The sequence below is a fragment of the Streptomyces sp. DH41 genome (assembly GCF_029813785.1).
In the GTDB taxonomy this organism is placed as follows: domain Bacteria; phylum Actinomycetota; class Actinomycetes; order Streptomycetales; family Streptomycetaceae; genus Streptomyces.
Map to the genome: position 1 here is coordinate 287,760 of NZ_JARVKY010000001.1, position 57,671 is coordinate 345,430.

Below are 57,671 nucleotides of genomic sequence, written 5' to 3' on the forward strand. Positions count from 1 at the left end.
GGCAACGTCGGCCAGGGCGCCACCCCGATCCTGGTCTTCGACGCCTGGGAGCACGCCTTCTACCTCCAGTACAAGAACCAGAAGGTCGACTTCATCGACGCCATGTGGGCCGTCGTCGACTGGCAGGACGTGGCGAAGCGTTTCGAGGCCGCCCGGTCCCGTACGAACACGCTGCTGCTGGCGCCGTGACCGGCTGAGTACCCGGGTCGTCCTGCCTCGTGATCGTCTTCTCACCCTTCACGGCGGCAGGCGGAGGAAGGGAAGCCCCCGCGAGGACGTGACTCGCGGGGGCTTTCTGTGCACGCAGGGGCGTCAGGGCTTGCGGGCGAGGCCGCCGTGCTGGCCGATCGGCCGCGGGGCCGCGCCGTCCGGGGACGGGTCCGGGCGCCACAGCGGGACGGACACGACACCCGGGTCCACCGGTTCCAGTCCCTCGAAGTAGGCCTCGATCTGGTCGACGGGGCGCAGGAAGTACGGCACGGCGCCGGTCTCGTTGTAGCCGTCCTGGGCCGCCTCGTAGTCCGGGTCGGTGCCGCGCGAGCCGTCGTTGACACACAGGTAGCTGCCGGATGGCAGGCCGGCCATCAGATGACGTACCAGGTCACGGGCCCGGTCGTGGTCGGCGACATGGCCGAGGATGCCGCTGAGGACGAGGGCGGTGGGGCGGCCCGGGTCGAGGGTGCGGCCGGCCGCCCGGAGGACGCGGTCCGGCTCGAAGAGGCTGATGTCCTCGTAGGCGGTGGCGCCCTCGGGGGTGGAGGTGAGCAGGGCGCGGGCGTGGGCCAGGACCAGCGGGTCGTTGTCGACGTAGACGATCCGCGCCTCGGGTGCGTGCCGCTGGGCGACCTCGTGGGTGTTGTCGACCGTCGGCAGCCCGGTGCCGACGTCCAGGAACTGCCGTACACCCGCCTCCAGCACCAGGTACCGGATGGCGCGGCCGAGGAAGGCGCGGCTGCCGCGGGCGATGGTGACGATGCCGGGGAAGACGGCGGTGTAGGCGTCGCCGGCCGCCTCGTCCACGGGGTAGTTGTCCTTGCCGCCCAGCCAGTAGTTCCAGATCCGGGCCGAGTGCGGCACCGAGGTGTCGATCTCCGTCATCGGGCCTCCGTCATGAGGGTCTCCGTCATGGGCGCTGTACGCCGCCGAGGTCGTCGTGGCGAGCGTACGGCTCCGGGCGGCGGGACGCGCGCCGGAAACCCAATCACCCCTCCGGCACGGCGGGTTGACCGGCGCGCGGGCCTCGCCACCACCGGCGCGCGGGCCCGTCCCGCGCGCCGTACGGGCTCCCGGTCCCCCGGTTCTCCCCGTGCGGCGTCTGGCGCGGCGCGCGGGCCGCGCGCTGTACTGCCGTCCCGGTCCACGGGCGCTGCGGAGGATGCGATGAGGAAGAGTCTGGCCTGCCCCACCTGCGGGGGGATGCAGGACTTCCGCCCGCTCGACGACGCCGAGCGGTCGGCCGTGAAAGAACAGCTGAAGATCCCGTACGTGCACGACTACTGGCGCTGCGACGTCGCCGGCTGCCTGCGGTTCCAGCGCTGGGACAAGCGGCGGGACGGCGGCCTGCTGCCGGAGAGGTTCCGCAGGCAGGCCGCCGACGGGGAGAAGTGACCCCGGCGATCCCGGTGGCCGCTACAGGTTGCTGAAGTCCGGGCCCTTGGTACGGGTGCGCTTGATCTCGTAGAAACCGGGGACCGAGGCGACCGCGAGGGTGCCGTCCCAGAGCTTGGCGGCGTCTTCGCCCTTGGGCGCCGGGGTGACGACCGGGCCGAAGAAGGCGAGCTGCGCGCCGTCGGCGCCGGGGACGGCGATGACCGGGGTGCCGACCTCCTGGCCGACCTTGTCGATGCCCTCCTTGTGGGAGGCGCGCAGCTGGGGCTCGTACGGGGTGGAGTCCCAGTGGTCCATGAGCGACTCGGGCAGGCCGGCGTCCTTCAGGGCGGCGGCGACCGTCTCCCTCTCCGGGCCCTCGCCCTGGTTGTGGAAGCGGGTGCCGAGCGCCGTGTAGAGGTCGCCGAGGATCTCGGCGCCGTGCTCCTCCTGGGCCGCGATGACGACCCGGACCGGGCCCCAGGCCTTGGTCTCGAGCAGTTCGCGGTACTCGTCGGGCAGCTCGTCGAGCTTGTCCTCGTTGAGGACGGCGAGGCTCATCACGTGCCAGCGGACCTCGATGTCCCGGACCTTCTCCACCTCCAGGACCCAGCGGGAGGTCATCCAGGCCCAGGGGCACAGCGGGTCGAACCAGAAGTCGACGGGCGTCTTCTCCGACATGTCTCTCCTCATGAGGCAACAGGGCCGAGCTCTTCTCCCTGGCAACCGGCCGGACGCCGTGGCCATTCCCGGCTGCCGCGCGTCAGGGGCACATGGCAGGATCGACGCTGTCCGCATACTGAACACCACCCGAGGGAGTGCCGCCCGTGCCCGGAGAGAATCTGTCCCGCGACGAGGCCCGGGAGCGGGCCGCCCTGCTGTCCGTCGACGGGTACGAGGTGTCCCTCGACGTGCGCTCGGCCATCGGTGACGCGGAGGGCGACGGCCCGCGCACCTTCCGGTCCGTCACCACGATCCGCTTCCGCTGCAACGAGCCCGGCGCGAGCGGCTTCGCCGACCTGATCGCGCCGAGCGTCACCGCGGTCTCCCTCAACGGCCGCGACCTCGACCCGAGCGAGGTCTTCGACGGCTCCCGGATCGCCCTGGAGGACCTGGCCGCCGACAACGAACTGGTCGTCGACGCCCAGTGCGCCTACTCCCGCACCGGCGAGGGCCTGCACCGCTTCGTCGACCCGGAGGACGGCGAGGTGTACCTGTACACCCAGTACGAGCCGGCCGACTCCCGCCGGGTCTTCGCGGGCTTCGAGCAGCCTGACCTCAAGGCGCCCTTCCGCTTCGAGGTGCGGGCGCCCGAGGAGTGGACGGTGTGGAGCAACGGCGCCGGTGAACGCGTCGACGGGGTGTGGCGGTTCGCGGAGACGAAGCCGATCTCGACGTACATCACCTGTGTCGTCGCCGGCCCGTACCACTACGTCACGGACTCCTACGAGCGCGTGTTCGAGGACGGTACGCGGCTGGAGATCCCGCTCGGCGCGATGTGCCGCAAGGGGCTGGCCCCGCACTTCGACGCCGACGACGTCTTCCTGGTCACCAAGCAGGGCCTGGACTTCTTCCACGACCACTTCGACTACCCGTACCCCTTCGGGAAGTACGACCAGGCGTTCGTGCCCGAGTACAACCTCGGCGCGATGGAGAACCCGGGACTGGTGACCTTCCGGGAGGAGTTCATCTTCCGGGGCAAGGTGACCCGGGCGTCCTACGAGGGCCGCGCCAACGTCATCCTGCACGAGATGGCGCACATGTGGTTCGGCGACCTGGTCACCATGGAGTGGTGGGACGACCTGTGGCTGAAGGAGTCCTTCGCCGACTTCATGGGCGCCTTCTCGCTGGTCGGCGCGACCCGCTTCACCGACGGCTGGATCACCTTCGCCAACCGCCGCAAGGCGTGGGCCTACCGCGCGGACCAGCTGCCCTCCACGCACCCGGTCACCGCCGACATCCGCGACCTCCAGGACGCCAAGCTCAACTTCGACGGCATCACGTACGCCAAGGGCGCTTCCGTACTGAAGCAGCTGGTGGCGTACGTCGGCCAGGACGCGTTCCTGGAGGGCGCGCGGCGCTACTTCAAGCGGCACGCGTACGGCAACACGCGCCTCGGTGACCTGCTGTCGGTCCTGGAGGAGACCAGCGGGCGGGACATGGCGGCCTGGGCGCGCTCCTGGCTCCAGACGGCGGGCGTCAACTCGCTGACCCCGCAGGTGCTGCTGAGCTCCGGGGGCCGCGTCGACGAGCTCGCGGTGGTGCAGGAGGCCGCCGAGTCGCACCCGGAGCTGCGCCCCCACCGGGTCGCGGTCGGTCTGTACCGGCGTACGGGCGACGGTTCCCTGGAGCGGTACGCGCGCGCCGAGGTGGACGTCGACGGGCCTCGCACGGTGGTGGCGGAGCTGGCCGGCGCCGAGGCGCCCGAGCTGGTGCTGGTCAACGACGACGACCTGACGTACTGCAAGACCCGCTTCGACGAGACGTCGCTGGCGACGCTGCGCGACCACCTGGGTGCGCTGACCGACCCGCTGGCCCGTGCCCTGTGCTGGTCGGCGCTGTGGAACATGACCCGGGACGCGCTGCTCCCGGCGCGGGACTTCGTCGGCCTGGTGCTGCGGTTCGCGGGGCGCGAGTCGGACATCGGCGTGCTCCAGATGCTGCACGCCTGGGCGAACTCGGCGCTGACGCACTACGTGGCCCCCGACTGGCGCCAGGCCGGTGGCCGACTGCTCGGCGAGGGCGCGCTGCGGGAGCTGCGGGACGCGGTGCCGGGCAGCGAGCAGCAGCTGGCGTGGGCGAGGTTCTTCGCGGCGGTGGCCTCGGACGAGGCCGAGCTGCGGCTGCTGCGCGGGCTGCTGGAGGGCACCGAGAAGATCGACGGTCTGGAGGTGGACCAGGAGCTGCGCTGGGCGTTCCTGGAGCCGCTCGCCGCGCACGGCGACGCCGACGAGGGCGTGCTGGCCGCCGAGCTGGCCCGCGACGACACGGCCTCCGGCAAGCGCCACCAGGTGCGCTGCCTGGCGGCCCGCCCGTCGGCGGCGGTGAAGGCGCAGGCCTGGGCACAGGTCGTGGAGTCGGACGGGCTGTCGAACGCCCTGGTGGAGGCGACGATCGCGGGCTTCGAGCAGGCCTCGCAGCGGGAGCTGATCGCCCCGTACGCCCAGAAGTACTTCGCGGCGATCGAGCGGGTGTGGGCCGAGCGGTCGATCCAGATCGGGATGGACGTGGTCCGGGGCCTGTTCCCGTCCCTGCGGGACTCCCAGGACACGCTCGACGCGACGGACGCGTGGCTGTCCGCGCACGAGGACGCCGCGCCCGCGCTGCGCCGGCTGGTGCTGGAGGCACGGGACGACCTGGCGCGGGCGCTGCGCGGCCAGGCGTGTGACGCGGCGGTGGACGCCGGACGGTAGCCCGGCGGCGCACGGGCGCCGGCCCCACCCCGACCTCTGGCCAATGATTGGGCGTTCCGTCACCGTTACGGAATTCGGTCAACAGCAGCCGTAACCCCTGGTCCGCACCCGGCGGACCAGGGGTTTTCGGCATCCGAACACCCGTCCTTTAGGGCGGTCTTGTCCGGGTTTGGCGATGGACTTGTAACAGGGGTTAAAGGGCGGACCGGACGCGGGAAAGTCCCGGTCATGACGCACAACACCCCGCTCTCCCCTCGCCCCCTCCACCACCTGGCCGCCGGCCGGCGCCGGCTGGTGACGGCAGCTCAGTTGCGGGCGCACGGTGTCTCCGCCGCCGAGACCAGCGAACGGTGCCGGCCCGGGGGGCCCTGGCAGCAGCTCCTCCCGAACGTCGTCCTGCTCCACCAGGGCCCGCCGACCAGCGACGAGCGCCTGCACGCGGTGCTGCTGTACGCGGCACGGGAGCGGACCGTCGTCCAGAACGGCGGCGAGAACGGCGCCGGGAACGGCGGCGAGAACGGCGCCGGGAACGCCGGTGCGGCCGCCGGTGTCCCGGTCGGGGTGACCGCCTCGGTACCGGTCCAGCCGGGCCGTGAGGAGACGCCGCCCGTCCCCGCCTACGCGGAGGCGATGATCACGGGCCTGGCCGCGCTGACGCTGCACGGCTTCACCGCCGCTCCCCCGCTGCCGTCCCTGGACGTCATCGACGTCCTGGTGCCCAGACTGCGCCGGCTGCGTACGACGGGCTGCGCGCGGATCGTCCGCACGACCGCGCTGCCCACCTCCGTGCAGGTCACCGGCGTTCCGGTGGCTCCGGTGGCGCGGGCCCTGGCCGACGCGGTGGCGGAGCTGTCGGACGCGGGCGTCGTCCGCCGGCTGCTGACGGAGGCGGTACGCGGCGGGCACTGCGAACCGGCCTCGGTGGTACGGGAGCTGAACCGGGCCCGGCTGCTCAGCCGCCCGCACGTGGTGGACGCCGTGGACTCGCTGGTCGCGGAGGGGCGGGCGCTGGCCGAGCAGCGCCTGTACCGGATGGTGCGCGAGCACGGCCTGCCGGAACCGGTCTGGAACGTCGACCTGCGCCTGCCCGGCGGGCCCCTCCTCGGCGGTGTCGACGCCTTCTGGCCCGAGCACTCGGTGGCACTGGAGCTGGACACCCGCGCCCACCGTCAGCGGGAGGACGACGCGCTCTGGGCTCAGTACGCCCGCAAGCGCGAGCACCTGGAACGGCTGGGCATCACGGTCGTGCACCTCACGCCGCGCAAGCTGCGGGACTGCCCGGAACACCAGGCGGCCGTCGTCCGTACGGCGTTGATGGCGGCCGGGGACCGGGAACCCGCCGCGTATGTCGTGGCGCTGCCCCGGTAGTGACGGACCGGAGCGGTCGCCAGGAGGGGAGAGGAGGGGCCACCGGGCCACCGGCCACCGCTGCGCCGGGGCCCCTCCTCGTGCACGGCGGGTCTACTCGGCGCAGAACTCCGCCTCGATCACCGCCCCGCTGTCGCCCGACCAGTCGCCGTTGAAGTTGAAGGCGAGCGCGTGCCGGCCGTCCTTCGTCACCACCGCCTCCGACGAGGAGCCGTGGATGCCGCCACCGTGGCCCCAGACGGTCACTCCGCAGCCGAGTTCCCGCTTCATCAGGCCGAGGCCGTAGCCGGCGCCCGGCTGCACGGGGACCGTGGTCGTCATCTCGGCCAGCTGCTCGGCGGGCAGCAGCCTGCCGCGGAGCAGGGCGGTGTAGAAGCGGTTCAGGTCGTCGGAGCTGGAGATCATCTCGCCCGCCGCACCGGCGATGGACGGGTTGAGCCGCGTGACGTCGTACGTGGGCCCCGTGGCCGTCCTGGCCAGCTTGGAGTAGGCGCGGCTGCTGGGCTGCGGCATGGTGGCCCTGGTGCCCGGCACCGACGTGGCGCGCAGCTTCAGCGGCTCGATGACGCGGCGGCGCACCTCGTCGCCGTACGGGCGACCGGTGACCTCCTCGATCACCATGCCGGCCAGGACGTAGTTGGTGTTGGAGTAGTTCCACGAGGTGCCCGGCGCGAAGTCCGGTTCGTGGGCCGTGGCGATCTCCACCAGTTCCCTCGGCGTCACCGTGTCGTAGCGGTGCTCGAAGAAGCCGTCCTTGGCGAAGTAGGTGCGGGTGAACTCCTCGTCGACCGTGTAGTCGTAGACGCCGCTGGTGTGGTTGAGGAGTTGGCGCAAAGTGATACGGCCGCCGTCGTGGCCGTTGCCCTCGACCACGCCGGGCAGCCACGTGTCCACCGTGTCGTCCAGTGAGAGCCGGCCCTCGGCCTCCAGCTGGAGCAGGACGGTGGCCACGAAGGTCTTGGTGATGCTGCCGACGCGGTAGCGGTCCCGCTCGGAACGCGGCTCGCCGGTCCTGAGATCACCCACCCCGACCGTCTCCGACCAGGTGCGGTGGCCGTCTCGGGCGGTCGCGGTCGCGCCGGGCACGCCGTCCGCGACCGCGGCCTCCATGGCCCGGCGGGTGGCGTCGTGGCCGCCGGTGCCGGGCGCCGCCACGGCCGGGGCGGCCAGCGCCACCGAAAGGGCCACGGCGGTGGCCGCCACCAGCGTGGTTCGTACGCGTGCGGTCATGTCTTCCCCCATCGTCTGCGTCCTGCGCGTCGCTCGGTCGGACACAGTGACCGGGCCGGCGGCGTGAAGGTTGACGCGTCCTGGGGTGGTTGGGCGTGTTCCGGCCTTCTCGGTCCGGAGGCGTCCCGTGGTGCGGGCCGCGGGGCACGGCTCACAGGATTGTCACAGCCTGCCCCTTGTGTCCCCGGTGGCGTATGGCGGAAGTACGCCATGGCTCCGTCCCGTCCCGGACAACTCTCCCCAAACAGTGAACCCTTGCGTAAAGCTGAGCGGTCGTCCGGGATCGGATTCCGGACTGCTCCGGCCGGGACCGATCGGACCCGGTCGTTCTCGCACGTTCCCTCACCTACATAGGGATGCCGATGACCCACAGCCCCCAGCGCGAACCGATACCGGGCGCGAGACGCGCGGCCCGCATTGCCGTGGCCACGGGCCTCGTCGCCGCGCTCTGCGCGGTCGGGCCGATACCCGTGGCCCTGGCCGCCGACGGTCCGGGGACGACTCCCCCCGTCGACGCCCCGGCCGACGCCTCCGTCAAGTCCGCGCACGACAAGCTCGGTTCACACGACGCCGACCTGCTCGCCGAGGCGAAGGCCGACGGCACGAAGAACGTCACGATGATGGTCGCCACCGCGCCGGGCGAGACCGAGCAGGTGGCGAAGAAGCTGGACGCGGTCGGCGGCGGCTCGGTCGGCCGGACCTATGACGAGCTCGGCTACGTCCGCGCCACCGTCCCCACCGACAAGGCGGACTCGGCCATCGCCGCCGCCACGAAGCTCTCCTCCGTGCACGGCATCGACCTGCGCGACGAGATCCCGCTGGACGACCCGACGCCGGGCGCGGACCGGGCGAAGGGCGCCGAGCACCACAAGGGCCGCTCCTACCCCGCGCCGGACCGCCGCACCCCCGCCGAGAACCCGTACAACCCGTCCTTCGAGACGGGCGCCGTCGACTTCGTGAAGAAGTACCCGAAGGCGGACGGCCGCGGCATCACCATCGGCGTCCTCGACTCGGGCGTCGACCTCGCCCACCCGGCGCTGCAGAAGACCACCACCGGCGAGCGCAAGATCGTCGACTGGGTCACGGCCACCGACCCGGTCGTCGACGGCGACCGGACCTGGCGCCCGATGACCACCTCCGTCTCCGGGCCCACCTTCACCTACGGCGGCGAGACGTGGACGGCGCCCGCCGGCTCGTACCGGGTGAGCACCTTCCTGGAGTCGTACACCACCGGCGGTGACGCCGGGGGCGACGCCAACCGGGACGGTGACACCACCGACTCCTGGGGCGTCCTCTACGACGCGCAGGCCGGCACGGTCCGCGTCGACCTGAACGACAACCACGACTTCGCCGACGACACCCCGATGAAGCCCTACAAGGACGGCTTCCAGATCGGGTACTTCGGCACCGACGACCCGAAGACGGACGTGGCCGAGCGCCAGCCGTTCGTCGTCGAGATCCGCGAGGACGTCGTCCACAACGGGGCCGGCGCCAAGGCCGACTTCGTCAACATCGGCGTCATCGAGGGCTCGCACGGCACGCATGTGGCCGGACTCGCCGCCGCCAACGGCCTGTTCGGCGGCCGGATGGACGGTGCCGCGCCCGGCGCGAAAATCGTCTCGTCCCGTGCCTGCACCTGGAGCGGCGGCTGCACCAACGTCGCGCTCACCGAGGGCATGTTCGACCTCGTCGTCAACCGCGGCGTCGACATCGTCAACATGTCGATCGGCGGTCTGCCCGCGCTCAACGACGGCAACAACGCGCGCGCCGAGCTGTACACGCGGCTCATCGACACCTACGGCGTCCAGCTGGTGATCTCCGCGGGCAACTCCGGCCCCGGCGCCAACACCATCGGCGACCCGTCGCTGGCGGACAAGGTGATCTCCGTCGGCGCGTCCATCTCCCGCGAGACCTGGGCCGCCAACTACGGCTCCGCGGTGAAGACCAAGTACGCGATGATGCCGTTCTCCTCGCGCGGCCCGCGTGAGGACGGCGGCTTCACGCCGACGCTCACCGCGCCCGGCGCGGCGGTCAACACCATCCAGACCTGGGTGCCCGGCTCCCCGGTCCCGGAGGCGGGCTACGACCTCCCCGCCGGCTACGGCATGCTCCAGGGCACCTCGATGGCGTCCCCGCAGGCCGCCGGCGCCTCCGCGCTGCTGCTGTCGGCGGCCGAGCAGGCGGACATCGACCTCACCCCGGCGAAGCTGCGCACGGCGCTGACCTCCACCGCCGACCACATCAAGGGCGCGCAGGCCTACGAGCAGGGCGCGGGCCTCATCAACATCCCCGACGCCTGGCGATCGATCCGCAAGGGCGCCACCGCCCACGAGTACACCGTCGAGGCGCCGGTCGACACCGCCATCGACCAGTTCCTGAAGACCCCGGGCCACGGCACCGGCCTCTACGACCGCGAGGGCGGACTGAAGGCCGGGGAGAAGAAGACGTACGAGATCACGCTCACCCGCACCTCCGGCGAGGACCGCGCGATCCGGCACGAGCTGCACTTCGAGAACAACGCCGGGCGCACCTTCCGGATCGTCGGCTCCGACGAGGTGCGGCTGCCGCTGAACGAGCCGGTGACCGTCAAGGTGCAGGCCGAGCCGCGCTCCGAGGGCATCAAGAGCGCGATCCTGGAGGTCGACGACCCGCGCACCGAGGGCACCGACAAGCTGGTCCTGACCACGGTCGTGGCCTCGGCCCCGCTGGAGTACGACTTCTCCGCCAAGGACTCCGTGCAGCGCAACGACACCGAGTCGTACTTCGTGACCGTCCCCGAGGGCGCGAAGGCGCTGGAGGTGGCGATGAGCGGGCTGAAGGACGGCAGCCAGACCCGGTTCATCGCCATCCACCCCTACGGCGTCCCGGTCGACAACACGTCCACGCCGTACTGCTACAACAACTACCTCGACGGCAACGGCTGCCGGCCCGACGTGCGCGCGTACGCCGACCCGCAGCCCGGCGTCTGGGAGATCGAGGTCGAGTCGCGGCGCACCTCGCCGCTGCTGGACAACCCGTACAAGCTGGACGTCACCGTGCTCGGCGCCACCTTCGACCCGGAGGTCGTGACCGTGCCGGAGGCCGAGGTGGGCACCCCGGCCTCCGCCTCCTGGAAGGTGACGAACCAGTACGGCCCGATCGAGGGCAAGCTGGTCGGCGGCCCGCTCGGCTCGGCCGAGACGTCCCGCCCGTCGATCGAGCAGGGCGCGACGGCCACGTCCACGGTCGAGGTTCCCGAGGGCGCCACGTCGCTCGACGTGGCCATCGGGGGCGTCTCCGACGCGGCCTCCGACCTGGACCTGACGGTCTACGACAAGGACGGCAACGTCGTCGGCCAGTCCGCCGACGGCGACTCGGAGGAGTCGGTCTCGGTGCCGAAGCCGGCCGCCGGTGCCTACACCGTCGAGGTCGTGGGCTACTCGGTGCCGTCGGGCACCACGGAGTACGACTACCGGGACGTGTACTTCGCCGCGTCCCTCGGCTCGGTCACCGTGGACGGCTCGGCTCCGGTCGAGCTCGGCACGGGCGACTCGGCGACGGTCTCCGGCAGCGTCACGGCGCTGGCCGCCGCTCCGGAGGGCCGTGAGTTCTTCGGCCGGGTCCAGCTGGTGAACGCCCACGGCACGGCCGCGGGCCTCGGCAGCGTACGGATCGGCACGGTCGTGCCGTAGTCCGGTGCGGTACGCGGGAGGGGCGGGCGCTCCGCGGGGCGCCCGCCCCTTCGGCTTGCTCCGGACAGGTCAGTCGCAGGTGAGGGTGCGGGCCTCGGGCAGGGACGCCGTGATCCAGGCGCGTTCGGTGGCGACGGCCTCCTCGCCGGTGATCACCGTGTCCGGCGTGTTCCCGTACCGGGGGACGCCGATCAGCGCGTGGTCGCCCACGGCGAGCCGGGCGGTGGTGTCGTCCAGGACGAACGTGACCGGCTCGCCGCCCCGTTCCGGCCGTTCCTCCGGCTTGAAGGAGCGGGTCACGTCGAGGGTGATCCGGTGCCGCCCGGTCCCCGGCACCGGCTCGGCGCCGGTCACCGTGCCCTCGGCCACCAGACGGGCGCAGGCGAGGTAGCGGGGGCTGCCGAAGGCGGCACCGCCGGCCTCGGCGGAGTCCGCCTCCTTGTCCCCGACCGCGGCGCTCCCGCTCGCCGTGTCCTCGGCGGCCCCGCTTCCGCTCCGCACCACCAGCCAGCCGAGGCCCGTCACCAGCGCGGCGGCACACGCCGCCGCGAGGGCGCCGAAGGCGAGGGCGAGCGGACGGCGCCGGGGGCGGCGGGGGCCGGGGCGGTGCACAGGTTCGGCCGCGGCGGGGGCCCGGCGCTCCGCGGGCGGCTCGCCCAGCGACCGCCCGATGATCCCCAGCTGCTCCCGCAGCAGCTCCACGTCGGCCGCCGCCGACCGGTACTCGGCTTCGGCGCCCGTGTCCGCGCCCGCCCCGGGCGGCAGCGGCTCGCCCATGATCGCGGCCATCAGCGCGTCGTGCCCACCGGGATGCTGTTCGGCGGCCATCTCACACCACCTCGTCCTCGTGCAGGCGGGCCCGCAGCGCCCGTACCGCCGTGTGCAGCCTGCTCTTGACCGTGCCCTCGGGAATGCCGAGCTCCTCGGCGATGCCGCGCACCGGCAGGTCGGCGTAGAAACGCAGGACGAGGACCTGACGCTGGGCGTCGGGCAGCTCGTCCAGGCCCTGGGCCACGGCGAGGGAGAGCAGGCTGGTCTCCTCACCGGAGGGCTGCTCCAACTGGCGCAGCGCGGCCAGGCGCTCGCCGAGCCGGTCCTGGCGGCGCCTGGCCCGGTGCCAGTCCATGGCCAGGTTGGAGGCGACGACCGCCGCCCACGCGGACACGTCGCGCGGCGCCTCCCGTCCGCTCGCCGTCCGCTCCAGCAGCCGCAGGCGGACCTGCTGCACCCCGTCCGGCAGGTCCGCCTGCGGGACCCCGCCCAGCGCGAGCACCGCCCGCACCCGGCGTTCCTGGGCCGCGTCCAGAGGGTCGTCGAGTACGCCGTCCCTCTGCCCGCGGCGGGCCTTTCTGCGCAGCACAGCCACCCCTCCCCCAGCCACGTTTCCCCTAGGACGCCGGCGGGGCCCGAAACGTTCGCCCCACCGGCGACCCCCCGGGGCGAGGCGTACGTCACATCGTCGTGTGGGGAGGGAAAGGATGGGCAGGGGCCGGAACAGCACAGCTTGCGGCGCGGCGCCCGGTGGAGATGAATTCCTGCAGCTCAGCAGGGGTTTCCAGCAAAGGACCGCGCCCGCTGTACGAGCCGCCGCGTCCCAGGGTGCGGGCATCCCGCGCAAAGAAGTGGACAGGCGGGCCGGACTTCGCCCCATGATGGAAAAGTCTCGGCCGAGCAAAGCGCGCGTGAAGACACGCGCACAAACGGAGAAGGAGTCACCGTGAGGGTCGGAATCGTCGGAGCCACCGGTCAGGTCGGCACGGTCATGCGCAGGATCCTCACGGAGCGCGACTTCCCCGTCACCGAGCTGCGCCTGTTCGCCTCGGCCCGCAGCGCCGGCAAGGAGCTGGACGGTGTGACGGTGGAGGACGCGGCCACCGCCGACTACTCGGGCCTGGACATCGTGCTGTTCTCCGCGGGCGGCGCCACCTCGAAGGCGCTGGCCGAGAAGGTCGCCTCCCAGGGCCCTGTCGTGATCGACAACTCCTCCGCCTGGCGCCGTGACCCCGAGGTCCCGCTGGTCGTCTCCGAGGTGAACCCGCACGCGATCGCCGACCGCCCCAAGGGCATCATCGCCAACCCGAACTGCACGACGATGGCCGCCATGCCGGTCCTGCGTCCGCTGCACGCGGAGGCGGGTCTCGAGGCGCTGGTCGTCGCCACCTACCAGGCCGTGTCCGGTTCCGGCGTGGCCGGCGTGGACGAGCTGTTCGAGCAGGTCCAGAAGGTGGGCGCGGACGCGCCGAAGCTCGCCCACGACGGTTCGGCGGTGGAGTTCCCGAAGCCGGAGAAGTACGTGGCGCCGATCGCGTACAACGTGCTGCCGCTGGCCGGTTCCATCGTGGACGACGGTCTGCACGAGACGGACGAGGAGCAGAAGCTCCGCAACGAGTCCCGCAAGATCCTGGAGGTCCCGGAGCTGAAGGTGTCCGGCACCTGCGTGCGCGTGCCCGTCTTCAGCGGGCACTCCCTCCAGATCAACGCCCGCTTCGCCCGCCCGATCAGTGTGGAGCGCGCCAAGGAGCTGCTGGCCGGCGCCCCCGGCGTCGCGCTCACCGAGGTGCCGACCCCGCTGGAGGCGGCCGGCCAGGACCCGTCGTACGTGGGCCGCATCCGCCGGGACGAGACCGTGGACAACGGCCTCGCGCTGTTCGTCTCCAACGACAACCTGCGCAAGGGCGCGGCCCTGAACGCGGTGCAGATCGCGGAGCTGGTGGCGGCGGAGCTGAAGGGCTAGTCGCGCCTCACCTCGTAGAGGACACAGCCGTGACCTCTACGAGGAAGCAGCCGTGACCTCGTAGAGGAAGCAGCCGTACTCGACGGCCCGGACGTGGACGAACGCCACGGCCGGGTCGTCGAACGCTTCCCGGAGGGCGGGTGGGAAGGCGTCGGCGCTCTCGACCAGCCGCCCGCCCAGGATGCGCCCGTCGGCCGAGTAGCGGCGCAGGACGCGGTGCGAGTTCGTGAAGGCGAGGCCGTCCGCCTCCGGTCCCGCGCACTCCTCGGCGTGGACGAAGACCGGCCCCCGTTCGTCGTACGCGCCCGGGTCGGCGCCCGTCCGGGCGGCCCGGCGCCGCAGCGGGGCGTAGGAGACGAGGGCGATCCTCTCCCCCGGGCGGCTGCGGCGCAGGCAGCAGCGCAGCGGGGCGCCGCCCTCGTCGTCGGTCAGCGGGGCGGGCACGCGGCCCGCGTCGTCGGTGGAGCGCAGTTCCTTCAGGGCGGCCTGCGGTATCGGCCGTGCGATGTAGTGCTGCATGGTCCAAGGCTCGCGCCCGTCCGGCCCGCGCACCGGCGGGAAACGGACATCGCGTTGGGTACGGGCCACGTGGAAGGATGGCGCAACCCACACATAACGAGGAGATGACCGCGTGCCTGGCACAAACCTGACTCGCGAAGAGGCGCGGCAGCGGGCGACGCTGCTGACCGTTGACTCGTACGAGATCGATCTCGACCTCACCGGCGCGCAGGAGGGCGGCACCTACCGGTCCGTGACCACGGTGCGCTTCGACGTCGCGGACACCGGCGACGGGAGCGGCGGCGAGTCCTTCATCGACTTGGTCGCGCCGACGGTCCACGAGGTGACGCTGAACGGCGACTCCCTCGACGCCGCCGAGGTGTTCCAGGACTCCCGCATCGCCCTGCCGGGGCTGCTGCCGGGGCGCAACATCCTGCGCGTGGTCGCCGACTGCGCGTACACCAACACCGGCGAGGGCCTGCACCGGTTCGTCGACCCGGTCGACGACCAGGCCTACCTGTACACGCAGTTCGAGGTGCCGGACGCGCGCCGGGTCTTCGCGAGCTTCGAGCAGCCGGACCTGAAGGCGACCTTCCAGTTCACCGTGAAGGCACCCGAGGGCTGGACGGTCATCTCCAACTCGCCCACCCCGGAGCCCCAGGACAACGTCTGGGTCTTCGAGCCGACCCCGCGCATCTCGTCGTACATCACGGCGCTGATCGTCGGCCCGTACCACGCCGTGCACAGTGTGTACGAGAAGGACGGCCAGTCCGTCCCGCTCGGCATCTACTGCCGCCCCTCGCTCGCCGAGCACCTCGACTCGGACGCCATCTTCGAGGTGACCCGGCAGGGCTTCGAGTGGTTCCAGGAGAAGTTCGACTACCCGTACCCGTTCGCGAAGTACGACCAGCTGTTCGTGCCCGAGTTCAACGCGGGCGCCATGGAGAACGCGGGCGCGGTGACCATCCGCGACCAGTACGTGTTCCGTTCGAAGGTGACGGACGCCGCGTACGAGGTGCGGGCCGCCACGATCCTGCACGAGCTGGCGCACATGTGGTTCGGCGACCTGGTCACCATGGAGTGGTGGAACGACCTGTGGCTGAACGAGTCGTTCGCCACCTACGCGGAGGCCGCCTGCCAGGCCGACGCGCCCGGCTCGAAGTGGCCGCACTCGTGGACGACGTTCGCCAACCAGATGAAGACCTGGGCGTACCGGCAGGACCAGCTGCCGTCCACGCACCCGATCATGGCGGACATCAGCGACCTGGACGACGTGCTCGTCAACTTCGACGGCATCACGTACGCCAAGGGCGCCTCGGTGCTCAAGCAGCTCGTGGCGTACGTCGGTGAGGACGCGTTCTTCACGGGCGTGCAGGCGTACTTCAAGCGGCACGCGTTCGGCAACACGCGCCTGTCCGACCTGCTGGGCGCCCTGGAGGAGACCTCCGGCCGCGACCTGAAGACCTGGTCGAAGGCGTGGCTGGAGACGGCCGGCATCAACGTCCTGCGCCCGGTGATCGAGACAGACGGCGAGAACGGGGCGGGCGTCATCACCTCCTTCGCCATCCGCCAGGAGGCCCCCGCCCTGCCCGTCGGCGCGAAGGGCGAGCCCACCCTGCGCCCGCACCGCATCGCGATCGGCGCCTACGACCTCGACGCGAACGGCAAGCTGGTGCGCGGCGACCGCGTCGAGCTGGACGTGGACGGCGAGCTGACGGCCGTACCGCAGCTGGTCGGCAAGCCCCGTCCGGCGGTGCTGCTGCTCAACGACGACGACCTGTCGTACGCGAAGGTCCGCCTCGACGAGCAGTCCCTCGCCGTCGTCACCGAACACCTGGGCGACTTCACCGAGTCGCTGCCGCGTGCCCTGTGCTGGGCGTCGGCCTGGGACATGACCCGGGACGCGGAACTCGCGACCCGCGACTACCTCTCCCTGGTGCTGTCGGGCATCGGCAAGGAGTCCGACATCGGCGTGGTGCAGTCGCTGCACCGCCAGGTGAAGCTGGCCATCGACCAGTACGCCGCCCCGACCGCCCGCGAGGCGCTGCTCACCCGCTGGACGGAGGCCACGCTGGCCCATCTGCGGGCCGCCGAGGCGGGCAGCGACCACCAGCTGGCGTGGGCGCGCGCGTTCGCGGCGACGGCCAGGACGCCGGAGCAGCTGGACCTGCTGGACGCGCTGCTGGACGGCACGACGACGATCGAGGGTCTGGCCGTCGACACCGAGCTGCGCTGGACGTTCGTGCAGCGGCTCGCGGCCGTGGGCCGGTTCGGCGGGTCGGAGATCGCGGGCGAGTACGAGCGGGACAGGACCGCCGCCGGTGAGCGGCACGCCGCCACCGCGCGGGCCGCCCGTCCGACCGAGGCGGCCAAGGCGGAGGCCTGGGAGTCGGTCGTGGAGTCCGACAAGCTGCCGAACGCCGTGCAGGAGGCGGTCATCGCCGGCTTCGTCCAGACCGACCAGCGTGAGCTGCTGGCGCCGTACACGGAGCGGTACTTCGAGGCGCTCAAGGGTGCCTGGGAGTCCCGTTCGCACGAGATGGCCCAGCAGATCGCGGTCGGTTTGTACCCGGCGGTGCAGGTGTCCCAGGAGACCCTGGACCGCACGGACGCCTGGCTGTCCTCCGCCGAGCCGAACGCGGCCCTGCGGCGGCTGGTCTCGGAGTCCCGCTCGGGCGTCGAGCGCGCGCTGAGGGCGCAGGCGGCGGACGCGGCGGCCTCCGGCGAGTAGGCGCCACGTCTCCAGGGGGCGTCCGGTGCTCGTCGCACCGGGCGCCCCCTCCCTTTCCCCGGCGGGGTCAGGCCGGGGCCTGCCCGGCGCGCGGGGCGGGCCCCGGGCCGGCGGAGGCGGGGGTCGCGGCCGTCCGCAGGGCGTCCAGTACCCGCCCCACCGCCGCGCTCTCCTCGGCCCCCCTGCGCACCGCGCCGACCACGTGCCGCACCGGGCGGTCCGCCCGCAGCTCACGCATGACGACCCCGTCCCGCGGTACGGCCGCCATGCGCGGCACCAGGGCCACGCCCATGCCCGCCTCGACCATCGCGAGGATCGCCGTCCAGCCGGTCGCCGCGTGGCCCTGGTGGGGCCTGAACCCGGCCGTCTCACAGGCTCCGCGTGTGATGTCGGACCAGGGCCCGCTGCCCCCGAAGATCCACGGTTCGGCGGCGAGGTCGGCCAGCCGCAGCCCGTCCGCGCGGGCCAGCGGGTGGTCGCAGGGCAGGGCGACGTCCAGCGGGTCGGCGAGGAGCGGGACGCGGGTGAAGCGCGGGTCGACGGCGCTCGGCGCCTGCGCGGCCAGCGACAGCGCGAGGTCCACCTCCCCGGCGGCCAGCAGCTCGTACGCCTCCTGCGCCTCGGCCTCCCGCACCCGCACCGCGATCCCGGGGTGCGTCACCCGCAGCGCGGTCACGGCGGGTACGACGAGGGCGGGTACGGCGGTGGAGAAGGCGCCGACCCGCACCTCACCGGCGTCCCCGCGGACGTGGGCCGCCAGCTCGGCGTCGGCCCGTTCCAGTTGCTCGAACACCGCTTCGGCGTGCCGCAGCACCAGGCGGGCCGCGTCCGTCAGCCGGACCCGTCTGCCCTGGGCCTGGAGCAGCTCCACCCCGAGCTGCCTGGAGAGGTTCGTCAGCTGTTGCGACACGGCGGACGGCGTCATGCGCAGCGCCTCGGCCGTCGCGGTCACCGTGCCCCGTTCCCGCAGCGTTCGCAGGATCCGCAGCTTGCGGATGTCCCAGTCGGCCATGGCGGCAACCTACCCGCGGGCCGCGCTCCTCACCGACGCGGCCCGGCCCCCGAGGCGGCGCCGAGGACGACGCCGCCGAGGATCAGCGCCATGCACCCGGCCTGCGCCCAGCCGGTCGGCTCGGAGAGCAGGGCCCAGGACAGCAGGGCGACGCACACCGGCTGGAGGTAGTAGACGACGCCGGCCCGGGAGGGGCCGATCAGGGAGATCGCCTTGTTCCAGGCGAAGAAGGCGACCGCGGAGGAGGCGACGCCGACGTAGAGGAGCGGCAGGACATTGCCCGGGGCCGGGCTGAAGCCGCCCTGGACGGCGAGGCTGACGACCTGGGCGGGCAGCAGCAGGACGGTGCCGAACAGGAACGTGGTGAACAGGAACCCCACGCCGTCCAGCCCGGTGGGCCCGCGGCGCAGCAGCGCGCTGTACGACCCGAAGCAGCAGGCGGCGGCGATCATCCACAGGTCACCGGCCGACAACGACGCCCCGCCTTTGACCAGCAGCAACACGCCCGCGCAGGCGATGAGCAGCCCGGCGACCCGGCGGGCGCCGAGCCGTACGCCGCCCGCCCGTTCGAAGACCGCCATCAGCACCGGGGACGCCGCCATGATCATGCCCATGTTGGCGGCGGGGGTCGTGACTCCGGCCTGGTTGACCAGGGTGTTGTAGACGGTCACGCCGAGCAGGGAGGCGAGGAGGACGAAGCCGAGGTGACGCCGGATCAGCGCGCGTTGCCGCCAGGCCCGCCGGGCGCCGAAGGGAGCGACGACGGCGAGCGCCACCACCCAGCGCCAGAAGGCGTGCTGGACGGGGGGCACGCTGTCACCGAGGGCGCGGGAGGTGACGAAGCTGCCGGACCAGACGAGGGTGGCGAGTACGGCGAGCCCGATTCCGAGAGCGACGGGGGCGGCCGGGCCGACGGCGGGAGTGAGCGCGGGGGTGGTGGTCCGGCGGTCGGCTACGGCCACGGAGGTCCTCTCGGCAGGGCGACGATCACGGCGGTTCTACCGGCCTACCGTCGCAGCGCTGGACCCGTCAGGTCCATCGAATCTTTTCGACCTTTCCTTGTAGGAGAACTGAAAGGAGAACTGAAAGGTCCCAGGGGCCCGGCCGCCCGCGCCCGCGGCCCGAGCTGTCCCGCGGCCGTCGCCCCGAACGCCAGCGCCATGCCCGCCAGTTGTACCGGCGTCAGCGCCTCGCCGAGCGCCGCCCAGCCGACGACGGCGGCGGTCAGCGGGGAGAGCGGGCCGAGGAAGGTGACCTGGGTGGCGGAGAGCCGGCCGATACCGCGGAACCAGAGCCAGTACGCCAACGCCGTGTTGGCCAGGGCGAGGTAGAGGTAGCCGCCGACCGCCTGGGCGTCCAGGGCGGGCGGGGCGCCCTCGGCCAGGAGGGCGAGCGGCGCGATGAGCAGGCCGCCGGCGGCCAGTTGCCAGCCGGTGAGCGCGAGCGGGCCGACGCCTTCGGGGCGGCCCCACCGCTTGGTGAGCACGGTGCCGGCCGACATGGAGGCGGTGGACGCGAGGGCCGCCAGCACGCCGAGCGCGTCCAGCGCCCCGGCCGCCTTCAGCACCACCAGGCTGACACCGAACGCGGCGACGACGCCGGCGAGCACGGACCGGGCGGTGGGCCGCTGCCCGAGCAGCAGCGCCGAGAGCCCGACGACGCACAGCGGGCCGACCGAACCGACCGCGGCGGCCGTCCCGCCCGGCAGCCGGTAGGCGGAGAGGAACAGCAGCGGAAAGAAGGCCCCGATGTTCAGCGCGCCCAGCACCGCCGCCTTCCACCACCAGGCGCCGCGCGGCAGCACCCGGGCGAGGGCGAGCAGCAGCAGACCGGCGGGCAGTGCGCGCGTCAGCCCGGTGAACAGGGGCCGGTCGGGCGGCAGGAACTCGGTGGTCACGGCGTAGGTGGTGCCCCAGGAGACGGGCGCGAGGGCGGTGAGCGCGATGAGGGCGGGGCGGCCGGCGGGCATGGCGGGCTCCCTTCCGGGAGACGGAGAAGCGAAGCTCGGCAGTTAGTAGCTTAGCTCTAAGCAAGTTTCCGTCAAGCTACTTTCTTGCGACCGAGCCTGATCGACCTCGATACTCATGCCATGACTGAACGCCCCGGCCGGCCCCCCGAGCCGCCCAAGGACCCCGTCGACGCGATCATCGGCCAGTGGGCGGAGGTGCGGCCCGACCTGGACACGGCCGCCATGGAGGTGTTCGGCCGCGTCTTCCGGCTCGCGCGCGCGATGGGCGACCGGATGGAGAAGGCGTACACGCGCTTCGGAATCTCCCGCGGGGAATTCGACGCCCTGGCCACCCTGCGCCGCTCCGGTGAGCCCTACACGCTCTCCCCCCGGCAGCTCTCGGCCACGCTGATGCTCACCACGGGCGGCATGACCGGTCGGCTGGACAAGCTCGAACGGGCCGGGCTGCTGCGCCGCTCCCCCGACCCGCACGACCGGCGGGGACTTCAGGTCACGCTCACCGACCGGGGGCTGGAGCTGATCGACGAGGCGGTCGGCGCGGGACTGGCCGTCCAGACGGAGGCACTGTCCGTCCTCGACGACGAACGGGCGGGCCAACTGGCCGTCCTGCTGCGGGACCTCCTGGCCGGAACCGAGAGGTAGGCGGGAGACGCGCCGAGGGCGCCGGCCCCTTGCCCGTACCCGCGCTGACGCGCGTACGTGCGGTGGGACCGGCGCCCTCGGTGAAGCTGAGGCGAGCCGTCAGGCTCTGAAGCAGTCGGGCTCTGAACCCGTCAGGCCTTGGCGTCGGCCTTCGCCTTGGTCCTGATGTTGCGGGAGGTCACGCGGTGCTCCTCCTTGGACCTGTCCAGGACCATGACCAGGGCCGTGATGACCACGAACAGCGCGATCGGGGCCACGACGTAGAGGCCCACCGTCTCGATGACGCTGAGGCCGGGACCGGGGTCGTCGCCGTCGTCGCGGGTCAGCGCGAGCGCGGGGGACGACATGAGCAGCATCATCAGCGTCGTACCGGCTGCCAGGGCGCCGGCGCGCAGGGCGTTCTTCTTGTCCACGGTGCAAAGTTAGCGAACGGCCGGAACGGGCGCGCGCCCGGGGTGCCGTACGGGGGCCCGGGAGCGTGCCGCTCAGCCTTCGGCACGCTCCCGTACGGCGTCGATCAGGGCGTGCAGCCGGGGTGAGAGGGCCAGGTCCTCCAGGGTCACGGGGCGGCCCTCGGCGTCGGCGACGGGCAGGCGCCAATTCGGGTACTGGTCCCAGGTGCCGGGGAGGTTCTGCGGGCGGCGGTCGCCCACGGCGTCCGGGAGCCAGATGCCGGCCATGCGGGCGGGGGTGCGCAGCAGGAAGCGGTGGACGGCCTGGATGCCGGCCTCCTCGGAAGGAGCACCGGTGTCGCCGCCGGTGCCGTGCAGCAGGCCGAGCCGGGCCAGTACCTCCAGCCACTCGGCCGTGTCCGCCGACGCCTCGGCCCGCTCCTCCTCCAGCGGGCGGGCGAGCAGGCCGAGGCGGTCGCGGAGTTCGACGTGTTCGCCGGTGAGGCGGGCCGCGGTGGACGGCAGGTCGTGGGTGGTGGCGGTGGCCAGGCAGTCGGCGCGCCACCGCTCGGGCGGCAGGGGGCGGCCGTCGCCCGCCCAGTCACGCTCGAACCACAGCACCGAGGTGCCGAGCACCCCGCGTTCGCGCAGCGCCTCGCGCACGCCCGGCTCCACGGTGCCCAGGTCCTCGCCGATGACCACGGCGCCGGCCCGGGTGGCCTCCAGGACGAGTACGGCGAGCATGGCCTCGGCGTCGTAGCGGACGTAGGTGCCCTCGGTGGGCGGGTGGCCCTCGGGGACCCACCACAGACGGAACAGGCCCATGACGTGGTCGATGCGCAGGGCTCCGGCGTAGCGGAACAGGCCCCGCAGCAGGCGCCGGAAGGGCGCGTAGCCGAAGTCGGCCAGGCGGTCGGGGCGCCAGGGCGGCAGGCCCCAGTCCTGGCCGCGGGCGTTGAAGGCGTCGGGCGGCGCGCCCACGGACATGCCGGCGGCGAAGTACTCCTGCTGCGCCCAGGAGTCGGCGCCTCGCGGATGCACGCCCACGGCGAGGTCGTGGACGATCCCGACCGGCATGCCGGCCTCGCGGGCGGTGCGCTGTGCGGCGGTGAGCTGGGTGTCGGTGAGCCAGGTGAGGCGGGAGTGGAAGTCGACGCGGTCCATCAGCTCGGTGCGGGCGCGGTCGGTGTCGGCGGAGCGGGGGTCGCGCAGGCCCTCGGGCCACTGGTGCCAGTCGGAACCGTGGATTTCGGCGAGCGCGCACCAGGTGGCGTGGTCCTCCAGCGCGGTGCCCTGTTCGGCGAGATAGTCGCAGTAGGCGGCGCGGCGGCCGGGTCCGAGGGGAACCTCGCACAGCGTTTCGAGGGCCTCGCGCTTGAGCTCCCACACGGCGTCCCGGTCGATCAGGGCGCCCTTCTCCAGTACGGCCTCGCGCAGCCGCCCGGCCCGCTCCCCGAGGGCCCGGACGCGCGCGTGGTCGGTGACGTACGCGAACTCGGGCACGTCCTCGATCCGCAGGTGCACGGGGTCGGGGAAGCGGCGGGAGGAGGGCCGGTACGGGGAGGGGTCGGTGGGAGCACCGGGCACGGCCGCGTGCAGCGGGTTGACCTGGACGAACCCGGCGCCCAAGGCGCGTCCGGCCCAGGCGGCCAGTTCACCGAGGTCGCCGAGGTCGCCCATGCCCCAGGAGCGGCGGGAGAGGAGGGAGTAGAGCTGGACGAGAAGTCCGTAGGAACGCGTGGCCGGGACGGGCAGCCTGGCGGGCGCGACGATCAGGTGGGCGCGGGCGGTCCGGCCGTCGGGCGCGGTGGCGGTCAGGCGGTGGACGCCGGGTGGCAGCGGCCCGGTGCCGTCACAGGTCTCGCCCTGCTCCGTGTCGACGCGCAGCCGGGTGCCCTCGGGAAGTGCGGCCAGGGCGGCCGGCGTCCCGCCGCCCTGCCGGCCGACCACGGTGGGCGGCAGCAGGCGTTCGCGCAGTTCGCCCTCACGGGCGGCGAGCGCGGCGCGTACGGCCCGCGGTGTGCTCGTGTCCACGCCGAGGGCGGCCAGGGCCAGGGTGACGGCGGTGGCCGAGGCCGCGACGGTGCGGTCCGGGGACGGGCTGTAGGAGGTGGCGACGCCGTGCAGGGCGGCGAGCCGGGTCAGATCCTCGGGAAGGTCCTCGGTGGGGGGCTCGGCCGGCCTGGCTGCTGGCATCTGTGACCTCTACGACCTCGTGGGTTCCGGGACGGCGAAGGAGGGGCCGCCCTGCTCCGGCACGTCCGCCGTGAGTTCGGGCGAGGACTCGCTGGTCAGCGGTACGGCGTCGGCGAACGGCGACTCGCTGGTGAGGGGCTCGGCGTCGGGCAGCGGCGGTTCGCTGGTGAGCGGGGTCTCGGCGCAGCTGCCGGTGGCGCCGAAGACGCAGTAGTGCGGGGTGTCGGAGGCGGCGGAGGGCTCCGCCCATGGAGTGGACGGCTCCGCCACGGGTTTGGACGGGGCCGGGAGCAGAAGCGGTGCCAGTGCAACCACGGGGGTCTCCTTCGTAGAACTTCGTCGAGATTCGTCGACTTCTGTCGAGCACGCTTTTGGCGGGTTACGGCAGCCCTACCCAGTCCTTTCAAGGTCAGACGCCCCGACACCGACAACGTGACCCTGGTCACTCTCCATGTCAGCGAAATCCCCGCCAACCGGCGCAAAAGAACCCCCCGACCCGTTCCAGGATCACGCAAACCGGTGGCGGCGACCTCCGGAACACCGCGCGACTATTCACTCAGTACATGTACTCGGTGAATACTGTCCCCCATGAGCACCCGTCACATCCTGTTGGGGCTGCTCGCCTCGGGGCCGAGCCACGGCTACGACCTGAAGCGACGCCACGACGCACGCTTCCCCGAGGCCCGTCCGCTGGCCTACGGGCAGGTCTACACGACGCTGCAGCGTCTGGTCCGGGACGGTCTCGCGGAGGTCGACGGCACCGCCTCGGACGGCGGCCCGGAACGGACCGCGTACCGCGCGACGGACCAGGGCACGCGTGAACTGGCCCGATGGGCGGCCGAGATCGCACCGCCCGCCCCGTTCGTGACGAACGAGATCTTCGCCAAGGTCGTCGTCTCGATCCTCACCGGCGGCGACGCGGGCGCCTACCTGCTGGCCCAGCGCGCCGCTCACATGGGACGGATGCGGGAGCTCACGGCGGTCAAGACGGCCCCTGGCACGGACCTGACGACCGTGCTGTCGACCGACTACGCCCTCAGTCACCTCGACGCCGACCTCCGTTGGATGACCACCACGGCGGCCCGGCTCACCACTCTGACCGCGGAGGTCCGCACAGCATGAGGAACGGGGACACGTACGAGGCCACGACCGGGCCGCTGCTCGCGGCCCGCGACCTGGTGAAGGCGCACGGCAGGACGAAGGCCCTGCGCGGCGCGTGTGTCGAACTGCGGGCCGGTGAGATCCTCGCCGTCACCGGGGCCAGCGGCAGCGGGAAGTCGACGCTGCTGCACTGCCTGGCCGGGATCGTCCGGCCGGACGCCGGTTCGGTGACGTACGCCGGTCAGCGGCTGGAGGAACTGCCCGAGAAGCGGCTGAGCGAGCTGCGCCGCACCGACTTCGGCGTGGTCTTCCAGTTCGGGCAGCTGATCCCGGAGCTGACGGCGATGGACAACGTGGCGCTGCCGCTGATGCTCGCCGGAACCGGCCGCGCCGAGGCGCGGGCGCGAGCCGGGGAGTGGCTGGAGCGGTTCGGGGTGTGCGGGCAGGAGGAGCTGCGGCCGGGTGAGATGAGCGGCGGGCAGGCACAACGGGCGGCGCTGGCCCGCGCGCTGGCCACCGGGCCGAAGGCGGTCTTCGCGGACGAGCCGACCGGGGCGCTGGACTCGCTGGCGAGCGAGCAGGTGATGACGGCGCTGGCGCACACGGCCCGGGAGTCGGGCACCGCGGTGCTGCTGGTCACGCACGACGCCCAGGTGGCGGCGTACGCGGACCGCGAGGTCCGGCTGCGGGACGGCGTCCTGGCACCGCTGGGGGTGACGGCGTGAGCACGGTGTTCTCGGACGTCCGGCTGGCCCGGCAGCTCGTGCGCGGGTCGGACCGGCGGGAGTGGTGGCGGATCACGCTCACGGCAGTGGGCGCGGCGCTGGCGACGGGCTTCGCGCTGGCGGCCGTCACCCTCCTGTCGGTCCGGGACGGTTACCGCGTCTCCGCCTTCCACGGCCTGCTGAGCGGAGCCGGCACCCGCGGTGGGGTGATCAGCGGTCTGCTGCTGTTGCTGGTGCCCGTGCTGGCCTTCCTCGGCCAGTGCGCCCGGATCGGCGCCGTGCACCGCGACCGGCGGCTGGCCGGTCTGCGGCTCGCCGGGGCGACGCCCTGGCAGGTGCGGCGCATCGCCGCGCTGGAGACCGGACTGGCGTGTCTGGCGGGCTCGGCGGTGGCGACCGTCTTCTCCGGCCTGTTCCTGCTGCGCCTGTGGAGCGGGCCGACCGCGCTGACCTGGACCGGTTTCGCGCTGGTCGCCGTCGGCGTACCGGGGCTGGGCGCGGTGGCGGGCGCGGTGGCGTTGCGCCGGGTGGTGGCCTCGCCGTTGGGCCGGGTGCGCCGGGTACGGCCGACGACGGGCCGGGGGCCGGGGCTGTTGTTCCTGGGTGCACTGGTCATCCTGGCCGGGGCGGTACCGCTCGCGATGGGCGACGGCCACGTCTCGGGCAACCGGTTCGACTGGCGGACGCCGTTGACCGGCTTCTGCCTCGTCATCGCGCTTGCCGCCGGTGTGGTGTGGCTGTCCGGGGCCACGGCCCGGATCACCGGGCGGCTGCTCGCCCCCCGAGCCCGGACGGCGGCCCCGCTCATCGCGGCGGAACGGCTGCGCGACGACCCGTGGGCCCCGGCCCGCACCCACGCCGCGGTGCTGCTGGTGACGGTCGCCGGCACGGCGTTCCTGTGCGTCCGGCACGCGATGCTCATCGACCTGCGCGCCACTGGGCGGGACCACCTCGCCGCCGACATGGAGTACTACACCACCGGCCTCGACCTGACCGGCGCCGCCGTCGTCGTCGCCCTCGTCATCACGCTCTCCGGCCTCGCCGTGGGCACCGCCGAGTCCCTGACCACCCGCCGCCGGGCTCTGGCCGCCCAGGTCGCCGCCGGCGTCCCGCGTACGGTCCTGAACCGGGCGCTGCTGCTGGAGACCGCCGTCCCGCTCGCTCCCGCCCTGCTGCTGGCCGGCATCGGGGGCATGGCGATCGGCACCTGGTACTCAACTCTCACGGGCGACGGTTCACTCCCCTGGACCGCCCTGCTGGTCGCGCCCGCCGTGTACGCGTCCTGCCTGCTGGCGGCGGCGACGGCATTGCCGCTGCTGGGGCGCTCGGTCCGGCCGGGGGAGCTGCGGTACGCGTGACGGTGGCTGTGGCTGCCCTGCCCGGCTGACCACTCCCGGCCGGGTACCGGCAACCGCACCGCCCTCTGCGCCACCGCTCCGGGCAGATCCCAGCCGGGGCGGTGGCGGTGCCTTGCGAGCGGTCCGAGGACGGATTGGCAAAAGCATTCACGCTTCCGGGGAAGATGCGTGACCCCGGGGCACCCTCAGCTCAGAGCAGCCGTGAACTCTGCCCAGGCCTCACGTCCGAGTCGGAGTATCGGCCCGTCTCCAGGGTCCTTGGAATCGCGAACGGCCACGATTCGGACGGCGTTGAGGGCGACCTCGACGCATTCGCCGGAGGTGTTGCTGTAGCTGGACTTCACGAAGTCGAAGTCGGACATCGGTCAAATCTCCTGTCGGATGGCGTCGATGAGGCGGACGGAGTCACACTGAGCCATGCTCTGCCGGGCCGTGCGATCGAAGAGGTCGCTGTACTGGCGGCTCGCCGCGTCGTTCTCCACCCACACGCTGGACGCGATGGTGTCTGCCTGCACCACGTCCACCGCCTCGGTCTCATTGAACGACAAGACCGTGAACGGTCCCGTGATGCACGGGTGCCCTCCCGCATGGAACGGCAGGACCTGAAGGCGGACGTTCTCCAGTTCGGTGACTTCCAGAAGCCGCTCCAACTGCCCTCGCATAGTTACGGAACCGCCGATCAACTGCCGCAACGCCGCTTCCCAGACGACGGCATACACCTCAAGCGGACGCTCCTCCACCAGACGTTCCTGCCGACGCATCCGGATGTCCACGATCCGCTCGATCTCCGCAGGGTCCTCCCAGGAGCCGACACCTTCGCTGACCGCCAGCGCCCGCGCGTACTCAGGGGTTTGGAACAGACCCGGCACCAGCGAGAGCTGCCATGTGCGTACGCGGCTGGCGGCGTCTTCCATGGCGACGTACTCCGTCAGCGCTCCAGGGTGGGGCGAGTCCTGCCACCAACCCTTCGCCTTGCGCCTTTCGCGGTCCAGTCTGGCCAGTTCCAGCAACTGGGCCACGGCCTTCCCGTCCGCCAAGCCGTAGAACTCGCACAGCGCACGGATGTCCGGGTCGCGCATCGGGACCCAGCCGCGCTCCATCTTGACGATCTTCGAGTTGGTCGCGCTGATGACCTCGGCGGCCTGCTGCTGCGTCATGGCCGCGGCTTCCCGCAGGCGCAGGAGTTCACCACCGAGCCTGCGCCCGAGCACAGTTGACGTCCTGTTGCCGAGTTGCGTGGTTCGAGTCACCCCCACATGGTGCCGGACGCGAGCCCAGAATCGGCTCTGGAGACAAATGTCTCCAAGCCAGTTGCGCCCGCGACGAAGGAAACACTACTTTCAGTGTTCAGCCGCTCACTCTGCGGCCCCGCTCTCGGCGGAAGTGCACCGTCCTGCCCCACAGGCGCGGCAGAGACATCGCCGCCCACACCTGGAGACGCCCCTCATGGCAGAACCCGTGCCGTTGCCACCCACACCGCTCCCCCTCGATGACCTCCTCAACTACACCCCAACCCAGCGCAGCGTCCCCCTCGCCCGGCGACGAGCCGCGCGACTCGTCGCGGAGTGGGGACAGCCGGGTCTCGCCGGAGACGTCGCCCTCGTCGTCTCGGAGCTGATGACCAACGCCCTGCTGCACGGCAGCCTCCGAGGCCGGCTCATCCGCGTACACCTCACCCTCGATCGCCGCACCCTGCGCGTCGAGGTGAGCGATCCGCGCGGTGAGCGGTTGCCGCGTCCCCGCCCGGTAGGACACATCGGCGAGCAGTTCGGGCGGGGACTCCTCCTGGTCGGAGCGCTGAGCGCGCGGTGGGGGTGGGAACCGCACACGGTCGGCAAGACCGTGTACGCCGAGTGGGACACCCCGCCCGCCAGGCCGGATCTCCCCTACGCTGAGCGTGTGGACCCCCGCAGATCCGGAGGAGCCTTGTGACCGTGACCGCTGACAGGCCGCAGATGCTCGTCACCGAGTTCGAAGAACTCGCCCGCCATGCCGACCGAAGCATAGAAGGCGCGCGGCTCGAGTTCATCGGCGGACATCTTGGGGGGAAGGCCGTGCCCGACGGCGACCACGGAAGCATCATCGAATGGCTCACGCGCGTCTGCATGCAGCAGCGCCCGGACCTGTGGCTCGACTCTCACCAGGGTCTGATGATCGAGGCCTACCGCGAGGGCCGCGCCCGCCCCGACGGCTCCCTCGTTCCCAGCCATGCCTTCGCCGGCGCCGGCGAATGGGCCGACCCCGCCCCCGTCCTCATGGTCGTCGAGGTCACCTCGTACGACTCGGACACCGACCGGCGCGACCGCGTCGAGAAGCCCCGGGCCTACGCCGGGACCGGCATCCCGGTGTACCTGCTCATCGACCGGGACTCCTGCGAGATCAAGGTGCACAGCCGCCCGGACGGCGGACGGTACGAGACCGTGCAGACGCTCCCCTTCGGCAAGGAGGTCGCGCTGCCCGATCCCGTCGGGATCACCCTGGACACCGAGCCGCTGAAGAACTGGGTGCGCTGACCCACCGCCCCGGCCGCACGGCGGACGAAGGCCCGGACCGTCAGGCGGATATGCCGTCGATCCGGGCCATCGCGTCCTCCGCGCCGTACGGTTGCAAGTACGGCAGCCAGCGCGGGTCCCGGTGGCCCGTGCCGATGATGCGCCAGGCCAGACCGGTGGGCGGAGCGGGTTTGTGGCGCAGGCGCCAGCCGATCTCGCCGAGGTGGCGGTCGGCCTTGACGTGGTTGCAGCGGCGGCAGGACGCCACCACGTTGTCCCACGCGTGCAGGCCCCCGCGACTGCGCGGGATGACGTGGTCCACGCTGGTGGCGACGGCGCCGCAGTACATGCAGCGGCCCCCGTCGCGGGCGAAGAGCGCCCGCCTGGTGAGCGGGACGGGCCCCCGGTAGGGAACCCGCACGAACCGCTTGAGCCGGACCACGCTGGGTGCGGGCACGGTGACGGTCGCGCTGTGCAGATAGGCGCCGGACTCCTCAAGGCATACGGCCTTGTTCTCGAGGACGAGGACGAGCGCGCGGCGGAGCGGTACGACGCCGAGTGGCTCGTACGACGCGTTGAGAACCAGGACATGCGGCACGGATGCCTCCTTGTACGCCGGCGGCGCGTGGCTCGCGCCGGGACGATCCGTAGTCAGTCTCCCCTCATGCCTGGTGGAAGCGCCACCATGTCCCGGTAACGGGCTGGGAGTGTTTTCGACCACACGGGATTCATCCCCAGGACCGTGACCTGTTCAAGCGCGGGTGAGCACCGTCTCTCCCGCGCATTTCGGGGCGATCCGTGCCCGGTGCCCCGTTAGTGTGGTGCATCTGCCCGTCCGGTGACCTTTCCGTGACCTTGGGCCGGACCGTGGACCGGACCCGTGAGGACGGCCGCCGCATCTGGAGGTATCCGCCGTGTCCCTGTCCGCCGCCGTCCTGATGGCCGCCGGTTCGTCGCCGTCCCCGACGCCGTCCCCGACGGCCCCGGCGATGCCCTCGCTCCAGGAAGCCCACGAGAGCGCGACGAACGCCGCAGGCTGGGTCGAGGAGAACTGGTCGACGTGGCTGGCGATCGGGCTGCGGGTGCTGCTGATCGTGGTGATCGCCACGGTGCTCAGGGCGGTGGTGCGGCGGGCGATCACCAAGCTGATAGACCGGATGAACCGCAGGCCCGGGTCGGGCGGCGGCACCGCGCTGAGCGGACTGCTGGTCAACGCCGAGCGGCGTCGTCAGCGCTCGGAGGCCATCGGTTCCGTGCTGCGCTCGGTGGCCAGCTTCGTCATCCTCGGCACCGCGGCGCTGATGGTGCTGGGCACCTTCCAGATCAACCTGGCGCCGCTGCTGGCGTCCGCCGGCGTGGCCGGCGTGGCGATCGGCTTCGGCGCCCGCAACCTGGTCACCGACTTCCTCTCCGGCGTCTTCATGATCCTGGAGGACCAGTACGGCGTCGGCGACAGCATCGACGCGGGCGTGGCCTCCGGTGAGGTCATCGAGGTCGGGCTGCGGGTGACCAAGCTGCGCGGTGACAACGGCGAGATCTGGTACGTCCGCAACGGCGAGGTCAAGCGGATCGGCAACCTCTCCCAGGGCTGGTCGACGGCCGGCGTGGACGTCACCGTCCGCTCCGACGAGGACCTGGACAAGGTCAGGGAGACGCTCGGCGCGGTCGGCGAGCGGATGAGCAAGGAAGAGCCCTGGAACGAGATGCTCTGGGGTCCGATCGAGGTGCTCGGCCTGGACTCCGTACTGCTCGACTCCATGGTGGTGCGGGTCTCCGCGAAAACCATGCCCGGCAAGTCCCTCACCGTCGAACGTGAGCTGCGCTGGCGCGTCAAGCGCGCCTTCGACGCGGCCGACATCCGGATCGTCGGCGGTCCGGAGATCCCCGGACAGGCGGCCGCGGCCCCCGACCCGACGGCCGGCGTCGCCGCACCGTCGGCGTACGCGAGCACCGTGTCACCGCAGTCCATCGCCGCGTCCCCGATCTCCCCGCCGAGCACCACCAAGTAGCGGACCCGGCACCCTTCCCGCCCCCGAGGCGACGACCGCGTCGCCCCGGGGGCGGTGCGGTCTCTTGACGGCTCCTCCTCGGCAGCCCTACGTTTCACAGCCAACAGGAAACTTTCCTAACAGACCTTCCCAGCAAGCACCCAGTGGTCAGTGGACTTCACCACCGCCCACTGAAAAGCTGAGCGGCCGAGAGGCAGGTGTGGACACGCATGGCAGGAACCGCCGGCACGCCGGGCACCCCGCGCGTCCTGCGCGCCATGAACGACCGGGCCGCCCTGGATCTCCTGCTGGAGCACGGGCCGCTGTCCCGCACCCGGATCGGCAAACTCACCGGGCTGTCGAAGCCGACCGCCTCCCAGCTGCTGGCCCGCCTGGAGGCGGCGGGGCTGGTGCTGGCGGGCGGTACGACCGAGGGCCGCCCCGGGCCCGGCGCCCAGCTGTACGAGGTCAACCCGGCAGCCGCGTACGCCGCCGGAATCGACGTCACCCCGGGCCGCGTCCTCGCCGCGGTGGCCGACGTCACCGGGCGCACGGTCGGCCGGCACGAGCTGCCCACCCCGGGCCGGCGTGCCACCGTCCCGGTCGTCCAGCAGGTCACCGACGCCCTCGACGGCGCGGTGAAGGCGGCCGGGCTCGGCGGGGACGACGTCCACCGCGTCGTCATCGGCACCCCGGGCGCCTTCGACCCGGGCACCGGACGGCTGCGCTATGCCTCCCACCTGCCGGGCTGGCACTCCCCGACCCTCCTCGACGAACTCGCCGCCGCCCTGCCGATGCCGGTCGAGTACGAGAACGACGTGAACCTCGCCGCCGTGGCGGAGCAGCGCCTCGGCGCGGCCCGGGGCCACGAGGACTTCGTCCTGCTGTGGAACCAGGAGGGGCTCGGCGCCGCCCTGGTCCTCGGCGGCCGACTGCACCGCGGCTGGACCGGCGGCGCCGGTGAGGTCGGGTTCCTGCCCGTGCCGGGCGCCCCGCTGGTCCGCAAGGTCAGCCGTACGGGCAGCGGTGGCTTCCAGGAGCTGGCCGGTTCCCAGGCCCTGCCGGGGCTGGCCCGGGAGCTCGGCGTCGTGCCGGTGCCCTCCGGCTCGTATCCCGAGGTCGCCGCCGCCCTGGTCGCCCGGGCCTCGCTGGCCGACGGCGACAACGACAACGACCCGCACCGCCGCATGCTGCGGACCTACGCCACCCGCCTGGCCACCGGCCTGGCCTCCCTCGTCTCCGTCCTGGACCCCGAGCTCGTGGTCCTGAGCGGCACCTCGCTCACCGCCGGCGGTGAGGCGCTGCGCGCCCTGGTCCAGGACGAGCTGGAGGAGCTGGCCGCGTCCAGGCCCCGGCTCGTCGTCGGTGACGTGACCGAACACCCCGTACTGCGCGGCGCGCTGGAGAGCGCGCTGGCGACCACCCGCGACGAGGTCTTCGACACCTCGCGCTGACCCCGCACCCCCTCGGTTCCACTCCCCGCAGCACCGCCCCGCACCACCGCCCCGTCCCGCCACGCCCGCCCCAGGGAGATCCGTCATGCCCGGAATATCCAGAAAAGCGGCTCTCGCGGTCGCCGCCTTTGCCTCCCTCACCCTCCTCGCCACCGCCTGCACCGGTCAGTCCGACACCGGCGCCACGGACGATCCGAACGCCGAGACGACCATCACCTTCTGGCACGGCTGGAGCGCGCCCGCCGAGGTGAAGGCCGTGCAGGCGAACGTGGACCGCTTCGAGAAGGCGCACCCCAACATCAAGGTGAGGGTCGTCGGCAACATCAACGACGACAAGCTCAACCAGGCCCTGCGCGCGGGCGGTTCGAGCGGACCGGACGTGGTGTCGTCGTTCACGACCTCCAACATCGGCAAGTTCTGTTCCTCGGGCGCCTTCCTCGACCTGAAGCCGTTCATCGAGAAGTCGAAGCTCGACCTGGACGCGCTCATCCCGAAGCCGATGCTGGAGTACACGCGGTTCGAGGGGACCCGCTGCGCCCTGCCGCTGCTCGGCGACGCCTACGGCCTCTACTACAACAAGGACGCCTTCGAGGCGGCCGGGATCAAGGCTCCGCCGAAGACCTGGTCCGAGTTCACCGAGGTGGCGAAGAAGCTGACCAAGGCGAAGCCCGGCGGCGACGGCTACGAGCGGCTGGGCTTCATGCCGAACTACCACGGCTACGAGACGGTCGTCGACCACTACATGTCCCAGTGGGACCACACCTACTTCGACGAGAACGGCAAGTCGAACGTGGCCGAGGACCCCGCCTTCGCGGAGATGTTCACGTACCAGAAGAAGCTCGTCGACGACCTCGGCGGCTTCGACAGGCTGGAGAAGTACCGCAACACCTTCGGTGACGAGTGGGGCGCGAAGCACCCCTTCCACACCGGTCAGGTGACCATGCAGCTCGACGGCGAGTGGCGGCTCGGCATGGCGAAGGACGCGGGCGTCGACTTCGAGATCGGCACCGCGCCGATGCCCGTCGCCGACGACGAGGTGGACGAGTACGGCAAGGGCTTCCTCTCCGGCACGGTCATGGGCATCGCCCCGCAGAGCGAGAAGCAGAACGCCGCGTGGGAGCTGGTGAAGTACATGACGACGGACACCGGGGCCGTCGTCGCCTTCGCCAACGCCATCCGCAACGTGCCCTCCACGTTCCCGGCCCTGAAGTCGCCCGACCTGAAGACGGACCCGGCGTTCAGGACCTTCCTGGACATCGCCCAGCACCCCGAGTCGAACTCCCCGCCGGCCTCCGTCAACGGCGCCACGTACCAGCTGACGCTCCAGGACTTCGGCTACCAGTACGAGTCGGGCAAGGTGAAGGACCTCGAGGCCGGACTGGAGAAGACGGCCGCGCAGATCGACCGCGACATCGAGCAGACGAAGTAGCGGTCCCATGACCACGAACACCACGAGCATCACGGACACCGCGAACACCGCGAACACTCTCCGCGCGAAGCGCCGGTCCTCGGCGCTTCGGACGGTGGCCTTCATGTCACCGTGGATCGTCGGGTTCAGCGTCTTCTTCGCCTACCCCATGGTGTCCACCGTGTACTTCTCACTGATGAAGTACGACGGCTTCGGCGTCCCGGAGTTCCGGGGCCTGGAGAACTGGGCGTACGTCTTCCAGGACTACCCGATGTTCTGGCCGGCCCTGCGCAACACCCTCTGGCTGGTCCTGGTGATGGTGACCTGCCGGGTCGTGTTCGGGCTCGGTGTCGGGCTGCTCGTCACGAAGATCAGGACGGGGACGGGCGTCTTCCGCACCCTCTTCTACCTGCCCTACCTCGCCCCACCGGTCGCCGCGACGCTGGCCTTCGTCTTCCTCCTCAACCCCGGCACCGGCCCGGTCAACTCCGTCCTGGAGCAACTGGGCGTACCGGCGCCGGGCTGGTTCACGGACTCCGCGTGGTCCAAACCGGCGCTGACCGCGCTCGCGCTGTGGGGCGTGGGCGACCTCATGGTCATCTTCATGGCCGCGCTGCTCGACGTACCGAAGGAGCAGTACGAGGCGGCCGAGCTGGACGGGGCGTCGGCCTGGCAGCGGTTCCGGTTCGTCACGCTGCCGAACATCTCGCCCATCGTGCTGTTCGCCGTGGTCACGGGCGTGATCCAGACGATGCAGTACTACACGCAGCCGCTGGTCGCGGGAAAGGTCGCCTCCGGGATCATCGGCGGCTCCGGCCAGTCCTTCGAGCCGGGCTACCCGGACAAGTCGACCCTCACCCTCCCCCAGCTCGTCTACAACCTCGGCTTCCAGCGCTTCGACTACGGCTCCGCCTGCGTGGTCGCCCTCGTGCTGTTCGCGCTGGCCATGGCGTTCACGGCGCTGCTGATGCGCCGCCGGGGCGGTCTGATCCAGGCAGGTGAACGATGACCCGGGTACGGGAACGGCCCGTGGTGGCCGGTACTCCCCCGACCGAACAGCGCGCCGCCCGCCGGCGCGTCCTGCTGGAGTGGATCGCCGTCCACGCCCTGGGCGTGGCCGCCGCGCTCTTCTTCGTCCTGCCGTTCGTCTTCGTGGTCCTCACCTCGCTGATGAGCGACCAGCAGGCCCTCACCCGCGACCTGTGGCCGCACACCTGGGAATGGGGCAACTACCGCACGGTCCTGGACACGCCCGGCTTTCTGACCTGGTGGAAGAACACGCTGCTCTACGCGGGGCTCGGCACCGTCCTGACGGTCGCGTCGTCGATCCCCGTGGCGTACGCGCTGGCCAAGTTCCGCTTCCGGGGGCGGCATCTGTCCCTGATGCTGGTGATCTCGATGATGATGCTGCCCCCGCAGGTGGTCATCATCCCGATGTACCTGTTCTGGGCGAAGCAGCTGGACCTGTCGGGCACGCTCTGGCCGCTGATCATCCCGATGGCGTTCGGTGACGCGTTCTCCATCTTCCTGCTGCGGCAGTTCCTGCTGACCATCCCGGACGAGTACCTGGACGCGGCGCGGGTGGACGGCTGCGGGGAGCTGCGCACCCTGCTGAAGGTCGTCCTGCCGATGGCGAGGCCGGGCATCGCGGCCGTGGCCCTCTTCCAGTTCTTCTACGCCTGGAACGACTACTTCGGCCCGCAGATCTACGCCTCGGAGAATCCCGGCGCCTGGACCCTGTCCTACGGACTGGAGTCCTTCAAGGGCGCCCACCACACCGACTGGAACCTCACCATGGCCGCGACCGTGCTGGTCATGGCCCCCGTGATCCTCGTCTTCTTCTTCGCGCAGAAGGCGTTCGTCGAGGGCGTCACGCTGACTGGAGTGAAGGGTTGATGTCTGTATGAAGCTCACCGTGGTCGGCGGCGGTTCGACCTACACACCCGAACTCGTGGACGGGTTCGCCCGGTTGCGGGACACGCTGCCGGTCGAGGAACTCGTCCTCGTCGATCCGGCGCCGGACCGGCTGGAGCTGGTGGGAGGGCTCGCCCGCCGCATCTTCGCCAGGCAGGGCCACGGCGGCCGCATCGTCACCACCGGTGACCTGGACGCGGCCGTGGACGGCGCCGACGCCGTACTGCTCCAGCTGCGCGTCGGCGGCCAGGCGGCCCGCGAACAGGACGAGACCTGGCCGCTGGAGTGCGGCTGCGTCGGCCAGGAGACGACCGGCGCGGGCGGCCTGGCCAAGGCGCTGCGCACCGTGCCGGTGGTGCTGGACATCGCCGAGCGGGTCCGCCGCGCCAACCCGGACGCCTGGATCATCGACTTCACCAACCCGGTCGGCATCGTGACCCGCGCCCTGCTCCAGGCCGGGCACCGGGCGGTCGGCCTGTGCAACGTGGCGATCGGGCTGCAGCGCAAGTTCGCCGCGCTGCTCGGGGTGGCACCGGCCGGCATCCACCTGGACCACGTGGGCCTCAACCACCTCACCTGGGAGACCGGTGTCCGCCTCGGCGGCCCCGAGGGCGAGGACGTCCTGCCCCGGCTGCTGGCCGAGCACGGGGACACCGTCGCCGCCGACCTCCGCCTGCCCCGGCCCCTCCTGGGCCGCCTGGGCGTCGTCCCCTCCTACTACCTGCGCTACTACTACGCGCACGACGAGGTCGTCGAGGAACTGCGCACCAAGCCGTCGCGGGCCTCCGAGGTCGCGGCGATGGAACGGCGACTGCTGGAGATGTACGCCGATCCGGCCCTGGACGAGAAGCCCGCCCTGCTGGCGAAGCGGGGCGGCGCCTACTACTCGGAGGCGGCCGTGGACCTGGCCGCCGCCCTGCTCGGCGGCGCGGGCTCCCCCTACCAGGTGGTGAACACCCGCAACCGGGGCACGCTGCCCTTCCTCCCCGACGACGCGGTGATCGAGGTGCCGGCCGCTGTGGGGCCGAAGGGGGCCGCTCCGCTGCCGGTGCCGGCCGTGGACCCGCTGTACGCGGGGCTGATGGCGAACGTGACGGCCTACGAGGACCTGGCCCTGGACGCGGCGCTGCGCGGCGGCCGGGACCGGGTGCTGCGGGCGCTGCTCGCCCACCCGCTCGTCGGGCAGTACGCGTACGCCGAGCGGCTCACCGACCGGCTGGTCGCACACAACCGGGAGCACCTGGCGTGGGCCTGACCGCGAACCTGCTCGCCGTCGACGCGGGCAACAGCAAGACCGACGTGGCGGTCGTGGCGGCCGACGGGGAGGTCCTCGCCACGGCCCGGGGCGGGGCCTTCCGGCCGCCCGCCGTGGGCGTCGAGCGGGCGGTGGACGCCCTCGGGGAAGCGGTGACGCGGGCCTTCGCGGCGGCGGGCGTCAGCTCCGCCGAGCACGTCTCGGCGTGCCTGGCCAACGCGGACCTGCCCGTGGAGGAGGAGCAGCTGGCCGCCGCGCTGCTCGCGCGGGGGTGGGGCGCGGGGGTGGAGGTACGCAACGACACGTTCGCCGTCCTGCGGGCGGGTGTCGACGAGCCGCTCGGCGTCGCCGTGGTCTGCGGGGCCGGCGTCAACTGCGTCGGCATGCGCCCCGACGGCCGCACCGCCCGTTTCCCGGCCATCGGGCGCCTCTCCGGCGACTGGGGCGGCGGCTGGGGACTGGCCGAGGAGGCGCTGTGGCACGCGGCGCGGGCGGAGGACGGCCGGGGCCGGCCCTCGGAGCTGGCCCGCACCCTGCCGGCCCACTTCGGGCTCGGTTCGATGTACGCGCTCATCGAGGCCCTGCACCTGCGGCACATCGAGCCCGTACGGCGCCACGAGCTGACCCCCGTGCTGTTCGCCACGGCGGCCGGCGGCGACCCGCTCGCCCGGGCGGTCGTCGACCGGCAGGCCGACGAGGTGGTGGCCATGGCCACGGTCGCGCTGACCCGGCTGGACCTGCTCGCCGTGCAGACACCGGTCCTGCTGGGCGGCAGCGTCCTGGCGGCACGGCATCCGCGGCTCGACGACCGGATACGGGAGCTGCTGGCGGACGTCGCCCCCAAGGCCGTACCGCGGGTGGTGACGGCACGGCCGGTGCTGGGCGCGGTGCTGCTGGGGCTGGACCGGGCGGGGGCGGCCCCCGAGGCCCACGCGCGGGCGCGGGAGCACTTCACCGTCTGAGGAGCCGCCGGACCGCGGCCGGGGACCCGGTCCGAAGGCTCGGCCGGGGGAACCGAACCGGTTCCGGCGGCGTGTTCATGGGCAGGGGTGGTGCGGAACACCGTGATCGGAACACCGGCGGCGGAACACCCGGCTCCGCACAAGATCGGGTGAAGGCCGGTGCGAATGCCGGTGCGGGCAGCGATACTTGCGGCGACGGATGACCATGGGGGAGGTCAGCAGTGACTCAACCGCCGAAGGGCAGCGCGGCGCCACCGCCGGGCCCGGGCGTGCCCACCCTGCCCGCCGTACCGCCGCGGCCACACCCACAGCCGCACTCGCAGCCGCAGCCGATGCCCCGACAGCGCTCGGGCGGCGCCCCCGTCGCGCCCCCTGCGCCGGCGCCCCGCCGCACCGCGTTCGCCGAGGGCGTGGACCGGCTGCGCGCGGCGGCCGTCACCGAACCGGGACGGCTGCGCATCATCGGCGCGCTGCTCGCCGCGCTGGTCGTCGCCTTCGGCACCGTCACCGCCTGGCAGATGCACGAGCGGTCCACGGCGGCCGACGACGTGCTGACCCGCAGCCAGCCGCTCACCTCCGACGCGGCCGACATCTACCGCTCCCTCGCCGAGGCCAACACCGCCGCGTCCAGCGGGTTCCTGGCCGGCGGCCAGGAGACCAAGGCGTCCCGCGACCGGTACGAGAAGGGCATCCGCACCGCCGCCGAGGGCCTCGTGACGGCCGCCGCCGGCTCGGACGCCGACTCCCCCTCCGCGAAGACCATCACCAAGCTCAACCGCCTCCTGCCCGAATACAAGGGCCTCATCGAGCGCGCCCGCACCTACAACCGCCAGGGCTTCCCGGTCGGCGGGGCCTATCTGCGCTACGCCAACGAGAAGATGCAGCAGGAGATGCTCCCGGCGGCGGAGGACCTCTACAAGACGGAGAACCAGCGGCTGCGCGCCGACTACGCCGACGCCAAGCCCTACCCCTGGGCCGCGCTGGCCCTCGGCGTCCTCGCACTCGCCGCCCTCACGTGGGCGCAGCACCGCAACTACCGGCGCACCAACCGCGTCCTGAACCAGGGCCTGGTCGCCGCCACGGCCACCACCACGATCGTCCTGCTCTGGCTGGTCGTCGGCCACAGCGTCGCACGGTCGAACCTCGGCGACTCCTACGACCACGGCGTACGCTCGCTGAACGTGCTGCACGACGCCCGCATCGCCTCCCTCAAGGCCCGGGGCAACGAGAACCTCACCCTGGTGGCGCGCGGCGCGGAGACGAAGAAGGTGGACGGCGAGACGTACGACGCCTACGACTACGACTACGGCCGGAACATGGCGACCCTCGGCAAGGGCCTGGCCGAGGCGGCGCGGCTCGCCGACGACGAGGCGGGCAAGGCGCCCGTCGCCGCGGCCGACCGCGACATGACGGAGTGGAAGAAGCGCCACGCGTCCGCCCGCGAGCAGGACGAGAACGGCAACTACCAGCAGGCGCTGGACCTGGTCATCGGCGGCAAGGGTGCCACGGTCGAGTGCTTCGACGGCGTGGACGCCTCGCTCGCCGACGCCATCGGGCACGAGGAGCGGGAGTTCAAGCAGGCGGCGGGCGACGGCCTGGGCGCGATGGACAACCTGCCGCAGGGCGCGGGCGTCCTCGCCGGCCTCGGCGCGGCGGGCGCGCTGCTGGGCATCGGCCGCAGGCTCTCGGAGTACCGGTGAAGCCCGGCGCGGACCCGGCGGACGGGCGTGCGGGGACACCCGTGAACGGAGGCGCGAGGATGCGTGCACGACGACTACGGGGCGGCCTGAAGGGCTGGGGCGGTGTGGGGGCGATGGCCTTCGCCTGCGCCCTCGCCGTGCTCTTCGCCCTGCTCCTGCCGGTGGTCCGCTCGCACGGCGAGGGCGGTGGCAATGGGACGGGCGGTGGCGCGGGCGGCCACGGTGTCGCCCACGGCAGCCAGGCGCGCGCCGCCGAGGAGTGCACGGCCCCGGAGCGGCAGACGCTGTCCCCGTCCGGCGACGACGGCCCCACCATCGACGAGATCCAGAACCGCCGGGGCGAGAAGCGCAAGCTGGTCGTCGGTGTCGACCAGAACAGCTACCGCTGGGGCTACCGCGACCCGAACAGCGGTGGTGACGCCGAGCTGGAGGGCTTCGACATCGACCTGGTGCGCCGTATCGCGGAGGACATCCTCGGCGACCGGGACGCCGTGCAGTTCAAGGCGATCCCCACCGACCAGCGCGTCCCCGCGATCCAGGACGGCCGGGTCGACATGGTGGTCCGCACGATGACCATCAACTGCGACCGGCTGGCCGACGTCGCGTTCTCCGCGCCCTACTTCAAGACCGGCCAGCAGGTGCTGGCGCCCAAGTCCTCGGGCATCACCGGGTACGACAAGACGCTGGCCGGCAAGAAGATCTGCACGGCGGCGGGTTCGACGGCGCTGAGCACGCTGGAGCGGGACCAGAAGGACGGCAGGCTGCCCGCCGACGTCGACCTCGGCACCACCGTGCCGAGCCAACTGGACTGCCTGGTGCGGCTCCAGCTCGGCGAGGTCGACGCGGTCGTCACCGACGGCGCGCTCGCCGCGAGCCAGGCCGCACAGGACCCCACGGTCGAACTGCGGGGCACCGACTTCACCACCGAGTACTACGGCGTGGCGATGAAGAAGGACGCCGACGACCTGGTACGCCGGGTCAACCAGATCCTCGTGGAGTGGCGCGCGGACGACGCCAGGGGCTGGAAGTACTCGTACGACACGTGGCTGTCGAAGACCATGGGCGACGCCGCAGAGTCGGAGCCACCGGACCGGCCGGAGTATCTGCGCACGAGCTGAACGACCGGCGCACGCACGGGAAGACACGGAAAGACCACAAGACCACGTACAGGTCCGCGACAGCGAGAGGTGATCGATGGGCGACACGGGACCCACCGGGCCGGTGATGGACCGGGACGAGGTGGACCGTGCGCTGGCGCGGCTCGGCGCGGAGCACGAGGCCGTCGAGACCTCGCTCCTCGCCCTCCAGGACCACGCGGGCCGCAGACTCCTCGAAGGCGCCGAGCTCACGGGGGTGACCGGCGAGCGCTGGGCCGCCGCGGAGGCGTCGATCACGCTGCTGTGGACCTACTTCGACGCGTACACGGGCGCGCTGCGCACCGCCCGGGAGATCCGCTCCCGGCGCCGCTGGTCCAGCCGTGAGGACCTGGTGGCGCTGACCGAACTGCTGCGCGGCGAGGCCGTCACCGTGGCGGGCGGCGCCGCCGTGGCCACCGCGGGCGCGCCCACCCCGCACGGCGGTCCGGGCCGCCTCAGCGAACGGTACTCGCTGGTCACCCTGGTGGACCGGATGAACCAGCTGTACGCGGCCTCCCTCGACATGGTGGTCGCGGCCGACGCGGTGTGGTCGGCGCTGCCCGCGCGGATCGATCTGCTCGCCGCCGAGCTCCAGCGCACACGCCGGCTCGCGCACTCCGTGGGCGTCCGCCCCGGCGAGCATCCGGCCGGCGACGACCTGGAGCGGATCACCCGCACCCTGACGAGGCTGCGCGAACAGGTGGTGTCCGACCCGCTGGCCTTCTGGCTGCCCGCCGAGGGCAGTTCGGCGCCGGGCGGTGGCCGGCCGGACACCACGGTGTACGACCGGGAGGCGCGCGCCCTGGAGGACGTACGCCGCGAGATCGACGCCGTGCTGGCCGTACGCCAGGACGCCGAGCAGCGGATCGTACGGCTGCGGGACGTACTCTCCCGCGCGGACCGCACGCTCGCCGAGGCCCGCACCGCGCGCGGCGAGGTGCTGGCGAAGATCGCCGCGACGGAGGTGCCCGTGGTCAGCGGACCGCCGACCGTGCTGCAGGAGCAGCTGGCGGCGGCCGCCGAGTACCGCAGACACGCGCAGTGGCACCGGCTGTCCCCGCTCCTGGAGTCCCTGGAGGAGAAGGCGGAGGACGAACTGCTGCGCGCCCGTGAGTCCCTGACGGCGGTCACCGCGCCGCTCGCGGTCCGTGCCGAACTGCGCGGCCGGCTCGACGCGTACAAGGCGAAGATGGGCCGGCTCGGCCACGCCGAGGATCCGGAGCTGGTCGAGAAGTACGAGAAGGCGCGCCGCATGCTGTGGAGCGCGCCCTGCGACCTGCGCGTGGCCGGCCAGGCCGTACTGCGCTACCAGCACGCGGCGGCCGAAGTGCTCGGCTCCGCCCCGCGGGTGCCCGGGCAGGGCGGGCCGGTGGACCGGACGGGGCCCGGCGCGTGAGCGACGAGGGGGAGGCAGCGTCATGAGTGAGGCAGGGCGGACGTGTCAGCGTCCCGGCTGCGGTGGGGCCTACGAGGACATGGGCGGCGGCGAGCTGTACTGCGACACGTGCGGTCTCGCGCCGGTCGTCGCCTCGGGCGGCATGGTCGGCTCGACGCCGACCGGGGTCACCGGAGGCGGCGGACGGGGCTCACGCGGGTCCCGCGGTTCGGCGGGCAGCGGGAGTTCGCGGTCCAGCGGCCGCAGCAGTTCCCGTACGTCGTCGCAGTCGTCGAAGTCCCGGCGTTCGGTGTCGGGACGGCTCTCGCGGGCGGTCTCGGGACGGTCGACGAGCCGGTCGGTGTCGGTGCGCAGCTCGGGCTCCCCCGCCGGTTCCTCCGGGCGCGGACGCCTCGGCGCCGGCCTGGTCGAGGTCCCGGCGATCCCGCGGCCGGACCCTCGTTCGATGGTGCTGGACAACCCCGAGGTGCCCGAGCGGAAGAGATTCTGCTCGCGCTCGGACTGCGGGGCTCCGGTCGGGCGGGCCCGCGGTGAGCGGCCGGGGCGCACGGAGGGCTTCTGCACCAAGTGCGGCCACCCGTACTCGTTCGTGCCCAAGCTGAGGGCCGGGGACGTCGTGCACGGCCAGTACGAGGTGGTGGGCTGCCTCGCGCACGGCGGGCTCGGCTGGATCTACCTCGCCGTGGACAAGGCGGTCTCCGACCGCTGGGTGGTCCTCAAGGGCCTGCTGGACACCGGCGACCAGGACGCGATGGCGGCGGCGATATCGGAGCGGCGGTTCCTCGCCGAGATCGAGCACGCCAACATCGTGCGGATCTACAACTTCGTCGAGCACCTCGACCAGCGCACGGGTTCGCTGGACGGGTACATCGTCATGGAGTACGTCGGCGGCAAGTCGCTGAAGGAGATCGCCAACGGCCGGCGCAGCCCCCAGGGGCGGCGCGACCCGCTGCCGGTCGAGCAGGCCTGCGCGTACGGCATCGAGGCGCTGGAGGCGCTCGGCCATCTGCACAGCCGCAACCTGCTCTACTGCGACTTCAAGGTCGACAACGCCATCCAGACCGAGGACCAGCTCAAGCTGATCGACATGGGCGCGGTGCGCCGGATGGACGACGAGGAATCGGCCATCTACGGCACGGTGGGCTACCAGTCCCCGGAGGTCGCCGACGTCGGCCCGTCGGTGGCGTCCGACCTGTACACGGTCGGCCGCACGCTCGCCGTGCTGACGTTCGACTTCCAGGGCTACACCACGGTGTACGCCGACTCCCTGCCGGACCCGGACACGATCGAGGTCTTCCGGCGGTACGAGTCCTTCTACCGGCTGCTGGTGCGTGCCACCGACCCTGATCCGGGCCGCCGGTTCGCCTCCGCGCAGGAGATGGCCGAGCAGCTGACGGGGGTGCTGCGCGAGGTGGTCTCGCTCCAGACGGGCCGCGCCCGGCCCGCCGTGTCCACCCTGTTCGGGCCGGAGGCCAGGGTGACGGACACGGAGTTGTTCCCTCGGCTGGACGGCGACGTGTCGCGGCTGGGAGCGCGGGCGCCCCGCACCGGGCGGCGCGGCGCCGGTGCGGCCGCGGCACTGCCGGGCGGCCAGGGCACGCTCCCCGCGCTGCCGGGCGGGACGAACGCGGCGGTCGGAGCACCGGGCGGGACGGGCGCGGGTGTCGGGGGGGCCGGCGGGGCGGGTATGAGCGCTGGAGCACACGGCGGGGCGGGCCCAGGGCTCGGACAGCAGGCCGGCGGGACGGGCGCGAGCGTCGCGCCGCCGGTCGGCGCGGTCGGCGGTCGCGGTGACGCTGACGGTACGTCCGGGCTGGTGAAGTCCGCCGACGCGCCCGTCACCGCCCTCGCGCTGCCGGTCCCCCGGGTCGACGCCGGTGACCCCAACGCGGGCTTCCTCGCGGGCCTCATGGCGTCCGCGCCGGCCGAACTGCTGACCGCGCTGGCCTCCGCGCCGGCGCCGTCGACCGAGACCCGGCTGCGGCAGATCCGGGCGCGGCTGGAGAACGGCGACGCGCCCGGCGCGCTCGAGGCCCTGCACACGCTGGAGGGCGAACGGCCCGACGACTGGCGGGTGGTCTGGTACCAGGGGCTCGCCGCACTGGTGACCGGCGACCACGAGGGCGCCGCCCTGGCCTTCGACGCGGTCTACGACGCCTTCCCGGGCGAGATCGCGCCCAAGCTGGCGCTCGGCCTGTGCGCCGAGGTGCTGGGGCAGCTCGACAACGCCGCCGAGTACTACCGCCTGGTGTGGGCGTCCGACCCGAGCCATGTGAGCTCGGCGTTCGGGCTGGCCCGGGTCCAGCTCGCCGCCGGCGACCGGGCCGGTGCCGTACGGACGCTGGAGTCGGTGCCGGAGTCGTCCATACACTGCACGGCCGCGCGCGTCGCGGCCGTACGGGCACGGCTGCGGCAGCGCACCGCGGGCGCGGGCGACGTGGCGTTCCTGGACGACCTGGTCGCCGCCGCTCGGCAGGTCGAGGCGCTGGACGTGTACGGTCTGGATCCGGCACGGCGCGAGCAGCTGTCGGCCGAGGTCCTCGGTTGCGCGCTGGACTGGGTACTCTCCGGAGGTCGGGGTTCCGTCCCTCCCGCCGCCGGGGGACGGACGCTGCTCGGCAGCGGCCTGGACGAACGCGGCCTGCGTTTCGGCCTGGAGCGTTCGTACCGCACGCTGGCGCGGCTGGCGCGGGGCGGCGAGGAAAGGATCGACCTGGTGGAACGTGCCAATCGTTACCGCCCCCGGACGTGGGTGTAGTTGATGTCGCAGATGCCCCAGCAGGCCGCTGTGCCGAAGTGCCCGAGCTGCGAGGAACCCCTCGAGCCCGGTGACCGTTTCTGCGGCGCTTGCGGATACGACCTGTCCGCCGTGCCCGCACGGCCCGAGGACAGCCCGACGATCGCCGTCAACGGCTCGGTGCCCGCGCCGGCGCCGCCGCCGGACGGTGTGGACTGGCCCGTGGCCCGGGACTCGGACGGCTCCGGCCGGCCCGCCCCGGTGCACGCGGCGGCCGAACTGCCGGGCACCGACTCGGGCGGCTCACCGTTGCAGCCGACGGAGCCGGCCCCGCCGGCTCCCCCGCCCCCGCCCGCGGCACCACCGATGCCGGTGGCGCCGCCGGAGCCGGACGCGCCCGGCGTGCGGCTCGACCGTCCCGGCCGTCCGCAGGACGCCGACGAGTACCCGCTGCAGGCGCCCGACCCGCGACTGGCCGCCGAGCCGGTCCCGGGCGTCCCCGTCCCCGGCGCGACGGTCCGGGACGCGACGGCCCGGGACGCGACGGTCGCGTCCGCGCCCGCCGCCGGCGCCAAGGTCTGTGTGGCCTGCCGCGCGGGCCGGGTCGACGACGACGGCTACTGCGAGAACTGCGGGCACGCCCAGCCCCGGGAACGCGACCACATGGAGCAGGAGTCCGGCCCCGTCGCCGCGGTCAGCGACCGCGGTCTGCGCCACCACCGCAACGAGGACGCGTTCTCCGTCGGCTGCACCGCGCTGCCCGACGGCACCCCCGCGAGCGTGGCGATCGTCTGCGACGGCGTGTCCTCCGCGACCCGCCCCGACGACGCCTCGCTCGCCGCGTCCCGGGCGGCCGGCGAGTCGCTGCTGGGCGCCCTGCCGCGGGGCACCCATCCGCAGCAGGCCATGCACGACGCCATCGTCGCCGCCTCGCACGCCGTCAACGCGCTGGCGGACGAGCCCGCCACCGCCCGCGAGCAGGCCCCGCACCAGAACGCGCCCGCCTGCACCCTGGTCGGCGCCGTGGTGACCGCCGGCCTGCTGGTCGTCGGCTGGGTCGGCGACAGCCGCGTCTACTGGGTGCCGGTGGACCGGAGCACACCGCCCGCCCGGCTCACCGAGGACGACTCGTGGGCCGCGCAGATGGTCGCCGCCAACCTGATGAGCGAGGCCGAGGCCTACGCCGACGAACGCGCCCACGCGATCACCGGCTGGCTCGGCGCCGACGCCTACGAACTGGAGCCGCACACCGCGTCGTTCAAACCGGACCGCGCGGGAGTGGTCGTGGTCTGCTCGGACGGCCTGTGGAACTACGCCGAGTCGGCCGAGGAGATGGCCGAGGTCATGCCCCTCGACGCCGCCTCGCGTCCGCTGCACAGCGCCCGCGTACTGGTCGGTCACGCCCTGGACGGCGGGGGCCACGACAACGTAACAGTGGCCCTCGTGCCGTTCCCGGCCCCGCCGCAGGGGGCAGGATCGGCCTGAGGCTCCCGCACGTGTCCCGAAGCCCCCGCACGGGCGGGGTGACGCGCGGGGGGCCTCGCGGGCCGCAGGGGGCGGTCCGCGCCGGCAGCCAGACACCCCACCACCGTGGGGCCGTAGAGGGGGATGCGACCCGGCATGGCCAATTTCTCGAAGTCGAACGTGCCGCAGTTCTCGATGGACGTCTACCAGAACGAGTACCTGCCCGACGGCGGCCGTGAGGTGAACGCCATCGTGACGGTCACCGCGACCGGCGGCGGCACGGTCGGGAGCGCGGTCGCCGCGCCCCACCTGTACTCGCCGGGCCAGGGACCGTCCGCGGCCGTGGCCGTCATGGTCGACTGCTCGGGCTCGATGGACTACCCGCCCACCAAGATGCGCAACGCCCGCGACGCGACGGCCGCCGCGATCGACACCCTGCGCGACGGCGTGCACTTCGCGGTGGTCGGCGGCACCCACGTGGCCAAGGAGGTCTACCCGGGCGGCGGCGGGCTCGCGGTCGCCGACGCCACCACCCGGGAGCGGGCCAAGCAGGCGCTGCGCAAGCTGAGCGCGGGCGGCGGCACCGCCATCGGCACCTGGCTGCGGCTGGCCGACCGGCTGCTGTCGTCGGCGGACGTCGCCATCCGGCACGGCATCCTGCTCACCGACGGCCGCAACGAGCACGAGTCGCCACAGGACCTCAGGGCGGCGCTCGACGCCTGCGCCGGGCGCTTCACCTGTGACGCCAGGGGCGTGGGCACCGACTGGGAAGTGAAAGAAGTCACAGGACTCGCCTCCGCCCTGCTCGGCACCGCCGACATCGTCGCCGACCCGGCCGGTCTCGCCGCCGACTTCACGCGGATGATGGAGACGGCCATGGGCAAGGAGGTCGCGGACGTCGCCCTGCGCCTGTGGACCCCGGTCGGCACCACCGTGAAGTTCGTCAAGCAGGTCGCTCCCACGGTCGAGGAGCTGACCGGGCGCCGCACCGAGGCGGGCCCGCGCGCCGGGGACTACCCCACCGGTTCCTGGGGCGACGAGTCCCGCGACTACCACGTATGCGTGGAGGTTCCGGCCGCCGGCCTCGGCCAGGAGATGCTGGCCGCCCGCGTCTCCCTGGTCGTCCCGGAGCCTGGGGGCACCTCCCGCTCGAGCGCAGCCGAGAGTGGGGGAGGCAGCGCCCGCAACCTCGGCGCGCAGGGTCTCGTACGGGCCGTGTGGACGGACGACATGGCCGCCTCCACGTCGATCAACCCCCAGGTCGCCCACTACACGGGGCAGGCGGAACTGGCACAGGTCATCCAACAGGGGTTGGATTTGCGCAAAGCGGGAGACATCGACGGAGCAACGGCCAAACTGGGTCGTGCGGTTCAGCTCGCCGGAGTCTCCGGAAACGCCGATACGGCGAAACTGCTTGCGAAGGTGGTGGACGTGGTCGACGCGGCGGCAGGTACTGTGCGACTGAAAGCGAAGGTCGAGGAGGCCGACGAGATGACTCTCGAGACCCGGTCGACAAAGACTGTTCGTGTAAAGAAGTAACACCGGACAACAGCGCTCCACGAGCCCGCAAGAGGGGGAAGCACCGACATGCCGACCTGCCCGAACGGACACCAGTCGGGTTCCGACGACTGGTGCGAGGTCTGCGGTCACCGCATGGCCGGTGCCGTGCCGCCCCCTCCCCCGCCTCCGCCCCCGGGCGGCGGCTACGGCTTCCCACCGCCCGCCGGTCCCGGTGGTCAGGGCCAGGGCCCTGGTGGTCCGGGCGCCGAGCCGCAGTTGTGCCCGCAGTGCCGCACGCCGCGTGAGGGCGCGGCGCCGTTCTGCGAGGAATGCCGGTGGAACTTCCTCACCAACACCGCCACCTCGTACACCCCGGCCGCCCCGCGCCCGTCGGCGCCCGGCGGTCCGGCTCCGCACTTCCAGCAGCCGCCGGCGCCACCGTCGTACGGCGGCGGTGACTCGTACGACTACCAGGGCTCCCGCCCGTCCCAGATGAACCGGCCGGCCGAGCCGATCCCGCCGGGTCCGCCCTTCGGCGGCCCTTCGAGGCCGGGCGGCCAGGGCGGCCAGGGTGGCCCCGGTGGCGGCCCTGGTGGTCCGGGCAGCGGTCCCGGTGGTCCCGGCGGTCCCGGCGGTCCGAACGGCCCCTCCGGCCCCTTCAACCCCGGCGGCCCGAACGGTCCCGGCGGATACGGCGGCCCGGGCGGTCCCGGGGGTCCCGGTGGCGGCCCTGGCGGCCCTGGCGGCCAGGGCGGCCCTGGCGGCCCCTCCGGCCCGCCGGCCCCGCCCGCCTTCGGTGCCGACCCGTCGCGGCCGGTCCCGCCGCCGCCCGGCCCGGGCGGGCCCGGCGGCGCCCCGCAGGGATACCAGCAGTCCGGTCCGCCGGCCCCGCCCGCCTTCCCGCAGGAGACCAACCGGCCGCAGCAGGGCGGTCCGTCCTTCGGCGGCGGTGAGGACGACTGGGTGCTCTCGCCACCGTCGTCCACCGGGCACGGAGGGCCGGGCGGTCCAGGAGGCCCTGGTGGTCCCGGTGGCCCTGGTGGCCCGAACGGCCCGGGTCCGGCCCAGGGCGGCGGCTACGGCTATCCGCAGCCCGGCGCGACCCAGGCCCCGCCGCCCCCGCCCGGCGGCGGCTACGGGTTCCCCCAGCAGCCCCAGCAGCCCCAGCAGCCCCAGCGGCCTCAGCAGCCGGTGACCTGGACGGCGACCATCGGGCCGGACCGTGAGTACTTCATGGCGATGATGCACCGCTCCGGCCCCGAGGCCGCCGGCCTGAACCTGCCCGCGTACTCGCCCGAGCAGCAGCGGACGCTCACCGGCAACCAGATCACCATCGGCCGCCGCCGGCACTCCACCGGCGACACCCCGGACATCGACCTCGCGGTGCCGCCGGAGGACCCGGGCGTCTCGCACCAGCACGCGATGCTGGTGCAGCAGCCGGACGGGACCTGGGCGGTCGTCGACCAGAACTCGACGAACGGCACGACGGTCAACGGCGGCGACGAGCCGATCCAGCCCTTCGTGCCCGTGCCGCTGCAGGACGGCGACCGGGTGCACGTCGGCGCGTGGACGACGATCACGGTCCGCCGGGGCTAGCGGGCGGCTCTCAGACGCAGGGCCAGGCGTACGGGCCCTCGGGGTCGTCCAGCCAGGCCCAGGCCCGTTCGCCGCGGACGGTGATGCCGTAGCGCTCGCGCCGCGGCGCGTCCTCGCGGTCCCACAGGGCGTACGCCTCCTGCGGATCGAGCCCGCCCCGGCTCAACGCGAGCAGGAAGCGGAACAGGTCGTCCTCCCGGGCCCTGCGCGGCACCCCGCCCAGGCCCGGCGTCTCCGGCTCGGACCGGTCCGAGCCGCGCAACGGTACGAAGTACGCGGGCGTGGGCAGGAAGCGCCCCTCGGCGTGCCCGGCGTCGCGGACGGTGAGGACGACCAGGCCGGTGGCGAGCGGCGTCAGGATCCGGCCGCCGGGGCGGCACTGGGCGAGCCAGGCGCGCGGGACCGAGGGCAGCGAGCAGGTGGCGAGGATCCGGTCGTAGGGGGCGCGTTCGGGCACCCCGCGGGCGCCGTCGCCGGTGACGACCGCCGGATGGTATCCGGCGGCGGCCAGGTGCCGGCGGGCCGACTCGGTGATGTCGGCGTCCAGGTCGACGGTGGTGACCAGATCGTCGTCGCCGAGCCGGTGGGCGAGCAGGGCGGCGTTGTAGCCGGTACCGGCGCCGATCTCCAGGACCCGGTCGCCCTCCGTCACACCCAGCTCCACCAGCATCATCGCCATCAGCGACGGCTGGCTGCTGGAGGAGAGCAGTTCGCCGTCACGCAGCCGGGTGGCCAGCGGGGCGTCGGCGTAGGCGCCGCGCACCCAGCGTTCGCGGGCCTCCCGGTCGGGGTGCTCGCCCCACCGGCGTTCGTAGCCGCCCCGGACACCGACGTAGTAGTAGGGCACGAAGAGGTGCCGCGGCACCGTCTCGAACGTCTCCCGCCAGACCGGGTCGGCCGTCCAGGCGCCGCTCAGCTCGATCTCCCGCACCAGCTCCGCCCGCGCGGAGGCGGCGAGGCCGTCCAGGTCCTGGTGCCCGCCCATGTCTCCACAGTACGGGCCCGGCGGTGGATGGTGTGCCGTGTGCGGTAGGTGCCGTAGGCGGTGAGTGCGGCATGGGGTGAAGGCGGGGTCCTACGACTCAAGTCCTATGTCCACGCGTCTGAGACCATGGACGACGTGACTGAGATTCGGCGCGGCACGCTTCAGGAGCAGACCTTCTACGAGCAGGTCGGCGGGGAGGAGACCTTCCGTCGGCTCGTCCACCGTTTCTACGAGGGGGTGGCCGAGGATCCGATCCTGCGGCCGATGTACCCGGAGGAGGACCTCGGCCCGGCCGAGGAGCGTTTCGCGCTCTTCCTGATGCAGTACTGGGGCGGCCCCACGACGTACAGCGACAACCGCGGCCACCCGCGGCTGCGCATGCGCCACGCGCCCTTCGTCGTCGACCGGGCGGCGCACGACGCCTGGCTGGGGCACATGCGGGTCGCCGTCGACGAGCTGGGGCTCTCCGAGGAACACGAGCAGACGCTGTGGAAGTACCTGACGTACGCGGCGGCCTCGATGATCAACGCGCCGGACTGACCGACCAGCCACCGGCCGGGCTGACGCGCGGGCGTCGCGGCGGGCTCAGCGAACGCTGATGCCCAACGCCCCGGCGGCCCCCGCCCGGCGCAGGGCGACGGACCCGTAGGGCGTGCGCAGCCGCAGCCACGCTCCCGAGGAGAACAGCTTCGGCGCGTCCGTGTCGAAGCCCCCCGGGGCCCGCAGGAACCCCAGTGACTGGGCCGCGTGCACGGCCCGCACCGGCAGCCCGGTGTCCCCGACCGTCCGGGACCATATCTCCCCGCCGATCCGGTCGAGCTCGGCCCGGGTGCGCCGCTCCGGCGCCAGCTCCGCCGTGCGGGAGCGGAACTCCGCCACCGCCGCGGCGACCAGCGCGCGCAGCGCGTCCGGGCCGGGCAGCCCCGGCTCGGGCCGCCAGCCGCCGCGCGGGGGCAGCACCCCGGCCCACGGGGGCCCGGTCACCGCTCCCGGCACACCGGCGGTGGCCGCCGCCTCGTCCACCGTCTCCAGGAGCTCACCGGCGGACACGGTCACGTCCAGCGTGGCGTCGAGCCCGTTCTCGTACGGCTTGGCCAGCCGCACGGCGCGCACGGCCAGCACCTCGAAGGAGGGCGGCCGGCCGAAGACGGCGAGGGCCGTGCCCGCCGCCTGCAGGCGCACCGCGGCCGAGCGGTCGTAGTGGAGCAGGCGGGAGAGGAAGGCCGCGAGATCCGCGGCCTCCCCCTCGTCGGCCAGGTGAAGGACCGTCATGCGGCGACGGCCTCCTCCTTGTCGTCCGTGTACTCCTGAAGGAACTCCCGTTCCTCCGCGGTGATCCGGCGCGGCCGCTGCCTCTCGAAGTCGAACGGCACGATCACCGTCGAGGCGCGGACGTAGACCTGGTCGCCGTCCTTGACCTCGTAGGTGAGCGTGAAGGAGGCGGCCCTTATCTCCGTGACCCACAGCTCGATGTCGACCGGGTGGTGCCGGTGGACGAGCTGCCGCTTGTAGTCGATCTCATGGCGCGCCACCACGGACCCCTGCTTGAAGTCTTTCTCCGGGCGGAACAGGAAGTCGATACGTGCCTCCTCCAGGTAGCGGAGGAACACCACGTTGTTGACGTGGCCGTACGCGTCCATGTCCGCCCAGCGCAGTGGGCAGCGGTAGATGTGCCGCAAGATCAGCCCCGGGTCAGCTTCTTGTAGGTGGCGCGGTGCGGACGCGCGGCGTCGGCGCCGAGCCGCTCGACCTTGTTCTTCTCGTACGAGTCGAAGTTGCCCTCGAACCAGAACCACTTGGAGTCACCCTCGTAGGCGAGGATGTGCGTGGCGACGCGGTCCAGGAACCACCGGTCGTGGGAGACGACCACGGCGCACCCGGGGAACTCCAGCAGGGCGTTCTCGAGGCTGCTGAGGGTCTCGACGTCGAGGTCGTTGGTCGGCTCGTCGAGGAGGAGCAGGTTGCCGCCCTGCTTGAGGGTGAGCGCGAGGTTGAGCCGGTTGCGCTCACCGCCGGAGAGCACGCCGGCCGGCTTCTGCTGGTCCGGTCCCTTGAACCCGAAGGCGGACACGTACGCCCGCGAGGGCATCTCGACCTGGCCGACGTTGATGTAGTCCATCTCGTCGGAGACGACCGCCCAGAGCGTCTTCTTCGGGTCGATGTTCTCGCGGCTCTGGTCGACGTAGGAGATCTTGACGGTCTCGCCGACCTTGATGGAACCGGAGTCCGGCTCCTCGAAGCCCTGGATCATCTTGAAGAGGGTGGTCTTGCCGGCGCCGTTGGGACCGATGACACCGACGATGCCGTTGCGCGGCAGCGTGAAGGAGAGGTCGTCGATGAGGACCTTGTCGCCGAAGCCCTTACTGAGGTTGTTGACCTCGACGACGACGCTGCCCAGGCGCGGGCCCGGCGGGATCTGGATCTCCTCGAAGTCCAGCTTCCGCATCTTGTCGGCCTCGGCCGCCATCTCCTCGTACCGCGCGAGACGCGCCTTGGACTTGGCCTGCCGCCCCTTGGCGTTCGACCGCACCCACTCCAGCTCGTCCTTGAGCCGCTTGGCGCGCTTGGCGTCCTTCTGGCCCTCGACCTTGAGGCGGGTCTGCTTGGTCTCCAGGTACTTGGAGTAGTTGCCCTCGTAGCCGTGCAGCCGGCCGCGGTCGACCTCGCAGATCCACCCGGCGACGTTGTCCAGGAAGTACCGGTCGTGGGTCACGGCCACGACGGTGCCCTCGTACTTGGCGAGGTGCTGCTCCAGCCAGTTCACCGACTCGGCGTCGAGGTGGTTGGTGGGCTCGTCGAGCAGCAGCAGGTCGGGCGCCTCCAGCAGCAGCTTGCACAGGGCCACACGCCGCTTCTCACCACCGGAGAGGTTCACGACGGGCCAGTCGCCGGGCGGGCAGCCCAGCGCGTCCATGGCCTGCTCCAGCTGGGCGTCGAGGTCCCAGGCGTTGGCGTGGTCCAGCTCCTCCTGGAGCTTGCCCATCTCCTCGAGCAGGGCGTCCGAGTAGTCGGTCGCCATCTGCTCGGCGATCTCGTTGAACCGGTCGAGCTTGCCCTTGACCTCGGAGACGCCCTCCTGGACGTTCTCCAGGACGGTCTTCTCCTCGTTCAGCGGGGGCTCCTGGAGCAGGATGCCGACCGTGTAGCCCGGCGACAGGAACGCGTCGCCGTTCGACGGCTGCTCCAGCCCCGCCATGATCTTCAGAACGGTGGACTTACCGGCGCCGTTCGGCCCGACCACACCGATCTTCGCGCCGGGCAGGAAGCTCAGGGTGACGTCATCGAGGATCACCTTGTCGCCGTGCGCCTTGCGCGCCTTGCGCATGGTGTAAATGTACTCAGCCAAGAGAAACCGTCCGGCAGCTTGATCAGGCAGTGGGCAGATACACCCCATCTTGCCGCACCGCCACCCTTGTGAGGAAACGCGTTCGGCGCGGGGCCTCTGACCTGGGCTTTCCCGGACGCGCCTGAGACTCGCCTGTCACTGTCGGTCGCCGACCGGTCGGTCGGAGGTCGCGGAAAACTCGCATGCGGGTGATCCCCGCGGCCCCTTAGGCTTTCCGCCCGCAGGGCCGGTGGTGTCTTGCCGCCGGCGGTCGGTCAGTGGGTGGGAGATATACATGGCTTTGACCAGTCAACTGTTCGCGGTCTGCTTCGGCGCGAGTCAGCCACTGCGTCTGGCGCAGTTCTGGTCCGGGCTTCTGGACTGGGAGCTGGAGGACGATCCCTAGGATGGCCTCGTGCTGCTGCCCAGTGATGACACCGGGTTCCGTATCCGTGTCGCTCCGAGCCAGGAGCGGAAGGTCGGACAGAACCGGATGCACTTCGATCTGACGAGCGCGTCCCTGGAGGACCAGCGGCAGACGGTGGCCAGGGCGCTGGCGCTCGGCGGACAGCACATCGACATCGGCCAAGGCCCGGAGGACGAGCACGTGGTACTCGCCGACCCTGAGGGCAATGAGTTCTGCGTCATCGAGCCGGGCAACAAGTTCCTGGCCGACTGCGGCTTCGTCGGAGCGCTGGCCTGCGACGGTTCGCAGGCGGTCGGGTACTTCTGGAGCCAAGCGCTGGGGTGGCCCCTGGTCTGGGATCAGGACCAGGAGACCGCGATCCGCTCGCCGCTCGGCGGTCCGAAGCTCACGTGGGGCGGTCCGCCGGTGGCGCCGAAGAAGGGAAGGAACCGGCTGCATTTCGACCTCGCTCCGCCTGCTCACGGTGATGTGCGGGCAGAGGTCGAGCGCCTGCTCTCCCTCGGGGCGACCCTGAACGACACCGGCCGGAGCGAGGCCCGCTGGGTGGCGATGGCCGATCCCGACGGTAATGAGTTTCGCCTGCTGACGCCCAGGTAGCGCGGCAACGGGCTTCGGTCAGGACCGGCCCCGTTCGACGAGTTGGGCTTCGAGGCCGGCGATGCGTTCTCCGGGTCGCCGGTTCCGTGGCCCTGCCAGGGACTCCTCTCGCGTCAGGGTCGTCCGGACATCACTGTTCGTTCTTCCTGCGGAGGAACAGGAGGACCGCGCCGCCGATCACGACCAGGCCTATGGCCGCGCCGCCGATCAGGGGCGTCGCGCCCGAGCTGCCGGTTTCGGCGAGGTTGGGGTCCGGGGTGGGGGTGGGGGTGACGACCTTGGTGGGGGCCGGTTCACCGAGGGGGCGGGTGCCGGCCAGTGCGGCGCTCTGGGTGCGGCAGTCGAGGACGCCCGTGAAGCGCTGTTCGAAGCCGGCCGGGCCGCGGATGGTGAAGTCGTAGGCCCGGTCCTCCGGCAGCGGGACCGTCACCGTCCGGGTCTCGCCGGCCGCGATGGTGTACTCGGTGTCCAGCAGCTCGAAGGTGAAGGGTTCGTCGCCCTTGTTGGCCGCGGTGATGTCCAGGGCGCCCTCGGCGCAGTTCTTCGTGGCGGACAGGGCGGGTATCGGTCCCTGGTCGGCCCAGGTGGCGCTCGCCGTCGCCGCGACCGTGGACTCGCTGGAGCCGGCCAGGATCTGGGTCTGGCTGCGGCTCTCCGAGGCGAAGGCGCGGCCGACCGGCACGGTGGTCGAGGCCTGGACCGTCAGTTCGGCGGTGCCGGCCGTCGCGTCCTCGGGCACGTCGAAGAAGATCTGGGAGCCGTTGGTGACGGAGGTGACGGGCTCGCCCTTCTTGTCGACGATCCGTACTCCGCCGGTGGTGGCGTCCACCAGCGGCGTCACCGTCGCGCCGCCCGCGTTGGTGCGCACCGTCACCGGGCCGAGCCGCTCACCGGGGCGGCCCGAGACCGCGGGCGGGTCCAGGGTGAGCGACGCCGCGGGCTCCGACAGGCCGCGGGCGCTCTTCTCGAGGTGGTCGGCGAGCCGCTCGGCCTGGGGGTCGACGGCCTCGACGTCCGTGTCGTCCGAGTAGCGCCAGATGGCCACCTGCGTGCCGGCCGCGGCGTCCTGCTCGGTGAGCCCGCCGCGGACACCCGCCTTCTTGGCGAGCGCGGCGAGGTCGTTGACCTGGGGGTAGGAGTTCTGCAGGATCCAGCGGATGCGGCCGGCGTCCTTGTTGGTGCCCAGCGACGTGCCGCTCCAGGGCGTCTCCTGGTACTTGGCGTCCTTCTGCGTCGGGTTCTGGATGTCGACGCAGTACGTCTGCAGCATCCCGCCGCCCTCGACGGACATCTCGAACAGCCCGGCCGGCACCTCGTGGTCACCGTCCGCCCCGTGGATGACCGCGAGGCCGTGTGTCTTGAGGCCGCCTATCGTGGCCGTCGCCCCGCCCTGCCCCCGCGCCGCCGCGTCCTGGGCGGCGGCCGCCGGGCCGGCGCCGGTCACCACGCCCGCGGCGGCGAGCGCGGACACCATGGCCGCGGTGGCCAGTCGCGTCGCCTTCCGACCGGGCAGAGACAGCGCAGTGAGCGAAGAAAACACCAAATTCCCCTTCGAGCAGGACCCGTTGACGTGGGGGGCACGGTCCCACCAGCAGAATCACCAGCCCCGCAGGGCTCGTTCGGCATCCTAAGGACGTGACACGCCGCGCTTGCCGGTGATGTTGGTCCGCGCGGTGATCCGACTCGGAATCGTTATCGCTCACGGGCCTGCGAGCAGGGCTTATCGACAAATCCACCCGGGTTTGTTCGGGACGGGTTCGTCGATAAGCCGCACTTCGGTCATCCCCGGCGGTCAGTCCCGGTGGTCATCCCCGGTGGTCATCCCCGGTGGTCCGTCGGCGTCACGCCACCACCGCGGCGGCGGGTTCCGGCCGCTGTTCGGTGGTGTCCGTGGCGGGCGGCTCTCCGGCGACCGTCTCCCAGTTGGGTTCGGGGCGCGGAGGGGAGGCCGCCGTCTCCGTCCTGCCGGTGCGCCGGAACGCCGCCGTGCCGCGTGAGAGATCGTGCCCGATCGCCACCGCGTCGATGTCCGCCGAGGTCCAGTTCTGCCCCTCGCGCACGTCCGTGCGCACCTTCAGGCGGCCCTGCACCACGACGGGTTCGCCCACGGCCAACGACGCCGACACATTGCCGGCGAGCTGCCGGTTGGCCCAGACCGTGAAGAAGTTGGTGTGGCCGTCCGCCCACGCGCTCTTCTCCCGGTCCCAGTAGCGCGCGGTCACCGCCAGCCGGAACCGCGCCGACGGTCCGTTCGCCAGCTCCCGGAACACCGGCTGCGTCGCCACGTTGCCCACAGCACAGATCATCGTCTCGTTCATCGCGAGTCCTCCCTCCCGTACGGGCGCGTCCCGTACGGCTGCGTCCGGCGCCGCGTGCGTCCGATTCCCGTACGCCGCCGCTGCCCGTGACGACCGCGTCCGTCACGATCGCCGCGAGGCCAGACTGCCTCGGTCCGGGCCGGGCCGCCGAGGGCTGTGGACCGTCTTCCGGCCTGTGGAGAACTCCGTCACCCCTTCGGGCGGGAGACCCGCACTCGCCGCTGCCTCGCCGCTACCTCGCCGCCGCTCCCGCCCCGGTGACCCGTCCGTACTGCTCCCGCACTTCCCGGTACCGCAGCAGTTCCGCCGCCAGCGGATCCAGCACCCTGGCCCGGCCGCACCCCGCGGCGGCCTCCCGCAGCAGGCGTTCCGCCTCGTGGCCGTAGCGCC

General features: G+C 72.5%; 51 protein-coding genes (2 of these 51 cut by a window edge). 29 read left to right on the plus strand and 22 right to left on the minus strand.

All coding sequences use genetic code 11. The features are described from left to right. Positions 1-189, plus strand: partial view of a superoxide dismutase gene (locus QC283_RS01235; protein WP_279559400.1) — the 3' end only. 453 nt of this gene lie to the left of the window's left edge; 189 of the gene's 642 nt are visible here — the last part of the coding sequence; its start codon lies off the left edge, out of view; it ends in the stop codon at positions 187-189. A 123-nt stretch (positions 190-312) separates the two neighbouring features. On the opposite strand, the gene QC283_RS01240 is transcribed toward QC283_RS01235, so the two are convergent. Next, positions 313-1,098: an SAM-dependent methyltransferase gene (locus tag QC283_RS01240; RefSeq protein WP_279559401.1), complete on the minus strand. Its 786-nt coding sequence runs from the start codon at positions 1,096-1,098 to the stop codon at positions 313-315. A 282-nt stretch (positions 1,099-1,380) separates the two neighbouring features. Between QC283_RS01240 and QC283_RS01245 the strand changes: the two genes are divergently transcribed. Then, the gene (locus QC283_RS01245) at positions 1,381-1,608 is read left to right on the plus strand and encodes a hypothetical protein (RefSeq protein ID WP_279559402.1); all 228 of its coding nucleotides are present in this window, start codon (positions 1,381-1,383) and stop codon (positions 1,606-1,608) included. Positions 1,609-1,629: 21 nt separating this feature from the next. On the opposite strand, the gene QC283_RS01250 is transcribed toward QC283_RS01245, so the two are convergent. Then, on the minus strand, positions 1,630-2,268 hold the full coding sequence (locus QC283_RS01250) for a mycothiol-dependent nitroreductase Rv2466c family protein (RefSeq protein ID WP_279559403.1): 639 nt from the start codon (positions 2,266-2,268) through the stop codon (positions 1,630-1,632). Between the two features lie 146 nt (positions 2,269-2,414). Here QC283_RS01250 and pepN (QC283_RS01255) point away from each other — a divergent pair, with 146 nt between their 5' ends. Further along, complete coding sequence (gene pepN, locus QC283_RS01255; protein ID WP_279559404.1) at positions 2,415-5,000, plus strand: aminopeptidase N; 2,586 nt, start codon at positions 2,415-2,417, stop codon at positions 4,998-5,000. Between the two features lie 228 nt (positions 5,001-5,228). Next, positions 5,229-6,368 (plus strand): hypothetical protein, encoded by a 1,140-nt coding sequence (locus QC283_RS01260; protein ID WP_279559405.1) that lies wholly within the window; start codon positions 5,229-5,231, stop codon positions 6,366-6,368. Between the two features lie 93 nt (positions 6,369-6,461). Here QC283_RS01260 and QC283_RS01265 read toward each other — a convergent pair whose 3' ends face one another. After that, a complete protein-coding gene (locus tag QC283_RS01265; protein ID WP_279559406.1) occupies positions 6,462-7,598 on the minus strand; it encodes a serine hydrolase domain-containing protein in 1,137 nt (378 codons plus the stop codon). A 362-nt stretch (positions 7,599-7,960) separates the two neighbouring features. On the opposite strand from QC283_RS01265, the gene QC283_RS01270 reads away from it, so the two are divergent. Continuing rightward, positions 7,961-11,269 carry a S8 family serine peptidase gene (locus QC283_RS01270; RefSeq protein ID WP_279559407.1) on the plus strand — a complete coding sequence of 1,103 codons (3,309 nt, stop codon included), beginning with the start codon at positions 7,961-7,963 and terminating at the stop codon, positions 11,267-11,269. Between the two features lie 69 nt (positions 11,270-11,338). On the opposite strand, the gene QC283_RS01275 is transcribed toward QC283_RS01270, so the two are convergent. Further along, positions 11,339-12,097, minus strand: a complete 759-nt coding sequence (locus QC283_RS01275; protein WP_279559408.1) for a hypothetical protein — start codon at positions 12,095-12,097, stop codon at positions 11,339-11,341. Between the two features lies 1 nt (position 12,098). Continuing rightward, entirely contained in the window at positions 12,099-12,635 is a 537-nt protein-coding gene (locus QC283_RS01280; RefSeq protein ID WP_279559409.1) for an RNA polymerase sigma factor, read from the minus strand. A 351-nt stretch (positions 12,636-12,986) separates the two neighbouring features. Between QC283_RS01280 and QC283_RS01285 the strand changes: the two genes are divergently transcribed. Further along, positions 12,987-14,003, plus strand: coding sequence for an aspartate-semialdehyde dehydrogenase (locus QC283_RS01285; RefSeq protein ID WP_279559410.1), 1,017 nt, complete (start codon positions 12,987-12,989; stop codon positions 14,001-14,003). A 36-nt stretch (positions 14,004-14,039) separates the two neighbouring features. Here the strand turns inward: QC283_RS01285 and QC283_RS01290 are convergent, their stop codons facing one another. Continuing rightward, a complete protein-coding gene (locus tag QC283_RS01290) occupies positions 14,040-14,522 on the minus strand; it encodes a DUF1203 domain-containing protein (RefSeq protein WP_279559411.1) in 483 nt (160 codons plus the stop codon). Between the two features lie 112 nt (positions 14,523-14,634). On the opposite strand from QC283_RS01290, the gene pepN (QC283_RS01295) reads away from it, so the two are divergent. Next, the gene (gene pepN, locus QC283_RS01295; protein WP_279559412.1) at positions 14,635-17,232 is read left to right on the plus strand and encodes an aminopeptidase N; all 2,598 of its coding nucleotides are present in this window, start codon (positions 14,635-14,637) and stop codon (positions 17,230-17,232) included. A gap of 67 nt (positions 17,233-17,299) precedes the next feature. On the opposite strand, the gene QC283_RS01300 is transcribed toward pepN (QC283_RS01295), so the two are convergent. Genes QC283_RS01300 through QC283_RS01310 form a run of 3 tightly spaced genes read right to left on the minus strand, consistent with a single transcriptional unit; the run spans position 17,300 to position 20,213 of the window. Beyond that, on the minus strand, positions 17,300-18,244 hold the full coding sequence (locus QC283_RS01300) for a LysR family transcriptional regulator (RefSeq protein WP_279559413.1): 945 nt from the start codon (positions 18,242-18,244) through the stop codon (positions 17,300-17,302). 29 nt (positions 18,245-18,273) lie between these two features. Then, a complete protein-coding gene (locus QC283_RS01305; RefSeq protein WP_279559414.1) occupies positions 18,274-19,206 on the minus strand; it encodes a DMT family transporter in 933 nt (310 codons plus the stop codon). Positions 19,207-19,250: 44 nt separating this feature from the next. Continuing rightward, a complete protein-coding gene (locus QC283_RS01310; RefSeq protein ID WP_279559415.1) occupies positions 19,251-20,213 on the minus strand; it encodes an EamA family transporter in 963 nt (320 codons plus the stop codon). Positions 20,214-20,333: 120 nt separating this feature from the next. Between QC283_RS01310 and QC283_RS01315 the strand changes: the two genes are divergently transcribed. Beyond that, complete coding sequence (locus tag QC283_RS01315; protein WP_279559416.1) at positions 20,334-20,855, plus strand: MarR family winged helix-turn-helix transcriptional regulator; 522 nt, start codon at positions 20,334-20,336, stop codon at positions 20,853-20,855. Positions 20,856-20,986: 131 nt separating this feature from the next. Here the strand turns inward: QC283_RS01315 and QC283_RS01320 are convergent, their stop codons facing one another. From QC283_RS01320 to QC283_RS01330, 3 genes are all read right to left on the minus strand, one after another. Continuing rightward, positions 20,987-21,268 (minus strand): hypothetical protein, encoded by a 282-nt coding sequence (locus QC283_RS01320; protein ID WP_279559417.1) that lies wholly within the window; start codon positions 21,266-21,268, stop codon positions 20,987-20,989. 72 nt (positions 21,269-21,340) lie between these two features. Further along, the gene (malQ, locus tag QC283_RS01325; protein WP_279559418.1) at positions 21,341-23,443 is read right to left on the minus strand and encodes a 4-alpha-glucanotransferase; all 2,103 of its coding nucleotides are present in this window, start codon (positions 23,441-23,443) and stop codon (positions 21,341-21,343) included. Between the two features lie 9 nt (positions 23,444-23,452). Next, positions 23,453-23,758 carry a hypothetical protein gene (locus QC283_RS01330; RefSeq protein WP_053130923.1) on the minus strand — a complete coding sequence of 102 codons (306 nt, stop codon included), beginning with the start codon at positions 23,756-23,758 and terminating at the stop codon, positions 23,453-23,455. 273 nt (positions 23,759-24,031) lie between these two features. Between QC283_RS01330 and QC283_RS01335 the strand changes: the two genes are divergently transcribed. From QC283_RS01335 to QC283_RS01345, 3 genes are read left to right on the plus strand one after another with little or no spacing between them, the layout of a single operon-like run. Then, positions 24,032-24,565, plus strand: coding sequence for a PadR family transcriptional regulator (locus QC283_RS01335; protein WP_279559419.1), 534 nt, complete (start codon positions 24,032-24,034; stop codon positions 24,563-24,565). Further along, entirely contained in the window at positions 24,562-25,269 is a 708-nt protein-coding gene (locus QC283_RS01340) for an ABC transporter ATP-binding protein (protein WP_279559420.1), read from the plus strand. The genes QC283_RS01335 and QC283_RS01340 overlap by 4 nt, the downstream gene beginning before the upstream one ends. Beyond that, on the plus strand, positions 25,266-26,627 hold the full coding sequence (locus QC283_RS01345; protein ID WP_279559421.1) for an FtsX-like permease family protein: 1,362 nt from the start codon (positions 25,266-25,268) through the stop codon (positions 26,625-26,627). Before QC283_RS01340 ends, QC283_RS01345 begins: the two co-directional genes overlap by 4 nt. 185 nt (positions 26,628-26,812) lie before the next feature. Here the strand turns inward: QC283_RS01345 and QC283_RS01350 are convergent, their stop codons facing one another. Next, on the minus strand, positions 26,813-26,989 hold the full coding sequence (locus QC283_RS01350; RefSeq protein WP_279559422.1) for a DUF397 domain-containing protein: 177 nt from the start codon (positions 26,987-26,989) through the stop codon (positions 26,813-26,815). A gap of 3 nt (positions 26,990-26,992) precedes the next feature. Next, positions 26,993-27,877 carry a DUF5753 domain-containing protein gene (locus QC283_RS01355; protein WP_279559423.1) on the minus strand — a complete coding sequence of 295 codons (885 nt, stop codon included), beginning with the start codon at positions 27,875-27,877 and terminating at the stop codon, positions 26,993-26,995. Between the two features lie 196 nt (positions 27,878-28,073). Between QC283_RS01355 and QC283_RS01360 the strand changes: the two genes are divergently transcribed. Continuing rightward, positions 28,074-28,559 (plus strand): ATP-binding protein, encoded by a 486-nt coding sequence (locus QC283_RS01360; protein ID WP_279559424.1) that lies wholly within the window; start codon positions 28,074-28,076, stop codon positions 28,557-28,559. Further along, entirely contained in the window at positions 28,556-29,140 is a 585-nt protein-coding gene (locus QC283_RS01365; protein WP_279559425.1) for a Uma2 family endonuclease, read from the plus strand. Before QC283_RS01360 ends, QC283_RS01365 begins: the two co-directional genes overlap by 4 nt. Positions 29,141-29,180: 40 nt before the next feature. On the opposite strand, the gene QC283_RS01370 is transcribed toward QC283_RS01365, so the two are convergent. Further along, a complete protein-coding gene (locus QC283_RS01370) occupies positions 29,181-29,717 on the minus strand; it encodes an HNH endonuclease (RefSeq protein WP_019325428.1) in 537 nt (178 codons plus the stop codon). 316 nt (positions 29,718-30,033) lie between these two features. On the opposite strand from QC283_RS01370, the gene QC283_RS01375 reads away from it, so the two are divergent. The 14 genes from QC283_RS01375 to QC283_RS01440 all read left to right on the plus strand — a co-directional run bounded on the left by QC283_RS01375 (position 30,034) and on the right by QC283_RS01440 (position 49,629). Further along, entirely contained in the window at positions 30,034-31,128 is a 1,095-nt protein-coding gene (locus QC283_RS01375) for a mechanosensitive ion channel family protein (protein ID WP_279559426.1), read from the plus strand. Positions 31,129-31,337: 209 nt separating this feature from the next. After that, the gene (locus tag QC283_RS01380; RefSeq protein WP_279559427.1) at positions 31,338-32,561 is read left to right on the plus strand and encodes an ROK family transcriptional regulator; all 1,224 of its coding nucleotides are present in this window, start codon (positions 31,338-31,340) and stop codon (positions 32,559-32,561) included. A gap of 85 nt (positions 32,562-32,646) precedes the next feature. After that, positions 32,647-33,990, plus strand: a complete 1,344-nt coding sequence (locus tag QC283_RS01385; RefSeq protein ID WP_279559428.1) for an ABC transporter substrate-binding protein — start codon at positions 32,647-32,649, stop codon at positions 33,988-33,990. Positions 33,991-33,997: 7 nt separating this feature from the next. Beyond that, positions 33,998-34,978 (plus strand): carbohydrate ABC transporter permease, encoded by a 981-nt coding sequence (locus QC283_RS01390; RefSeq protein WP_279559429.1) that lies wholly within the window; start codon positions 33,998-34,000, stop codon positions 34,976-34,978. Beyond that, the gene (locus tag QC283_RS01395; RefSeq protein WP_279559430.1) at positions 34,975-35,865 is read left to right on the plus strand and encodes a carbohydrate ABC transporter permease; all 891 of its coding nucleotides are present in this window, start codon (positions 34,975-34,977) and stop codon (positions 35,863-35,865) included. The genes QC283_RS01390 and QC283_RS01395 overlap by 4 nt, the downstream gene beginning before the upstream one ends. Positions 35,866-35,872: 7 nt before the next feature. Further along, positions 35,873-37,138, plus strand: a complete 1,266-nt coding sequence (locus tag QC283_RS01400) for a 6-phospho-beta-glucosidase (RefSeq protein WP_279559431.1) — start codon at positions 35,873-35,875, stop codon at positions 37,136-37,138. Then, positions 37,129-38,100 carry an N-acetylglucosamine kinase gene (locus tag QC283_RS01405; protein WP_279559432.1) on the plus strand — a complete coding sequence of 324 codons (972 nt, stop codon included), beginning with the start codon at positions 37,129-37,131 and terminating at the stop codon, positions 38,098-38,100. Before QC283_RS01400 ends, QC283_RS01405 begins: the two co-directional genes overlap by 10 nt. A 332-nt stretch (positions 38,101-38,432) precedes the next feature. Beyond that, positions 38,433-39,800, plus strand: a complete 1,368-nt coding sequence (locus tag QC283_RS01410) for a hypothetical protein (protein WP_279559433.1) — start codon at positions 38,433-38,435, stop codon at positions 39,798-39,800. Between the two features lie 59 nt (positions 39,801-39,859). Continuing rightward, a complete protein-coding gene (locus QC283_RS01415; RefSeq protein WP_279559434.1) occupies positions 39,860-40,918 on the plus strand; it encodes a glutamate ABC transporter substrate-binding protein in 1,059 nt (352 codons plus the stop codon). A 76-nt stretch (positions 40,919-40,994) separates the two neighbouring features. After that, positions 40,995-42,332, plus strand: coding sequence for a hypothetical protein (locus tag QC283_RS01420; RefSeq protein WP_279559435.1), 1,338 nt, complete (start codon positions 40,995-40,997; stop codon positions 42,330-42,332). Between the two features lie 22 nt (positions 42,333-42,354). Then, positions 42,355-45,090, plus strand: a complete 2,736-nt coding sequence (locus QC283_RS01425; protein ID WP_279559436.1) for a serine/threonine-protein kinase — start codon at positions 42,355-42,357, stop codon at positions 45,088-45,090. 3 nt (positions 45,091-45,093) lie between these two features. Further along, positions 45,094-46,554, plus strand: coding sequence for a PP2C family serine/threonine-protein phosphatase (locus tag QC283_RS01430; protein WP_279559437.1), 1,461 nt, complete (start codon positions 45,094-45,096; stop codon positions 46,552-46,554). 135 nt (positions 46,555-46,689) lie between these two features. Then, positions 46,690-48,072 carry a vWA domain-containing protein gene (locus QC283_RS01435; RefSeq protein WP_279559438.1) on the plus strand — a complete coding sequence of 461 codons (1,383 nt, stop codon included), beginning with the start codon at positions 46,690-46,692 and terminating at the stop codon, positions 48,070-48,072. Positions 48,073-48,120: 48 nt separating this feature from the next. Continuing rightward, entirely contained in the window at positions 48,121-49,629 is a 1,509-nt protein-coding gene (locus QC283_RS01440) for an FHA domain-containing protein (RefSeq protein WP_279559439.1), read from the plus strand. A gap of 10 nt (positions 49,630-49,639) precedes the next feature. On the opposite strand, the gene QC283_RS01445 is transcribed toward QC283_RS01440, so the two are convergent. Further along, on the minus strand, positions 49,640-50,614 hold the full coding sequence (locus QC283_RS01445) for a methyltransferase domain-containing protein (RefSeq protein WP_279559440.1): 975 nt from the start codon (positions 50,612-50,614) through the stop codon (positions 49,640-49,642). Positions 50,615-50,740: 126 nt separating this feature from the next. Between QC283_RS01445 and QC283_RS01450 the strand changes: the two genes are divergently transcribed. After that, the gene (locus QC283_RS01450) at positions 50,741-51,154 is read left to right on the plus strand and encodes a globin (RefSeq protein ID WP_279559441.1); all 414 of its coding nucleotides are present in this window, start codon (positions 50,741-50,743) and stop codon (positions 51,152-51,154) included. Positions 51,155-51,199: 45 nt separating this feature from the next. Here the strand turns inward: QC283_RS01450 and QC283_RS01455 are convergent, their stop codons facing one another. Genes QC283_RS01455 through ettA form a run of 3 tightly spaced genes read right to left on the minus strand, consistent with a single transcriptional unit; the run spans position 51,200 to position 53,960 of the window. Next, the gene (locus QC283_RS01455; RefSeq protein WP_279559442.1) at positions 51,200-51,886 is read right to left on the minus strand and encodes a hypothetical protein; all 687 of its coding nucleotides are present in this window, start codon (positions 51,884-51,886) and stop codon (positions 51,200-51,202) included. Continuing rightward, positions 51,883-52,293, minus strand: coding sequence for an acyl-CoA thioesterase (locus tag QC283_RS01460; protein ID WP_279559443.1), 411 nt, complete (start codon positions 52,291-52,293; stop codon positions 51,883-51,885). The genes QC283_RS01455 and QC283_RS01460 overlap by 4 nt, the downstream gene beginning before the upstream one ends. A 2-nt stretch (positions 52,294-52,295) precedes the next feature. Beyond that, positions 52,296-53,960, minus strand: a complete 1,665-nt coding sequence (gene ettA / locus QC283_RS01465; protein ID WP_279559444.1) for an energy-dependent translational throttle protein EttA — start codon at positions 53,958-53,960, stop codon at positions 52,296-52,298. Between the two features lie 394 nt (positions 53,961-54,354). Here ettA and QC283_RS01470 point away from each other — a divergent pair, with 394 nt between their 5' ends. Beyond that, positions 54,355-54,963: a VOC family protein gene (locus QC283_RS01470; RefSeq protein ID WP_279559445.1), complete on the plus strand. Its 609-nt coding sequence runs from the start codon at positions 54,355-54,357 to the stop codon at positions 54,961-54,963. Between the two features lie 130 nt (positions 54,964-55,093). On the opposite strand, the gene QC283_RS01475 is transcribed toward QC283_RS01470, so the two are convergent. The 3 genes from QC283_RS01475 to QC283_RS01485 all read right to left on the minus strand — a co-directional run. After that, the gene (locus QC283_RS01475) at positions 55,094-56,503 is read right to left on the minus strand and encodes a TQXA domain-containing protein (RefSeq protein WP_279559446.1); all 1,410 of its coding nucleotides are present in this window, start codon (positions 56,501-56,503) and stop codon (positions 55,094-55,096) included. A gap of 301 nt (positions 56,504-56,804) precedes the next feature. Beyond that, a complete protein-coding gene (locus QC283_RS01480) occupies positions 56,805-57,281 on the minus strand; it encodes a single-stranded DNA-binding protein (protein ID WP_279559447.1) in 477 nt (158 codons plus the stop codon). A gap of 232 nt (positions 57,282-57,513) precedes the next feature. Further along, positions 57,514-57,671, minus strand: partial view of a YfjP family GTPase gene (locus QC283_RS01485; RefSeq protein ID WP_279559448.1) — the final stretch only. Its footprint extends 1,981 nt past the window's final position; the window shows 158 of its 2,139 coding nt (coding positions 1,982-2,139); its start codon lies off the right edge, out of view — the gene reads right to left on this strand; it ends in the stop codon at positions 57,514-57,516.

Coding starts and splice junctions, on each gene's coding strand:
- QC283_RS01270 (WP_279559407.1), top strand. CDS start 7,961: ATGACCCACAGCCCCCAGCGCGAACCGATACCGGGCGCGAGACGCGCG.
- QC283_RS01450 (WP_279559441.1), top strand. CDS start 50,741: ATGGACGACGTGACTGAGATTCGGCGCGGCACGCTTCAGGAGCAGACC.
- QC283_RS01425 (WP_279559436.1), top strand. CDS start 42,355: ATGAGTGAGGCAGGGCGGACGTGTCAGCGTCCCGGCTGCGGTGGGGCC.
- QC283_RS01440 (WP_279559439.1), top strand. CDS start 48,121: ATGCCGACCTGCCCGAACGGACACCAGTCGGGTTCCGACGACTGGTGC.
- QC283_RS01340 (WP_279559420.1), top strand. CDS start 24,562: ATGAGGAACGGGGACACGTACGAGGCCACGACCGGGCCGCTGCTCGCG.
- QC283_RS01265 (WP_279559406.1), bottom strand. CDS start 7,598: ATGACCGCACGCGTACGAACCACGCTGGTGGCGGCCACCGCCGTGGCC.
- QC283_RS01240 (WP_279559401.1), bottom strand. CDS start 1,098: ATGACGGAGATCGACACCTCGGTGCCGCACTCGGCCCGGATCTGGAAC.
- QC283_RS01290 (WP_279559411.1), bottom strand. CDS start 14,522: ATGCAGCACTACATCGCACGGCCGATACCGCAGGCCGCCCTGAAGGAA.
- QC283_RS01420 (WP_279559435.1), top strand. CDS start 40,995: ATGGGCGACACGGGACCCACCGGGCCGGTGATGGACCGGGACGAGGTG.
- QC283_RS01430 (WP_279559437.1), top strand. CDS start 45,094: ATGTCGCAGATGCCCCAGCAGGCCGCTGTGCCGAAGTGCCCGAGCTGC.
- QC283_RS01415 (WP_279559434.1), top strand. CDS start 39,860: ATGCGTGCACGACGACTACGGGGCGGCCTGAAGGGCTGGGGCGGTGTG.
- QC283_RS01385 (WP_279559428.1), top strand. CDS start 32,647: ATGCCCGGAATATCCAGAAAAGCGGCTCTCGCGGTCGCCGCCTTTGCC.
- malQ (WP_279559418.1), bottom strand. CDS start 23,443: ATGCCAGCAGCCAGGCCGGCCGAGCCCCCCACCGAGGACCTTCCCGAG.
- QC283_RS01275 (WP_279559408.1), bottom strand. CDS start 12,097: ATGGCCGCCGAACAGCATCCCGGTGGGCACGACGCGCTGATGGCCGCG.
- QC283_RS01360 (WP_279559424.1), top strand. CDS start 28,074: ATGGCAGAACCCGTGCCGTTGCCACCCACACCGCTCCCCCTCGATGAC.
- QC283_RS01480 (WP_279559447.1), bottom strand. CDS start 57,281: ATGAACGAGACGATGATCTGTGCTGTGGGCAACGTGGCGACGCAGCCG.
- QC283_RS01250 (WP_279559403.1), bottom strand. CDS start 2,268: ATGTCGGAGAAGACGCCCGTCGACTTCTGGTTCGACCCGCTGTGCCCC.
- QC283_RS01260 (WP_279559405.1), top strand. CDS start 5,229: ATGACGCACAACACCCCGCTCTCCCCTCGCCCCCTCCACCACCTGGCC.
- QC283_RS01310 (WP_279559415.1), bottom strand. CDS start 20,213: ATGCCCGCCGGCCGCCCCGCCCTCATCGCGCTCACCGCCCTCGCGCCC.
- QC283_RS01395 (WP_279559430.1), top strand. CDS start 34,975: ATGACCCGGGTACGGGAACGGCCCGTGGTGGCCGGTACTCCCCCGACC.
- QC283_RS01435 (WP_279559438.1), top strand. CDS start 46,690: ATGGCCAATTTCTCGAAGTCGAACGTGCCGCAGTTCTCGATGGACGTC.
- QC283_RS01445 (WP_279559440.1), bottom strand. CDS start 50,614: ATGGGCGGGCACCAGGACCTGGACGGCCTCGCCGCCTCCGCGCGGGCG.
- QC283_RS01455 (WP_279559442.1), bottom strand. CDS start 51,886: ATGACGGTCCTTCACCTGGCCGACGAGGGGGAGGCCGCGGATCTCGCG.
- QC283_RS01400 (WP_279559431.1), top strand. CDS start 35,873: ATGAAGCTCACCGTGGTCGGCGGCGGTTCGACCTACACACCCGAACTC.
- QC283_RS01350 (WP_279559422.1), bottom strand. CDS start 26,989: ATGTCCGACTTCGACTTCGTGAAGTCCAGCTACAGCAACACCTCCGGC.
- QC283_RS01335 (WP_279559419.1), top strand. CDS start 24,032: ATGAGCACCCGTCACATCCTGTTGGGGCTGCTCGCCTCGGGGCCGAGC.
- QC283_RS01380 (WP_279559427.1), top strand. CDS start 31,338: ATGGCAGGAACCGCCGGCACGCCGGGCACCCCGCGCGTCCTGCGCGCC.
- QC283_RS01300 (WP_279559413.1), bottom strand. CDS start 18,244: ATGGCCGACTGGGACATCCGCAAGCTGCGGATCCTGCGAACGCTGCGG.
- QC283_RS01245 (WP_279559402.1), top strand. CDS start 1,381: ATGAGGAAGAGTCTGGCCTGCCCCACCTGCGGGGGGATGCAGGACTTC.
- QC283_RS01390 (WP_279559429.1), top strand. CDS start 33,998: ATGACCACGAACACCACGAGCATCACGGACACCGCGAACACCGCGAAC.
- QC283_RS01410 (WP_279559433.1), top strand. CDS start 38,433: ATGCCCCGACAGCGCTCGGGCGGCGCCCCCGTCGCGCCCCCTGCGCCG.
- QC283_RS01315 (WP_279559416.1), top strand. CDS start 20,334: ATGACTGAACGCCCCGGCCGGCCCCCCGAGCCGCCCAAGGACCCCGTC.